52 protein-coding genes and 1 pseudogene (2 of these 53 cut by a window edge) are annotated in these 57,671 nt (G+C 69.7%); 24 read left to right on the forward strand and 29 right to left on the reverse strand.

The genetic code is table 11. The features are described from left to right. On the forward strand, positions 1-1,211 hold the 3' portion of the coding sequence (locus NC7_RS09520; protein WP_067981134.1) for a BCCT family transporter. The gene continues 517 nt to the left of window position 1, outside the view; 1,211 of the gene's 1,728 nt are visible here — the last part of the coding sequence; its start codon lies off the left edge, out of view; its stop codon occupies positions 1,209-1,211. Between the two features lie 35 nt (positions 1,212-1,246). On the opposite strand, the gene NC7_RS09525 is transcribed toward NC7_RS09520, so the two are convergent. Beyond that, complete coding sequence (locus tag NC7_RS09525) at positions 1,247-2,119, reverse strand: 3-methyladenine DNA glycosylase (protein WP_067981320.1); 873 nt, start codon at positions 2,117-2,119, stop codon at positions 1,247-1,249. 338 nt (positions 2,120-2,457) lie between these two features. Beyond that, positions 2,458-2,863, reverse strand: a pseudogene (locus tag NC7_RS28430) (hypothetical protein); the annotation flags it as partial. A gap of 46 nt (positions 2,864-2,909) precedes the next feature. Between NC7_RS28430 and NC7_RS09535 the strand changes: the two are divergent. Further along, on the forward strand, positions 2,910-4,094 hold the full coding sequence (locus NC7_RS09535; protein ID WP_067981136.1) for an AI-2E family transporter: 1,185 nt from the start codon (positions 2,910-2,912) through the stop codon (positions 4,092-4,094). 82 nt (positions 4,095-4,176) lie between these two features. Here NC7_RS09535 and NC7_RS09540 read toward each other — a convergent pair whose 3' ends face one another. From NC7_RS09540 to NC7_RS09585, 10 genes are all read right to left on the reverse strand, one after another. Continuing rightward, positions 4,177-4,449 carry a hypothetical protein gene (locus tag NC7_RS09540; protein ID WP_067981137.1) on the reverse strand — a complete coding sequence of 91 codons (273 nt, stop codon included), beginning with the start codon at positions 4,447-4,449 and terminating at the stop codon, positions 4,177-4,179. 78 nt (positions 4,450-4,527) lie between these two features. Further along, a complete protein-coding gene (locus tag NC7_RS09545; RefSeq protein WP_067981138.1) occupies positions 4,528-5,592 on the reverse strand; it encodes a hemolysin family protein in 1,065 nt (354 codons plus the stop codon). After that, positions 5,585-6,940 carry a hemolysin family protein gene (locus tag NC7_RS09550; protein ID WP_067981321.1) on the reverse strand — a complete coding sequence of 452 codons (1,356 nt, stop codon included), beginning with the start codon at positions 6,938-6,940 and terminating at the stop codon, positions 5,585-5,587. Before NC7_RS09550 ends, NC7_RS09545 begins: the two co-directional genes overlap by 8 nt. A 262-nt stretch (positions 6,941-7,202) precedes the next feature. Continuing rightward, positions 7,203-8,639 (reverse strand): GuaB1 family IMP dehydrogenase-related protein, encoded by a 1,437-nt coding sequence (locus NC7_RS09555; protein ID WP_067981139.1) that lies wholly within the window; start codon positions 8,637-8,639, stop codon positions 7,203-7,205. Between the two features lie 126 nt (positions 8,640-8,765). Then, positions 8,766-10,238, reverse strand: coding sequence for a DEAD/DEAH box helicase (locus NC7_RS09560; RefSeq protein WP_067981140.1), 1,473 nt, complete (start codon positions 10,236-10,238; stop codon positions 8,766-8,768). A gap of 244 nt (positions 10,239-10,482) precedes the next feature. After that, positions 10,483-11,421, reverse strand: a complete 939-nt coding sequence (locus tag NC7_RS09565) for a M56 family metallopeptidase (RefSeq protein WP_067981141.1) — start codon at positions 11,419-11,421, stop codon at positions 10,483-10,485. A 64-nt stretch (positions 11,422-11,485) separates the two neighbouring features. Continuing rightward, positions 11,486-11,875: a BlaI/MecI/CopY family transcriptional regulator gene (locus tag NC7_RS09570; RefSeq protein ID WP_373861241.1), complete on the reverse strand. Its 390-nt coding sequence runs from the start codon at positions 11,873-11,875 to the stop codon at positions 11,486-11,488. 63 nt (positions 11,876-11,938) lie between these two features. After that, on the reverse strand, positions 11,939-12,763 hold the full coding sequence (locus tag NC7_RS09575) for an ABC transporter ATP-binding protein (protein WP_067981143.1): 825 nt from the start codon (positions 12,761-12,763) through the stop codon (positions 11,939-11,941). Continuing rightward, a complete protein-coding gene (locus NC7_RS09580) occupies positions 12,760-13,920 on the reverse strand; it encodes a FecCD family ABC transporter permease (RefSeq protein ID WP_373861233.1) in 1,161 nt (386 codons plus the stop codon). The genes NC7_RS09575 and NC7_RS09580 overlap by 4 nt, the downstream gene beginning before the upstream one ends. Continuing rightward, on the reverse strand, positions 13,917-14,963 hold the full coding sequence (locus tag NC7_RS09585; protein ID WP_067981144.1) for a FecCD family ABC transporter permease: 1,047 nt from the start codon (positions 14,961-14,963) through the stop codon (positions 13,917-13,919). Before NC7_RS09585 ends, NC7_RS09580 begins: the two co-directional genes overlap by 4 nt. Before the next feature lie 111 nt (positions 14,964-15,074). Between NC7_RS09585 and NC7_RS09590 the strand changes: the two genes are divergently transcribed. Genes NC7_RS09590 through NC7_RS29520 form a run of 3 tightly spaced genes read left to right on the forward strand, consistent with a single transcriptional unit; the run spans position 15,075 to position 17,312 of the window. Continuing rightward, positions 15,075-15,782: a hypothetical protein gene (locus NC7_RS09590; protein ID WP_067981145.1), complete on the forward strand. Its 708-nt coding sequence runs from the start codon at positions 15,075-15,077 to the stop codon at positions 15,780-15,782. 45 nt (positions 15,783-15,827) lie between these two features. Next, on the forward strand, positions 15,828-17,132 hold the full coding sequence (locus tag NC7_RS09595) for an APC family permease (RefSeq protein WP_067981146.1): 1,305 nt from the start codon (positions 15,828-15,830) through the stop codon (positions 17,130-17,132). A gap of 30 nt (positions 17,133-17,162) precedes the next feature. Further along, entirely contained in the window at positions 17,163-17,312 is a 150-nt protein-coding gene (locus NC7_RS29520; protein WP_167352415.1) for a hypothetical protein, read from the forward strand. Here the strand turns inward: NC7_RS29520 and NC7_RS09600 are convergent. Together NC7_RS09600 and NC7_RS09605 are read right to left on the reverse strand one after the other, a co-directional pair. After that, entirely contained in the window at positions 17,309-18,673 is a 1,365-nt protein-coding gene (locus NC7_RS09600; RefSeq protein ID WP_067981147.1) for a wax ester/triacylglycerol synthase family O-acyltransferase, read from the reverse strand. The two genes, NC7_RS29520 and NC7_RS09600, sit on opposite strands and share 4 nt — an antisense overlap. Then, positions 18,670-19,707 carry an alpha/beta hydrolase gene (locus tag NC7_RS09605; RefSeq protein WP_067981148.1) on the reverse strand — a complete coding sequence of 346 codons (1,038 nt, stop codon included), beginning with the start codon at positions 19,705-19,707 and terminating at the stop codon, positions 18,670-18,672. The genes NC7_RS09600 and NC7_RS09605 overlap by 4 nt, the downstream gene beginning before the upstream one ends. Before the next feature lie 1,172 nt (positions 19,708-20,879). On the opposite strand from NC7_RS09605, the gene NC7_RS09615 reads away from it, so the two are divergent. After that, on the forward strand, positions 20,880-21,098 hold the full coding sequence (locus NC7_RS09615) for a hypothetical protein (protein WP_067981150.1): 219 nt from the start codon (positions 20,880-20,882) through the stop codon (positions 21,096-21,098). A 195-nt stretch (positions 21,099-21,293) separates the two neighbouring features. After that, a complete protein-coding gene (locus tag NC7_RS09620; RefSeq protein WP_067981151.1) occupies positions 21,294-21,974 on the forward strand; it encodes a hypothetical protein in 681 nt (226 codons plus the stop codon). Positions 21,975-22,011: 37 nt separating this feature from the next. On the opposite strand, the gene NC7_RS09625 is transcribed toward NC7_RS09620, so the two are convergent. Continuing rightward, positions 22,012-22,521 (reverse strand): L,D-transpeptidase, encoded by a 510-nt coding sequence (locus NC7_RS09625; protein WP_236573333.1) that lies wholly within the window; start codon positions 22,519-22,521, stop codon positions 22,012-22,014. Positions 22,522-22,892: 371 nt separating this feature from the next. Here NC7_RS09625 and NC7_RS09630 point away from each other — a divergent pair, with 371 nt between their 5' ends. Then, the gene (locus NC7_RS09630) at positions 22,893-23,300 is read left to right on the forward strand and encodes a PaaI family thioesterase (RefSeq protein ID WP_067981324.1); all 408 of its coding nucleotides are present in this window, start codon (positions 22,893-22,895) and stop codon (positions 23,298-23,300) included. 25 nt (positions 23,301-23,325) lie between these two features. Here the strand turns inward: NC7_RS09630 and NC7_RS09635 are convergent, their stop codons facing one another. Beyond that, complete coding sequence (locus NC7_RS09635; RefSeq protein ID WP_067981152.1) at positions 23,326-23,799, reverse strand: nuclear transport factor 2 family protein; 474 nt, start codon at positions 23,797-23,799, stop codon at positions 23,326-23,328. Positions 23,800-23,818: 19 nt separating this feature from the next. Next, entirely contained in the window at positions 23,819-24,466 is a 648-nt protein-coding gene (locus tag NC7_RS09640; RefSeq protein ID WP_067981325.1) for a TetR/AcrR family transcriptional regulator, read from the reverse strand. A gap of 268 nt (positions 24,467-24,734) precedes the next feature. On the opposite strand from NC7_RS09640, the gene NC7_RS09645 reads away from it, so the two are divergent. The 7 genes from NC7_RS09645 (at position 24,735) to NC7_RS09675 (ending at position 29,925) form a co-directional block, all read left to right on the forward strand. Beyond that, the gene (locus NC7_RS09645; protein WP_067491980.1) at positions 24,735-25,037 is read left to right on the forward strand and encodes an urease subunit gamma; all 303 of its coding nucleotides are present in this window, start codon (positions 24,735-24,737) and stop codon (positions 25,035-25,037) included. A gap of 5 nt (positions 25,038-25,042) precedes the next feature. Further along, positions 25,043-25,354 carry an urease subunit beta gene (locus NC7_RS09650; RefSeq protein ID WP_067981153.1) on the forward strand — a complete coding sequence of 104 codons (312 nt, stop codon included), beginning with the start codon at positions 25,043-25,045 and terminating at the stop codon, positions 25,352-25,354. A 45-nt stretch (positions 25,355-25,399) separates the two neighbouring features. Continuing rightward, positions 25,400-27,121 carry an urease subunit alpha gene (locus NC7_RS09655; protein WP_067981154.1) on the forward strand — a complete coding sequence of 574 codons (1,722 nt, stop codon included), beginning with the start codon at positions 25,400-25,402 and terminating at the stop codon, positions 27,119-27,121. Between the two features lie 116 nt (positions 27,122-27,237). After that, on the forward strand, positions 27,238-27,774 hold the full coding sequence (locus NC7_RS09660) for a YbaB/EbfC family nucleoid-associated protein (protein ID WP_067981155.1): 537 nt from the start codon (positions 27,238-27,240) through the stop codon (positions 27,772-27,774). 114 nt (positions 27,775-27,888) lie between these two features. Further along, positions 27,889-28,218: a type VII secretion target gene (locus tag NC7_RS09665; RefSeq protein WP_067981156.1), complete on the forward strand. Its 330-nt coding sequence runs from the start codon at positions 27,889-27,891 to the stop codon at positions 28,216-28,218. Further along, positions 28,218-29,213, forward strand: coding sequence for a WXG100 family type VII secretion target (locus NC7_RS09670; RefSeq protein ID WP_067981157.1), 996 nt, complete (start codon positions 28,218-28,220; stop codon positions 29,211-29,213). The genes NC7_RS09665 and NC7_RS09670 overlap by 1 nt, the downstream gene beginning before the upstream one ends. A 40-nt stretch (positions 29,214-29,253) precedes the next feature. Beyond that, the gene (locus NC7_RS09675; RefSeq protein WP_067981158.1) at positions 29,254-29,925 is read left to right on the forward strand and encodes an O-methyltransferase; all 672 of its coding nucleotides are present in this window, start codon (positions 29,254-29,256) and stop codon (positions 29,923-29,925) included. A 39-nt stretch (positions 29,926-29,964) separates the two neighbouring features. Here NC7_RS09675 and NC7_RS09680 read toward each other — a convergent pair whose 3' ends face one another. Continuing rightward, positions 29,965-30,537 carry a winged helix-turn-helix transcriptional regulator gene (locus NC7_RS09680; protein ID WP_067981159.1) on the reverse strand — a complete coding sequence of 191 codons (573 nt, stop codon included), beginning with the start codon at positions 30,535-30,537 and terminating at the stop codon, positions 29,965-29,967. 93 nt (positions 30,538-30,630) lie between these two features. On the opposite strand from NC7_RS09680, the gene NC7_RS09685 reads away from it, so the two are divergent. Beyond that, a complete protein-coding gene (locus tag NC7_RS09685) occupies positions 30,631-31,842 on the forward strand; it encodes a pyridoxal phosphate-dependent aminotransferase (protein WP_067981160.1) in 1,212 nt (403 codons plus the stop codon). A gap of 1 nt (position 31,843) precedes the next feature. Here the strand turns inward: NC7_RS09685 and NC7_RS09690 are convergent, their stop codons facing one another. The 3 genes from NC7_RS09690 to NC7_RS09700 form a co-directional block, all read right to left on the reverse strand. Next, positions 31,844-32,062, reverse strand: a complete 219-nt coding sequence (locus NC7_RS09690; RefSeq protein ID WP_067981161.1) for a hypothetical protein — start codon at positions 32,060-32,062, stop codon at positions 31,844-31,846. A gap of 227 nt (positions 32,063-32,289) precedes the next feature. Next, on the reverse strand, positions 32,290-33,513 hold the full coding sequence (locus NC7_RS09695; protein ID WP_067981326.1) for a cytochrome P450 family protein: 1,224 nt from the start codon (positions 33,511-33,513) through the stop codon (positions 32,290-32,292). Positions 33,514-33,643: 130 nt separating this feature from the next. Continuing rightward, positions 33,644-34,630 (reverse strand): alcohol dehydrogenase catalytic domain-containing protein, encoded by a 987-nt coding sequence (locus tag NC7_RS09700; protein ID WP_067981162.1) that lies wholly within the window; start codon positions 34,628-34,630, stop codon positions 33,644-33,646. A 317-nt stretch (positions 34,631-34,947) separates the two neighbouring features. Between NC7_RS09700 and NC7_RS09705 the strand changes: the two genes are divergently transcribed. After that, complete coding sequence (locus NC7_RS09705) at positions 34,948-36,165, forward strand: DUF418 domain-containing protein (RefSeq protein ID WP_067981163.1); 1,218 nt, start codon at positions 34,948-34,950, stop codon at positions 36,163-36,165. A 1-nt stretch (position 36,166) separates the two neighbouring features. On the opposite strand, the gene NC7_RS09710 is transcribed toward NC7_RS09705, so the two are convergent. Continuing rightward, positions 36,167-36,838: a TetR/AcrR family transcriptional regulator gene (locus tag NC7_RS09710; protein ID WP_067981164.1), complete on the reverse strand. Its 672-nt coding sequence runs from the start codon at positions 36,836-36,838 to the stop codon at positions 36,167-36,169. Positions 36,839-36,929: 91 nt separating this feature from the next. Between NC7_RS09710 and NC7_RS09715 the strand changes: the two genes are divergently transcribed. The 4 genes from NC7_RS09715 to NC7_RS09730 all read left to right on the forward strand — a co-directional run bounded on the left by NC7_RS09715 (position 36,930) and on the right by NC7_RS09730 (position 40,718). Further along, on the forward strand, positions 36,930-38,399 hold the full coding sequence (locus NC7_RS09715) for an MFS transporter (protein WP_067981165.1): 1,470 nt from the start codon (positions 36,930-36,932) through the stop codon (positions 38,397-38,399). A gap of 160 nt (positions 38,400-38,559) precedes the next feature. Further along, positions 38,560-39,333, forward strand: a complete 774-nt coding sequence (locus NC7_RS09720) for an urease accessory protein UreF (protein ID WP_067981166.1) — start codon at positions 38,560-38,562, stop codon at positions 39,331-39,333. Positions 39,334-39,355: 22 nt separating this feature from the next. Further along, positions 39,356-40,063 (forward strand): urease accessory protein UreG, encoded by a 708-nt coding sequence (gene ureG / locus NC7_RS09725; RefSeq protein WP_067981167.1) that lies wholly within the window; start codon positions 39,356-39,358, stop codon positions 40,061-40,063. Further along, positions 40,053-40,718 carry an urease accessory protein UreD gene (locus NC7_RS09730; protein ID WP_067981168.1) on the forward strand — a complete coding sequence of 222 codons (666 nt, stop codon included), beginning with the start codon at positions 40,053-40,055 and terminating at the stop codon, positions 40,716-40,718. The genes ureG and NC7_RS09730 overlap by 11 nt, the downstream gene beginning before the upstream one ends. Before the next feature lie 49 nt (positions 40,719-40,767). Here NC7_RS09730 and NC7_RS09735 read toward each other — a convergent pair whose 3' ends face one another. The 4 genes from NC7_RS09735 to NC7_RS09750 form a co-directional block, all read right to left on the reverse strand. Further along, positions 40,768-41,580 carry a hypothetical protein gene (locus NC7_RS09735; RefSeq protein ID WP_067981169.1) on the reverse strand — a complete coding sequence of 271 codons (813 nt, stop codon included), beginning with the start codon at positions 41,578-41,580 and terminating at the stop codon, positions 40,768-40,770. Positions 41,581-41,757: 177 nt separating this feature from the next. Beyond that, the gene (locus NC7_RS09740) at positions 41,758-43,176 is read right to left on the reverse strand and encodes an NAD(P)/FAD-dependent oxidoreductase (RefSeq protein ID WP_067981170.1); all 1,419 of its coding nucleotides are present in this window, start codon (positions 43,174-43,176) and stop codon (positions 41,758-41,760) included. Positions 43,177-43,259: 83 nt separating this feature from the next. Continuing rightward, positions 43,260-44,153: a serine hydrolase gene (locus NC7_RS09745; protein ID WP_084458242.1), complete on the reverse strand. Its 894-nt coding sequence runs from the start codon at positions 44,151-44,153 to the stop codon at positions 43,260-43,262. Between the two features lie 76 nt (positions 44,154-44,229). Beyond that, the gene (locus tag NC7_RS09750) at positions 44,230-44,436 is read right to left on the reverse strand and encodes a hypothetical protein (protein ID WP_067981171.1); all 207 of its coding nucleotides are present in this window, start codon (positions 44,434-44,436) and stop codon (positions 44,230-44,232) included. A 190-nt stretch (positions 44,437-44,626) separates the two neighbouring features. On the opposite strand from NC7_RS09750, the gene recC reads away from it, so the two are divergent. The 3 genes from recC (at position 44,627) to recD (ending at position 53,835) form a co-directional block, all read left to right on the forward strand. After that, positions 44,627-48,016 (forward strand): exodeoxyribonuclease V subunit gamma, encoded by a 3,390-nt coding sequence (gene recC, locus NC7_RS09755; RefSeq protein ID WP_067981172.1) that lies wholly within the window; start codon positions 44,627-44,629, stop codon positions 48,014-48,016. Positions 48,017-48,203: 187 nt separating this feature from the next. Next, on the forward strand, positions 48,204-51,575 hold the full coding sequence (locus tag NC7_RS09760) for a UvrD-helicase domain-containing protein (protein WP_084458244.1): 3,372 nt from the start codon (positions 48,204-48,206) through the stop codon (positions 51,573-51,575). A gap of 256 nt (positions 51,576-51,831) precedes the next feature. Further along, positions 51,832-53,835 carry an exodeoxyribonuclease V subunit alpha gene (gene recD / locus NC7_RS09765; protein ID WP_067981173.1) on the forward strand — a complete coding sequence of 668 codons (2,004 nt, stop codon included), beginning with the start codon at positions 51,832-51,834 and terminating at the stop codon, positions 53,833-53,835. Positions 53,836-53,897: 62 nt separating this feature from the next. On the opposite strand, the gene NC7_RS30110 is transcribed toward recD, so the two are convergent. The 3 genes from NC7_RS30110 to NC7_RS09780 form a co-directional block, all read right to left on the reverse strand. Then, positions 53,898-56,003, reverse strand: a complete 2,106-nt coding sequence (locus NC7_RS30110; protein ID WP_236573329.1) for a DUF4153 domain-containing protein — start codon at positions 56,001-56,003, stop codon at positions 53,898-53,900. Between the two features lie 201 nt (positions 56,004-56,204). Further along, complete coding sequence (locus NC7_RS09775) at positions 56,205-57,212, reverse strand: HAMP domain-containing sensor histidine kinase (RefSeq protein ID WP_201449874.1); 1,008 nt, start codon at positions 57,210-57,212, stop codon at positions 56,205-56,207. A gap of 14 nt (positions 57,213-57,226) precedes the next feature. After that, positions 57,227-57,671 carry the 3' portion of a response regulator gene (locus NC7_RS09780; RefSeq protein ID WP_157101905.1) on the reverse strand. The gene runs 245 nt beyond the window's last position, so only the last 445 of its 690 coding nucleotides appear in the window; its start codon lies beyond the right edge, outside the window; it ends in the stop codon at positions 57,227-57,229.

Consider the following 57,671-nt stretch of genomic DNA (forward strand, 5'->3'; position numbering starts at 1 on the left):
CCGGTCTCGCCATCGCCTACGGCACGTTCCGCAAGGGCCGCTCGCAGTTGATCTCCTCGGTGTTCCGGCCGCTGCTCGGCCGTCACGCCGACGGTCTCGGTGGCCGTGCCATCGACATGATGGCGATCTTCGCGACGCTGTTCGGCTCGGCCGCTTCCCTCGGTCTCGGTGCCCTGCAGATCGGCGCGGGCATGGAGTTCAACGGCTGGATCGACGGCGTGGGCAAGATCGGTCTCGTCGCCGTCATCTCGGGTCTGACCGTGGCGTTCGTGTTCTCGGCGGTCTCGGGCATCGAACGCGGTATCCAGTGGCTGTCGAACGTGAACATGGTGCTGGCCCTGGCCATCGCGGCGTTCGTCTTCATCGCCGGGCCGACCCTGTTCGTGCTCAATCTGCTGCCGATCGCCATCGGCGACTATGTCGAGATGCTGCCGACCATGGCCTCGCGCACCGGCGCCGGTGACGAGGCGATGAAGGCGTGGCTGTCGAGTTGGACGATCTTCTACTGGGCGTGGTGGATCTCGTGGACCCCGTTCGTCGGCATGTTCATCGCCCGGATCAGTCGCGGCCGCACCATCCGCCAGTTCGTCACCGGTGTGTTGCTGGTGCCGAGCGTGGTGAGCCTGCTGTGGTTCGCGGTGTTCGGCGGCGCGGGCATCGCCGAACAGACCAAGGACGGCTCGCTCACCGAACCCGACGGGTCGGTCGACTCCGACTTCGCCCTGTTCCACCTGCTCGACCAGTACCCCCTCACCTCGATCACCACCGTGGTGGTGATGATCCTCGTCGCGATCTTCTTCGTCTCCGGTGCCGATGCCGCCTCCATCGTGATGGGCACCCTGTCCGAACGCGGCAGCATCGAACCCTCGCGCTGGATCGTCATCTTCTGGGGCGCGGCGACCGGCGCCGTCGCGGCGATCATGCTGGTCATCGCCGATTCCGACAACCTCGGTGGGGCGTTGACCGGTCTGCAGGCCCTCACCACCGTCGTCTCGTTGCCGTTCCTCGTGGTGATGATCGCGATGTGCTTCGCCCTCTACAAGGACCTGCGCGACGACCCACTGATCGTGCGCGCCGACCGAGGCGCGGAACTGATCGAGATCGCCGTCGACAAGGGCACCGAACTGCACGACGGCGACTTCGCCCTGGTCACCGAACCGGCCACCGACGAGATCGTCATCGACCTGACGAAAAAGGACACCGCCGACTGACCGCCCCCCGCGGGGCTCGTGGCCCCGCAGGGCGGTCAGCCGGGGAGCTGCTCGAGGGTGGTCGACAGGTCGGTGCAGGCCGTGCGTAAGCGGGTGCGGAGTGCGTCGGCGGTTTCGGCGATGGCGGCTTGGGCGCGGACATAGTCGGCTCGGCCGGTAGGGGTTTCGATACGGATCGGTTCGTAGCCGAGTGCGCGCAGGTCGTAGGGGCTGGCTCGCATGTCGAGTTCGCGTGCGGTGCAGGCGAGTTCGAAGCAATCGAGGAGTAGTGCGGAGGGGATCAATGGGGTCAGTTTGAAGCCCCATTTGTAGAGGTCCATGTTCGCGTGGAGGCAGCCCGGTTGTTCCCGGCGCACCTGGTCGGCGCGGGTGAGCGGCTCGGCATTGCGTCCGACCGCGTCGGGGGTGAAGAACCGGAACGCGTCGAAATGCGTGCACCGCAACGACATCGACTCGACCACCGCGTCGGTACCCGCGTGCCCCAGTCGTAACGGCACCTGCTGATGGCGCACCTCATCGGTCCGGTACACCATCGCCCACTCGTGCAGCCCGAAACACGACAGCTGTGCCGGGCGGGTGGCGGTGGCGGTGAGTAAGCGGTCCACGAACTGCACCGTGGCGCGCCGCTTGGCCAGGTAGGCCGGATCTGCCGTGAACACATCCTCGTCCACTCGGTGGTAACCACGAGCCCCGTCGTACTCGCGCGCTCCCCGCAGTCCGATCCCGAATCCGGGATGCCACCGTCGCAACTGCGCGGGCTTGTTGCCGTAGTAAGTGAACAGGAAATCGATGACCGGATGGGTGGTACCGGCCGCCCGCCGCTCCAGATACGGGCCGACCAGCCTGTCCAACCGCTCCCGGTGCGCGGACGCGGCGGCCCGCCACTCGACCTCGGGCAATACCCGCAGGTCGAGAGCGTGGTCCGGGTCGGCGTGCTCGCTCACCCGAACATTCTCTCGCACCGATTCGGCGCGGCGGATTCACCCCGAATCACGGGGTGGGCCGCTGGTCAGGGGCGGACTACGGTGGGCCCGCTAGTCGGCTTCCGGCACGCATTCGACACGAGTTCAGCGCGAGGACCTGCCGAGCAGGACGCGTCATGAACGGCCCGGCCTGCTCGGCGCGGTGGACGCGGCGCAGGAAACGCAGCCCGAAGTTGTAGAAGGCTGTGTTCCGCAGGTGCGCGCCCGCGTCCGAGAAGCCGAGCCGCACACCGGGATCGACGCCGAGCCGGTTCAGGATGCCGAATCGCGTTGAGCCGCCGCCTTTCCCGCCACCCGGCATAGGTCGACGGCAGTGTGCGCGAGCGTGCGACCTCGCCGTCGAGCTTGTCGAGTAGCAGTTGCTGCGCCGACATGCTGACGAACCCGGCGTCGAGCGGCTCGGCCAGCCAGGCCTCATTCGCGCCTGTTGACCTCCTCGACGCGGCCGATGACGTGCGGGCGCGGAATCGCCTCGACGCGGCCGAACAGGTCACCGGCGGCGGTGGGCTCCACGTGCACCGTCGACAGCAAGCAGGGCCCCAGCCGAGGCCGCGACGACACGATCTCCCCGCAGGCCGAGGTGGCGGACGGAGAACCGGCGCCGTCGAACCAGCGGCCGCCGCGGCCTCTGTCGGGCGGCCCGCGGGCGCGCCGACGAGGAATGCTCATTCTGCGGCAGTCGCGGGGCGCATGCCAGACTAGCGGCGTGGGCGCGATGGGGAACAAGGACGCTGCGGCGCGAACGGACGGACAGCAGGGACGTGATCGAGGCGAGGTGATCGGTGACGGCCTGCTGTGGCTGGCCAAATGGGCGCTGTGCATCGTCGCGATCGCGGCGGGTGCGTGGGTGCTCGGCACGATCGCGGGACGGCTGTGGGTGGTGCTGCTGCCGGTGGCGTTGGCGGTGGTGGTGACCACGATCCTGTGGCCCGCCACCCGATGGCTCACCGCGCACCGGATGCGGCCCGCGCTGGCCGCGACGATCACGCTGGTGAGTTTCCTCGCGCTGGTGGCGGGAGTCATCGCGCTGATCGTGCCGTCGGTCGCCGATCAGGCACCGGAACTGGCCGACAAGTCGACCGCCGGGGTGAACCAGGTGCGTGACTGGATCCAGGGGCCACCGCTCAACATCCGCGACGAGCAACTCGACTCCGCCGTCGACGCCATCGTGTCGCGACTGCAGTCCAGCGGCACCCAGATCGCCAACGGTGTCTTCACCGGAGTCTCCACCGCGACCTCGGTCCTGATCGCGGTGTTCCTGGTTCTGGTACTGGTGTTCTTCTTCCTCAAAGACGGTCCGCGCCTGCTGCCGTGGATGCACGTCGTGTGCGGCAACCGCAGCGGTCGCCACGTCGAGGCCGTGCTGGAACGGGTCTGGGCGACCCTCGGCGGGTTCATCCGCACCCAGGCGATCGTCAGCCTGGTCGACGCGGTCCTCATCGGTGCCGCCCTGTTCATCCTCGACGTGCCGTTGGCCCTGGTCCTGTCGGTGATCACGTTCGTCGGCGGATTCGTCCCGATGGTCGGCGCGTTCGTGGCGGGCGCCCTCGCCGTCCTGGTCGCCCTGGTCGGCAACGGCTTCACCACCGCGCTCATCGTCCTCGGCGTCGTGATCGCGGTACAGCAGCTGGAAGGCAATGTGCTGCAACCGGTTCTGCAGAGCCGCAGCATGGAACTGCACCCGGTGATCGTGCTCCTCGCGGTGACCGCGGGCGGCTCGCTCTACGGCATCACCGGCGCCTTCCTCGCCGTCCCGGTCGTCGCCATGATCGCCGTCGTCCTGCGTTATCTCGGCGAGCAGATCGACGCCGCGACCAGCCCACCGGATTCGGCGGACTGCGAAACAGCGGCGACGGCAGCGGACCCGCTTGCTGGAACGCCACCAGGCGACCCCGCCTGAGCAGGGCATATCAGTTCAGTCACGTCCCCTGAGAGCTCGGGGCGGTCGTTTCGCCGTACAGTCGACGACAGGGCGCGTCGGTTCAGTGATCTCTCGGACGCAGCAGCGTGACGAGTCCGAGCACGGCCATGACCACCAGCCACACGGCAGCTCCGAGTCCGGCCAGGATCAGCGTGCCCCACACCATGATGAACGGTCCGTACTCCGCGACTCGGCCCCAATAGCCGCAGGGGCCGACATCGCCCGGGATCGCCGCGCACTCCGGATGCGCGTCGGCGGCGAAGGCGAGGGCCGCCAGGGTCGAAACCAGCACGGCCCCAACGAAGATGAACGTCAGGTGCCGGAGAGGTCGCATGAGGCTCGACCCCAGCGACTCGGAGCGCGCTCGTGTTTCCAACAGCACGGCGAGGTCTTCCGCCCGCCGGGCGCGAAATCACTCGGGCTTGCGATGAGTCCCGTCACGCACGGTACCGACGAACTCCTCCACCAGATCCTCCAGCGCGACCACACCGACGGTGTTGCCCCGCGCGTCGACCACCCGCCCCAGATGGCTGCTGGTGCGGCGTAACCGGGCCAGCGCCTCGTACAACGTGGTGGTCGTGGTGACCGTCGGCAACGGGCGGATGTCGGTGCGCGGGATCTTGGTGTCGGGACCCGCGTCGTCGTCGGCGACCTCGTCGAGCACGTCCTTGATGTGCAGGTAGCCCACGAGCGAACCGTCGCCCGCGCGCACCGGGTACCGGGAGAACCCGGTCTCGGCCACGGCGGCCTCCACGTCGCCCAGGGTGGTTCCGTCGCCACGCAACGGCACCGAACGCGCCTGCGCCAGCGGGACCATCACATCGCCGACGATCCGCTCCGAGGTACCGAGAGCCTGGGTGAGCCTGCGGTGTTCCTCCTCGTCGAGCAGACCCTCCGACCGGGACTCGCCGATCATCTCGGCCAGTTCCACCGTCGAGACCGTGGCGTCGAGCTCGTCCTTGGGCTCGATGCGCAGCATCCGCAGGGTGAGATTCGCGGCGTGGTTGTAGACCGCGATGAGCGGACGCGCGATCCGCAACCACAGCAGATGGATCGGCACCAGCAGCAGGGCCGAGCGCTCCGGCCCGGCCAGCGCGATGTTCTTCGGGACCATCTCGCCGAGCAGGATGTGCAGGATCACCACCAGGGTCAACGCCAGCGCGAAACCCACCGGGTGCAGCAGCTGATCGGGCAGGCCGAGCAGTTCGAACGGCCGCTCGATCAGGTGCGCGATGGCCGGTTCGCCGACCCGGCCGAGCAGGATCGAGCAGATGGTGATGCCGAGCTGCGCGGCGGCCAACATCATCGACAGGTTCTCACCCGCCTCGATCACCGTCGCGGCCTTCTTCTTCCCCTGGGCGACAAGGGCTTCCAGACGGTCGCGACGGGCGGAGATGAGTGCGAACTCGGCCGCGACGAAGAAGGCGTTGCCCGCGAGCAACACCACGGTGAGGACGATTCCGAACAGGTCACCCATGGTTGTGCTCCCGTGCCGCGAGGTTCGCGTCGTCGACGGGCACCAGCCGCACCCGATCGATCCGCCGTCCGTCCATCCGTTCCACCCTGGCCACCCAGCCACCCGCACCGCCACGCGATTCGGGCAGGACGACCTCGTCGCCGCCCACCGGAATGCGGCCGAGCTGGGTGAGGACGAGTCCGCCGAGAGTTTCGTACTCGCCCTCGGGTGCGTCGTACCCGGTCGCGCGCGACACCTCGTCGATGCGCAGCAGGCCCGAGCAGTCCCAGCCGTCGCTCACCCGGCGCACGTCGCGTTCCTCCTCGTCGTGCTCGTCGCGCACGTCGCCGAGGATCTCCTCGATCAGGTCTTCCATGGTGACCATGCCCGCGGTGCCGCCGTACTCGTCGACGACGAGCGCCACCTGCATGCCGTCGGCGCGGACCCGTTCGAGCACTTCGTCGCCGTCGAGACTGGCGGGCACGATCGGCACCGCGACGGCGAGCTTGCCGAGCGGGATCTGCTTGCGCAGATGCGCCGGGTGGGTGAAGGCGTGCTTGACGTGAACGACGCCGAGGGTGTTGTCGAGATCGCCGTCGATCACCGGGAACCGTGAGTACCCGGTGCGGGCCGCCGCGGCGATGAGGTCGGCGATGGTGTCGTCACGGTCGAGCGACTCCACCTTCACCCGAGGGGTCATCAGGTCCTCGGCGCTGCGTTCACCGAACTCGAGGGAGCGGTCCATCAGCTGTGCGGTGCGCTGATCCATCGCGCCACGCTGGGCCGAGGTGCGCACCAGTGACCCGAGTTCCTGCGGTGACCTGGCCGAGCGCAGTTCCTCGGCCGGTTCGATGCCGAACCTGCGCACCAACCAGTTGGCGGCGTTGTTGAGGAAACGGATCAGCCATTTGAAGAACGCGGAGAACGCGATCATCGGCCCCGCGGTGATCCGCGCGGTGGTCATGGGGGTGGAGATGGCGATGTTCTTGGGCACCAGCTCGCCGTAGATCATCGACAGCGAGGTCGCCAGGATGAGGGCCAGTGCCAGGGCGACGCCCTGGGCCGCGGCCTCGCTCAACCCGAGGGCGTCGAGCGCGGGAGCCAGCAGCCGTGCCAGCACGGGTTCGGCGATGTAGCCGGTGATCAGGGTGGTGATGGTGATGCCGAGCTGGGCTCCCGAGAGCTGGAACGACAGCGTGTTGTGCGCCTGTTTGACCATCCGGGAGCGGGTGTCACCGGAGCGCGCGGCCGATTCGACGGTGCTGCGTTCCAGGGCGGTGAGGGAGAATTCGGCGGCCACGAAGAGGGCAGTGCCGAGGGTCAATGCGGCGAAACCGAGCAGGCTGAGCACTGTCAGCACGATGGACATCCTCAACACCACCCATGGGGTGCCGGGGTGAGACCAGAGGATCGGGTGGACGCTGCGAAAAGGAGGACGCCGGGTTTGTCACCCGGCTCCGTAGAGGAGCCCTCCTGTGTGGCGCCCTTGGACGCGGGTGACAACTGGATCCTTTCGAGGTGGGAAAAGAAGCTGTGCCGAGATCGGCAACTCCATAGTAATCCGTCGCCTCGGTTGATGCGTCAGCGGCGCGGCCGACCGGCGCCCGGCGGGCGTCCGGTCGGCCCGGCGATCACCAGCCGCTCGGCAGCGGCCTGCCCTCGGCGAAACCGGCGGCGGACTGCACACCGAGCACCGCGCGCTCGTGGAACTCGGGCAGGGTGCGGGCGCCCGCGTAGGTGCAGGAGCTGCGCACACCCGAGCAGATGTGGTCGATGAGGTCCTCCACACCCGGCCGTTCGGGGTCCAGACGCATCCGCGAACTGGAGATGCCCTCCTCGAACAGTGCCTTGCGCGCCCGGTCGAATCCGCTGTCGGCGGCGGTGCGGGCGGCGACGGCCCGCTTGGAGGCCATGCCGAAGCTCTCCTTGTAGGCGTTGCCGTCACGGTCCACGCGCAGGTCGCCGGGGGATTCGTAGGTGCCCGCGAACCAGGAACCGATCATCACGTTGGACGCGCCCGCGGCCAGCGCCAGCGCCACGTCGCGGGGGTGGCGGACGCCGCCGTCGGCCCACACGTGCACGCCGAGTTCCTGTGCGGCGGCGGCACATTCGGCCACCGCGGAGAACTGTGGACGGCCGACACCGGTCATCATGCGGGTGGTGCACATCGCGCCGGGCCCGACACCGACCTTGATGATGGTCGCGCCCGCGTCGGCCAGGTCGCGGGTGCCTTCGGCGGAGACCACGTTGCCCGCCACCAGCGGCAGCCCGAGTCCGAGATCGGCGACGGTGCGCAGGGATTCGAGCATCTTGGTCTGGTGGCCGTGGGCGGTGTCGAGGACGAGGACGTCGGCGCCCGCGTCGGCGAGTGCCTTCGCCTTGGCGGCCACGTCACCGTTGATGCCGACGGCGGCGGCGACGCGGAGCTTGCCCTCGGCGTCGACGGCGGGGGTGTAGATGCCCGCGCGGATGGCGCCGGTGCGGGTCATCACGCCCGCCAGGGTGCCGTCGGGATGGGTGAGCACGGCGAGTTGGGTGTGCGATCCGGCGAGCCGGTCGAAGATGTCGCGCGGTGAGGCGTCGACCGGGGCCTGCACGAAATCGGTCTGGGCCACCTCGCGCAGCCGCGCGAACCGGTCGACGTCGGCGCACGCGGCCTCGGTGACCACGCCGACCGGCGTGCCGTCCTCGACGACGACCACCGCGCCGTGCGCGCGCTTGTGCATCAGCGCCAGCGCGTCGGAGACCGCCGCGTCGGGGTCGAGGGTGACCGGGGTGTCGGCGGTGAGCGAACGGCTCTTGACGAACGCGATGGTGTCGGCGGCGGCCGGGATCGGCAGGTCCTGGGGCAGGACGACCAGTCCGCCGCGCCGGGCGACGGTCTCGGCCATCCGCTTACCGGCCACCGCGGTCATGTTCGCGACGACGAGGGGGATGGTGGTGCCCGAGCCGTCGACGCTGGCCAGGTCCACGTCGAACCGGGACGCCACATCCGTCCGGTTCGGGACGAGGAACAGATCGTCGTAGGTCAGGTCGTACGGCGGCGGTGGGCCAGGAAGAAATCGCACTGTGCCGATGATAGCCGGGTGAGCTGTCCGGCGGGCCGATGCGCGCGCGGCGCCCGGAAGACCTGACCCGAAACGTCGCGTGGCCGAACCGTAATCGGTTCGGCCACGCGGTGATTCGTGCTGCGATCAGTTTGCGGAACGGTTGCGGTTGCCCGCCGGAGCCGCCGGTCGACCGGCGCGCCGCCGTGAATTCGTCGGCGTGTCGCCGCCCCGGGCGTGTCCGCCTGCGCCCGCGGGCTTGCGTGAACGCGACTCGCCCGTCGGGCGGTCCCGGCGCGGCGCGCCCGAACCCCGGCTGTGCCCACCCTCGGCGGCCGAGGCGCCACCGGGCCTGCCCCGGCGCGGACGACCCGAACCGTTCGAGGACCTGGCCGGTTGGGCCGGGGCGGCCGGAGCCGCGATCGCGATCCCGCTCGGCTTGCGGGCGCCGGTGATCTCCACGAGGTTCCGGTCGCCGGGGCGCACCTCGATGCCGTCGGTCCGCACGCCCGCCTTGCGGGTCATCGCGGCCACGTCCTTGCGCTCCTCGTCGGTGACCAGGGTGACGACCACGCCGTCCTCCCCGGCCCGCGCCGTGCGACCGGCGCGGTGCAGGTAGGCCTTGTGCTCGGCGGGCGGGTCGAAGTGCACGACCAGGGAGACGCCGTCGATGTGGATGCCGCGCGCGGCGACATCGGTGGTGACCAGCACCGGCACGGAACCGTCGGCGAAGGCCGCCAGGGTGCGCACCCGGTTGTTCTGCGCCTTGCCGCCGTGCAGCGAGCCCGCGTCCACCCCGGCGCCGCGCAGCTGCTTGGCCAGGCGGTCGGCACCGTGCTTGGTACGCACGAACATGATGGTCAGACCGTCGCGGGCGGCGATCTCGGTGGCGACGGCCCGCTTGACGTTCTTGTCGCGCACGAAGAACAGGTGGTGGGTCATGGTGCTCACCGCCGCTTCGGCGGGCGCGGTGGAGTGGGTGACCGGGTTGTCGAGGTAGCGCTTCACCAGCTTGTCGACGTCACCGTCGAGGGTGGCCGAGAACAGCAGGCGCTGCCCGTGCTTCGGGGTGCGGTCCAGCAGGCGGGTGACCTGGGGCAGGAAGCCCATGTCGGCCATGTGGTCGGCCTCGTCCAGGGCGGTGATCGCCACGTCGGACAGGTCGGCGGCGCGCTGTTTGATCAGGTCGTCGAGGCGGCCGGGGGTGGCGATGAGCAGGTCGACGCCACGCGCGAGCCGGTCGGCCTGCCGCTTGATCGGGGCGCCGCCGACGACGGAGGCGACGCGCAGGCCGAGCGAGCGCGCGGGCTCTTCGAGCGCCTTCTCGATCTGGGTGGCGAGCTCACGGGTCGGCACGAGCACCAGACCGCGCGGGCGGCCCGGCTTGGACTGCGGACCCTCGCCCAGGCGGGTGAGGATCGGCAGGCCGAAGGCGAGGGTCTTGCCCGAGCCGGTCGGGCCGCGACCGAGCACGTCGCGCCCGGCGAGCGCGTCGCCGATGGTGGCGGCCTGGATGGGGAACGGCTTGTCGATACCGGCGTTGCGCAGGGCTTGCACCAGGGCGACAGGCAGACCCAGTTCCGCGAAGGAGGGGTCGTTGGGCACAGCAGAGGTGGTCAAAATGGCCTTTCGTTGGGCTGCGAATCGCGCTGGAAGATCACCGGCGCCGATTACCCGAAACGCGCGAGACGGCGTACGGGGTGCGGCCCAGCAGGAAGGACCGATCTCCCAGGATAGGCGTGTTTGCGCGTGGGTGGGTAAACACGCTGGTCAGCGTGAGCGGCGAGCAGCGCGGCGGCGCGGGCGGATCAGGGGCTGTCGCGGTGCGCCGGGCGCGCGTGGCGCGAGACCGGTGATCGCCAGGTCAGCCGTGGAACAACCGGCTCAGTTCCTGCAGCCACGGCACCGCGACAGCGAGGGTCGGGACCACCAGGATGGCGGCCGAGCCGAGGTAGGCGGCGGTGGCGATTCTCACGTCGCCGTTGGTACCGGCGAGGCGCTGGATGCGGATGAGGGTGGTCGGCCCACCGGCGGCGAGGGCACCTTGCGGCGCGGTCGATTTCGCGCAGGCGACCAGGGCGCGCGCGAGGGGTTTGGGGCCGGTCACCTTGACCGCCGAATCGTCGGCGAGCAGTTCGATCAGCAGCTTCACCGAACCGAGCGCGGCCTTGCTGCGGACCACCCGGGGGAATGCCTCGTGCACGGCGGTGAACGCCTCGAGCACCAGATCGTGGCGGGCCCGCAGATGCGATCGTTCATGGCTCACGATCGCGGTGACCTCGGCATCGTCGAGGCTGGTCAGGGTGCCTTCGCTCAGGACGACGCGTTGGCGCAGGCCGGGCAGACAGTAGGCGATGGGCTCGGTGGCGGCGAGTACCCGGATGTCGGCGGCCCGACGCACGGGACCGCTCTGGTCAAGCAGGTCGACCAGCATGCGATGCCGGGAGCGGCGTCGGCGGGTGTGCACGCCGACCCGCACGATGGAGAACATCAGGCGCGCGCCGATCATCAGCGTCAGCGCGAACACGGTGACGTAGACGAGCCACAGCGGCAGCCCGAGCGCGTCGATCTCCTTGGTGGGGGAGGTGGTCGGCCTACCGTCGGGGCCGGGGACGAGCAGCAGGCTGGCGATGGCCAGCCCGGAGCCGAAGGCGCTGAGCACGGCGGCCAGCGCGATGGCCTGCCACAACACGACCGCCGCCCGTGGGCTGCGGTGCGGCCAGGTCGCACGGCTGAGCAGCGCGGGAACCGGCCCTGCGAGTAGCAAGGCGAGACCTGCGAAGACTGCCGCGGTTGCGTTCATCGACTCTGCTCACTGCGTTGTGGGGCCAGGGGCGCTCACGTCGTTGTGAGAGCCGCCAGGGAGTCTAGCCGCTGTTTTCGTCGGATTCGAGCTTTGCCAGTGCCTCGCGCAGGGCGTCGGCCTCGTCCTTGCCGACCTGTTCCACGAAGTGCACGAGGGCCGCCGCGCGGCTGCCCGCCGCGTCGGCCTGCTGCAACGCGTCGACCATCAGGCTCGCGACCAGTTCGTCGCGGCTGTGGACCGGGGCGTACCGATGCGCGCGATCGTCGCGACGCTGCACAACCAGATTCTTCTTCGCCAGCCGCTGCAGCACGGTCATCACCGTGGTGTAAGCGAGCTCGCGTCGAGCCGCCAGTGCTTCGTGTACCTGTCGCACCGTGAGCGGTTCGTCGGCGGACCACAACTGGTCCATCACCGCTTTTTCGAGTTCGCCGAGACCTGCCATCCCGCCGATTTTACGGACTCAACGACAAAGATGCGTACTACAGATTGTCGTAACGGGGTGTTTGCTGGTGTGTCATTCGTCATACCCGGCCGCGCCGTGCACGTGGCGCGTGCCGACCGGCACGATCATCGGCCGCCCCGAGACCGGATCGGTGAGCACCCGCGCCTCGAGTCCGAACACGTCCGCGAGCAGTGCCGCGGTGATGATGTCGGCGGGCCTGCCCTGCGCGACGATGCGGCCCGCCGCCATCACCACCAGTTCGTCGCTGTAGCGGAAGGCGAGGTTGAGATCGTGCAGCACCATCACCACCGTGCGTCCGAATTCGGCGTGCAACCGGTCGACCAGGTCGAGCACTTCCAGCGAGTGCGCGAGGTCGAGATAGGTGGTCGGCTCGTCGAGGAGCAGGATGTCGGTGCCCTGGGCCAGAGCCATCGAGATCCAGGCGCGCTGACGCTGGCCGCCCGACAGTTCGTCGAGGGTGCGCTCGGCGAGATCGGCGATGCCGGTCTGGGCCAGGGCGGCGGCGACCTCGGTCTCGTCGTCGGCAGACCACTGTCGCAACCAGGACTGATGCGGGTGCCGTCCGCGCGCGACGAGATCGGCGACGGTGAGACCCTCGGGCGCCACGGGCGTCTGCGGCAGCATGCCGATCACCCGGGCGACGTCCTTGGTCTTCATCGAGGAGATGGCTTTGCCGTCGAGCACGACCTGTCCGCCGCGGGGCCGCAGCAGCCTGCCAAGCGACTTGAGCAGTGTCGACTTCCCGCAGCCGTTCGGGCCGATGACGGTGGTCACCACACCGGGGGTGATGTCGAGACTCAGTCCGTCGACGATCACCCGTTCGCCGTAGCCGAGGGACACGGTGTCGGCGGCGAGACGATGGACGGGGCTGGTCATGAGAGGGTGGCCTTCCGGTTCATGCGGACGAGCAGGTAGAGCAGGAACGGCCCACCGAGCGCGGCGGTGACGATACCCACCGGCAGCTCGACGGGCAGCAATGCGCGCGAGACGATGTCGGCGCCGGTCACCAGCGCGGCGCCGGTCAGCGCCGAGGCGATGAGCGGTTCGCCGGGTGTGCGCAGCGCCATGCGGGCGATCTGCGGGGCGGCGAGTGCGACGAAACCGACGGGCCCGACCGCCGCGGTGGCCACCGAGGCCGCCACCACGGACGCGCCGATCAGCAAGGCCTGCTGCGACTGGATGCGCACACCGAGCACCCGCGTGGATTCCTCGCCCAGCCGCAGCGCGGCCAGTGTGCGCACCGAGACCAGCGCGACGAGGGTGACCACGGTGAGCGCGACGGCGGCGGGCACGACGCTGGACATGTCGGCCGCGTCGAGCGAGCCGTTGAGCCAGACCTGGGCGCGGGCGGCGTCGGTGAGGCTGGCTCGGGTGAGCAACCAGCTGATCGCGGACATGAGCACGGCGTTCACGCCGATGCCGATGAGTACCAGACGGAAACCGGTGACACCACGTTCTCCGCCGCCCCCGCGTCCCCATGCGAGCAGGTAGATCACGACGGCGGTGAGCAGCCCACCGGCGAGCGCGGCCAGGGGAGCGCCGAGGGTCGCGATGAGACCCGTTGCCGCCCCGCCACTTCCGACGAGAACCGCGACGGCACCGACCGCGGCTCCGGTGGTGATGCCGAGAACATCCGGCCCCGCCAGGGGATTGTGCAGGATGGACTGCATCAGCGCTCCGGACAGCCCGAGCGCGGCACCGACGACCACGGCGGTGAGCGCGCGGGGCAGTCGCGATTCGAGGACTATGAACCGCTGCGATCGGGAGCCGCCCCCGCCGAGCACATCGAGTACCCGGCCCAGCGGGACAGAGGTATCGCCGACGGAGATATCCAGGCAGAACAGCACGAACACGGCCACGGCCAACACGACGACGAAACCGAACATCACCGGCCGCAGCACCAGCGACAGCGGGCCCACTCGCAAGGCGGGACGCACCTGGCGCAGGTCGGCGGTCGCGACGATGGCAGGCCGTGCCGCCTCGTTCGCGAGTTCGTCTGCGGCGGTGGGATCGGGTGTGTTCTGCTCGTTCACAGTGTCACCAGCTTCTTGCGGCGCACGAGGGTGATGAAGAACGGCGCGCCGAGGGCCGCCAGCATGACGCCGACCTGTAGTTCACCTGGTCGGGCGACGACGCGCCCGGTGATGTCGGCCACCAGCAGCAACAACCCGCCCAGCAGAGCCGAGTAGGGGATCAGCCACCGGTTGTCGGGGCCGGTGATGATGCGCGCGATGTGCGGCACCACCAGGCCCAGGAACGCGATCGGGCCGATCGCCGCGGTGGCCGCGCCGCTGAGCAGCACCACCGCGACGAGCCCGAAGGCGCGCGCCCGCCCGATGTCGACACCGAGCCCGCGCGCCACGTCGTCGCCGAGGCCGAGCAGGTTCAGGGCGGGCGCGGCGGCCACAGCCATCCCGAGCCCGAGCACGAGGAACGGCAGCACCTGCCAGAACACGTCGGCCTCCCGGCCGTTGACCGTGCCGACCACCCAGAACCGGTAGGTGTCGAGGGCGGCGTTGTCGAGGACGACGACGGCGTTGGTCATCGCCTGGAGGAACGCGGTCACCGCCGCCCCGGCCAGGACCAGGCTCAACGGACTGGCCTTGCCGCCGCCGATCGAGGAGACCCCGAACACGATCACTCCCGCGATCGCGGACCCGGCGAAGGCGAACCAGATGTACTGACCGGGCGCGGTGAAGCCGAACAGGTAGATGCTCAGCGCCGCCAGGAACCCGGCGCCCGCATTCAGTCCCAACAATCCGGCATCAGCGAGCGGATTCCGGGTATACCCCTGGATGAGCGCGCCCGCGACCCCCAGCGCCATCCCGGCGATGAGGGCCAACGCGGTGCGTGGAAGACGCAGCTCACGCACGATTTCCTCGGCGGTGGAGCGGGCCGGGCATCGGAACGGGCCGCCGTCGCAGCCGAGAGCGTGTGCGACGGCGTCGAACACCGTGGACGGTGCGAGCGAGCGGGTGCCGATGACGATGCTGGCGACGACCGCCACGGTGAGCAGTACAGCGAGCAGGGCAAGCCCGGTCAGACGACGGCGTCTGACGGTGCCAGGGTGGATCACGGCGACGAACTTCTCCTGCCTCGAAACCGGACACGACTTGTGAAGTCTGGTAAGCCTAACCTATGTTCCGAGACATCATCGTCACGGGAACCAACCGTTCGAGGAGGTTCGATGCCCGAGCCCGTCACCACCACCACGACCCGCAGCACCACCGCGTTCGATCGCGCCTGTGCACGGTTGCAAGCACTGCAACCCGAGCATCCGCGGGTCTATGCCGTGGCGGCGATGGCCGGACAGGGCAAACGCCGGTGGTGGCACGTGCCCAACGGGCTGAGCGAGGGCCGCGTCGAACTGATGTACCGCAGGCACGCGGCGGAGATGATCAACGACGACATCGCCGCCGAGGTGGTGGCGACCGCGCTCATCCACGCCGTGGTCGGCCGGGTCACCGCGCTGTTCGTGATGTCGGCCCAAGCCTGGGATCCGGGCCGGGACAACCTGTGGATCCACCACGACAACGACGGCGGCATCGACTGGGCGGGCTTGTCCGACACCACGATTCGCGTCGTCGACGGTGACTCCCGCTCCGCTGGGCCCGGCACCGTCGCGCTGCCGTGCGAGGCGGCGATGGCGGTGTGGCTGGTGCAGCGCAGCGCCTCGTCGCTGATCCCGTTGCAGTCGGTGCTCACCCGCTGCTCCGGTCTGTCCGCGCGTCGGTTCTGGTCGCTGGTCGGTGAATCCGTCGTCGGCGCCGCGACCTATGTACCCGATCTGGCGCGCGTCGATGCCGCCGCCGGGGCGCGGCGCGGGCAGTTGCTGCTCACCGCGTTCGAGGAACGCGGGTTGCCCGTGCGACGTAGCAGCGTGCTGCAGCGCTGAGCGCGTCGCGCGCTTCGACCCGACGGTCGCGGGTATAGGTTCCGCATGACCGATGTCCTGAAGCGGGCCGTCACGACGCCGCTGCTGTACTTCTTCATCCTCGGCGACATTCTCGGCGCCGGGGTGTATGTGCTGGTGGGTTCGGTGGCTCGGGAATCCGGCGGTGCGGTGTGGTTGCCGCTGGTCATCGCGCTGCTGCTGGCCACGCTCACCGCGGGGTCGTATGCCGAACTCGCGACGAAGTTCCCCAGGGCGGGTGGGTCGGCGCATTACGTCACCCAGGCGTTCGGGCCCGCGGCGGGATCGTTCGTCGGGTTCTGCATGCTGGCCGCCGGGGTGGTTTCGGTAGGAGCGCTGGCCAGGGCGTTCGCCGGGGACTACCTGCGCGCGCTGGTCTCGGCGCCGGTCGTGGTGGTGGTCGTGGTGTTCCTCGTGCTGCTCGCGGCACTCAACATTCGGGGCATCCGGGAGTCGTTGGGCGCCAACGTCGCCGCCACCCTGGTCGAGGTCGGTGGGCTGCTGCTCATCATCGGGCTCGGCGTCTGGGTGATGCTGCGCGGTGACGCCGACCTGAGCAGGCTCACCCAGATCGGCACCGCCGAACAGGGCGCGGTCGGTGCGGTGCTGGCTGGCTCGGTGCTGGCGTTCTATTCCTTCGTCGGGTTCGAGACCTCGGTGAATCTGGCCGAGGAGGTGAAGGATCCGCGCCGCTCCTATCCCACCGCGCTGTTCGGCGCGTTGCTCACCGCCGGGGTGGTGTACGCGCTGGTCGGCGTGGTCGCCAGCGCCACGGTGCCCACCGACACGTTGGCGGAGTCGAGTGGACCGCTGCTGGAGGTGGTGCGGGTCGCCGGTGAGGTGCCCGACTGGTTGTTCAGTGTGATCGCCCTGGTCGCGGTCGCCAACGGGGCGCTGCTCACCGGCATCATGTCCTCGCGGCTGGCCTACGGCATGGCCCGTGACGGCCTGCTGCCCCCCGCGCTGGCCCGGATCCTGCCCGGCAGGCGCACCCCCTGGGTGGCGATCCTGGCGACCTCGGCGGTGTCGTTGTTGCTGGCGCTGACCGGTGAGGTCGATTCGCTGGCGGCCACCCTGGTGCTGTTGCTGCTGTTCGTGTTCGGGTCGGTCGACGCGGCGGTGCTCGTCTTGCGCCGCGAACCGGGCGAGCCGGGGCACTTCCGCATCCCGACGATCGTGCCGTGGCTCGGTCTGGCGTCGTGCCTGTTCCTGTTCACCCGCATCGACGGCGAGGTCTGGGCTCGCGGGCTGATCCTCGTCGGTCTCGGCGTACTGCTGGCCGTGGTGAACGCCGTCCGTGCCCGCCGCGATGAAACCGGGGCGAACGGGTAGAGCGAAGCGAGGACACGAAGGAGGACAACCATGACCGGCACCGACAAGGACGACGACACCACCGAACCCAAGGGCGGTCGGCCTGGTCCGAGCGACGAAGGCAAGGACGGCGGGATGGCCACCCGCGAGCTGGCCCCCGAGATCGCCGAGACCGAACACGCGCAGGAACCGCCGGACTAACCGATCACGGCGTCACCGAGCAGTCGGAACGAGCGCAGCAGCAGCTCACCGTAGTGCTCGGGGTCCGGCATCATCGTCGCGTTGGTGGTGACGGTGACGGCCAGTTCCGCGCCCTGCGAGGTGATGAGATGACGCAGGCCGTCCCCGTCGTGGATCGGCAGCGCCCCGAGCACCCGCACCAGCGCCCGCCCAACGAAGCGCAGGTCGTCGCGCACCGGTGGCACGTTGCTGATCGTGGTGTTGCTCAACGGGATCGCGGTGGCCTGGTCGAACCGGCGCAGAGTGCGCGCCCAACCCGCCGCGCGCAGCAGCAGCGCGGGCGCGGTCTCGACGCGCGACTCCATGCGCAGAGTGGCCGGGTCGGCGGCGGTGGCCTTGGCCCGGGTCGCCGATTCCTTGATCGCGAGCAGTCGTCGCACCGGGTCGTCGATGTCGGTGTGCAGATCGACGAACATCTGGGTGAGCTGATTCACCGAGTCCCATTGCGCCACACCCCGCATCGACATCGGCACCATGGCGGCCAGTGAGGCCTCCGGTGTCTCGTCGTGTTCGGCGAGGTAGGCCGCGAGGGCACCCGCCACGGTGGTCAGCATCAGGTCGTTGACGGTGACCCGTACCGGGCAGGCGGCCTGCACGGCGCGGACCTCGCTCATCGGCAGGGTGACGACATGCAGGATCGGTGGTGCGTGGATGTCGCGGTTGAAGCGGGTCACCGGCTGCCGGGTCACCGCGCCCGCGCCGTCGTGTCCCCGAGTCCTGGCCATACCGAGGGCGAAGCGCGCGGGAGCGGTGAGCACCGAGGCGGCGGTCCGCACCGCCGTGCCGATCAGATCGTCGCCCGCCAGCTCGACGTCGGGGGCGGGGGAGTCACCGAACAGCGCGGCCTCGAGTTCGCGGGTCGCCACGCCGTCGCACACGCTGTGGTGGAGTTTGAGCACCACCACCGTCGCCGTCCCGATGCCCGGCACCTCGCGTACTCGGTCCAGGACATGGATCTCCCACGGCGGCTTCGCGAGATCCATTCTGGCCGAGACGAGTTCGGCGATCCGTGACCGCGCCGCGGTCCAGGTGCCCGGCGCGTCGAGGAGGACGTGATCCGCCATGTTCGCGACCGGGGCCGGTACCCAGTGGGGCAGGTCGAGATCGAAGGGAATGCGGCGCAGACGGCGGTGGAACAGGGGAGCGTGGCCGAGGCGGGCGCGGGCCCACTCGCGCACCCGGTGTGCGTCGAGCGGCGCGTCACCGTCGTCGGCGAAGAAATACACCGCGACGATGTGGGACAGGTGCCGATCGGTCTCGTCGTAGACGAAGACCGCGTCGCGCGGCGCCAATCGCGTGGTGCCTACCCGCAGCGTGCTCACAGGCCGAGCGCTGTCGCCATCATCGGCCAGGAAGCATGCAGATCGTCTTCCCAATAGCCCCAGGAATGGGTTCCGGTGGCACGCATGTTGTAGGTGATGTTCGTGCGGCCGAGTTCCCGTGTGCGCTGAGCCATTTGCGCGGTGCAATACATTGTCGCGGCTTCGATTCCGCCGCCCACGAGCATTTGATTCTGCAGAATGGACGCGGGGTTCTTGCCCTCGATGTGCACTCGCGGATTCGCGAGGGTGTCGTGCACACCCGGCAAGCCACTTCCGGCGGCGATATAGATCGGGATATCGGGCAGTCGGTGCGCTTGCACATACGGGTCGTGTTCGCGCCAGGCCGGGTCGCCTGCCGGTCCCCACATGTTCTCCACCTTGCCACCGCCGAGGCGGACAACCAGGGAGACGAACTCGCGACCCACCGGATCGCTGGTCATCGCGCAGCCGCTGTAGGAGGCGACGCTTCGATAGAGCCTCGGGGCCTGAATGGCCAGGTCGAGAACCGAACTACCGGCCATCGAGATACCGGCGAGCGAGTTCACCCCGGTGGTGCCGAAGGCCGCGTCGATCACCGGCGGCAACTCCTGGGTGAGAAAGGTCGTCCACTTGTTCACACCGTTGTTCTCCAGGTTCTTCGCCAGTCCTGGATCGGGCTGCTGCCAGTCGGTGTAGTAGCTGAACGCGCCTTCCATCGGCATCACGACATTGACGTGCTTTCCGGCGAAGAACTCGGTCGCATTCGTCTGACCTGCCCAGTTGGCGGAGTCTTCGCCGCCGCCCGCGCCGTTGAGCAGATACAGCGTCGGTGCGGGAGTCGCGGTGTCGGCGGGGCGGAGCACCCGCAGCGCGATGGTGCGATCCATCGACGGCGAATAGACGCTGATCTCGGCGGTCTGGCCGATCTGGCCGCGGCTCACCAGCTCGGCGCCGGGTACGGCGTTCGCCCGCGAGGCGTCGGTGAGCGCGGGGGCTGTGGCCAGGGCGGCGGCACAGGCCGCGGCGAGGAGTGTACGGAATGCGAGGTGGTTCATGGGTGGTGCGTGCCTGCTGACTTCTCGAAGTGCGGCCGGGGGCCGACTGGTCGGCCGGCCCCCGAGACAGAACGGAGGGCTACTTGCCGGGCGACGGCGTGCCGCCGCTGGCCGAGATGAGCGCCTGCACGAAGGGCAACGCCGCGTTGCTGAGGCTGCCCGCGCCGGTCTCGAGCAGTTCGTAGAGGGATCCCATGTTTTTCTCCTGGTGGTGAAGGGTGGATCAAGCTCGCGTCAGGGGCGAGCCGGGTGACCGGATGGCGCGGTTTACGGGAAGAACGCTTCCACCGAACCGAGGAAGACGGCCAGCAGGCCATCGCCTTCGGCCGCCGAACCGAGTCCCGCGATGGCCGCGGTCAGAAGCTCACTCAACGAGCCCATGTATCTCTCCTTGCGTTGTGGCCACATCAGGCTTCGATGTGACGCCGGTAACGTAACCCTCCATCCGTGGTGTGGCAACCAGATGTTTCACTCTGTCCGAACTGTTCATATTTTTCTTCCGCTCGGAATCAACTTGCGGATTGCCGGTGAAAGTCGGGCGGACTAGGTGTGACCTGTGGTTACTGCCACTGTCTGGCACAGCTATTGGCCGTGTTGTGGTGAACATCGGCGTACGCGGAGGGTCTGTCAAGGGGGCTGTTCTCCACTATGAGCTGCGGCAGTGTCCGCGGCTCGCGCTGCGTCTGCGAGCGTGCTCGGCGCTCGTGTGAGTTGTGAGCGACACGTTCACTCCGCTCGAACGCGGGGAATCGAGGTGCGAAAAGGGCGTTGCCGGAAGGATGCGCAAGCCCCTTCTTTCGGGGGTTGTGCGTCGATGCGATTCCCGGGTCCGACGGTCCACGGCCGTTGGGTAGTTATGCCGCAGAGCTATTGAAGCGTAACTATTGCTCCCGCGCGAACGGGTCGGGGCGGGTTGATCGACGCGCTCCGACCCGTCCGCCTACTCGCCCGCACGCGGCGTGTCGCCGCTGGGCGTGGAACAGGGCACCCGTGGTCCACACCCGCTGCAGTGACCACTGCGAGGCTCCGTCGGCATCACGTGTTCGATACCGGCAACCACGTCGCGAACTCGCCACCGCACGCACAGCGACGCTGTGTCCCAACCGGATTCGTCGAGTCCGGTCAGCAGGTCGAACAGGCCCGCGCGTTCGTCGGCCACGCGCCGCCAGACCATGTCCGCCGTCGGGTTCGAACGTGAGACCCTCATGGGCGAACTGGCCGCGCTGCGGCGCCGCGAGGCCCTGCTGTGGGCGGTGACACAGAGTTCCGGCGCGGCCGACGAGGTGGTGGATCTGGTTGCGGCCGTGGTCGAACCGGTCACCTCCGGCGCTACCCACCGGTGGCTCGTCGACGCCCTGACCGCTTCGGTCGCGCGAGAACGGGAGAGTTGACCCCGACCGTCGCGCGGCGCATCACGGCGCCGGATCGCCGTCGCGGGCCGGTGGCGATGTGAGCCCATCGCGGGCTCGTCCACGACCGAGCCGGGGACGCTTCGCCGCGTTGAACCGTCGCGCGGTGCAAGCGCATCTTTGGAGTGACGAGGCAGGCGTACTGCCCACGCACACAACGAGATCGGAGTTGATCACATGGTTTTCGATCCGGCTTCCGACGTCGACCGTCTCCTCGCGCAGCAGGTGGGGTGGGGGCCGTTCGACGACAACCTGCTCTACACCTGCTGGGTGTTGCGGGCGGTCATGGACGACAATCTGGCGGCGCTGCACCCCAGGCCGACCCGGATGCGTATCGATCCGGGGGAGCGCAGTCTGGCCGAAGACCGGGCATCGTGGTCGTTGTGGAGCGCCGTGGGTGACGGCTCGTGGGAACACAACAACGTCGCGGCGTTCGGGTCGGCCGGGTTCGTGGTGGCGGCGCATCTGGGCAACGCGATGCTGAATCGGTCGCGTCGGGCACGTGCCCAGCGCGACGCGAGGCCGCGATGGGTGCCGAGATCAGCGGGCGTCGGGATGGTTTCGCAGTGGCGGGTGTGTTTCCAGAGTCCCGACATCTCGTTCAGCCTGTACTGGCGTGAGATGGACGCCGTCGACCTGATCACGCCGGATTGCATGGAGTTCCGGTTCCCCGACAGCGAGGGCGACAATTCCGCCGTCCGGGTGCACAGCCCCTGGGCCGTGCTGATGTTCGTACTCGCCGCGGCGAGCTGTTTTCCCGGCCATCCGCTCCTGCTGTCGGGGAACTGGCTGCCGCGCGGTTTCGAGGAACGCTGTCATATCGCGGGCAAGACCTGTCCGCAGGTGCGGGCCCGCTAGAGGGGAGGTCACCAGGTGACCTCCCCTCAGGAGTCGATCAGGGGACGACTTCGACGATGTCGCCCGGTTCGAGCCATTCGTAGTGCGCCTTGGCACCGTCGGGGGTCAGCCGGATGCAGCCGTGGGACTGCTCCTCGGTGGGCCCGATGTGGTAGGCGATGTCGCCGTTGAAGAAGATCGCGTACTCCATCGGGGCGTTGTGCAGGGTGCTCCAGTGGAACGGCTTCTTGAACGCCACCTTGAACGTGCCGGGCGGGGTTTCGTAGCCGGGGCGACCGTGCGACATCGGGGTGGGACCGTAGGTCACCGTGCCGTTGTCCATCAGCCAGGCGTTGTTGGTGGACAGCTGCAGGCACGCGCGGGCCTTCTCGCTGCACGGCGCCACCACCGGTTCCGGTTCGGGCGCGGGAACGATGGCGGGCACGCCGGGGATATCCGGCCCGCCCGGCCACAGCGGTTCGGCCTGCACGGGTGCGGCGAGGGTACCGGCCACCGCCGCACACATCGCCGCCACGGCGGCCCACCGGGGAATACGACTACTACTCACGAAATCTTGCCTCTCTCGCCGCGCCCACCCCTGGTCGTCGTACGCCCAGAACATGAGCTTTCACCATCGACACAAGCCTCGGAACATAGAGGTGTGAACGATCATGGAGTATTGCGATTGTGTTGAGCAAGCCCGGGATATCGCCCCCGGCGCGTCGGCGTCGAGCGACCACTTGACCACTTAGGTAAGCCTGACCTATGCTCAATGCGGCGTATGGATGAGTCGGTGGTCCCGAGGGCTGCGGTCGACCCCCTCGTTCCTGCCGCGGCGGGCTCCGTTCTCGTGACGGGGTCCGCCGCTTCGTTTTCCCGGGTGACGGCTCCCGATTCTGATGGTGTAAACCGGACGGTATGAGCGACAACCCGCTGACGATGGCCGACCTGACGCCCGAGCTGATGACCAAGCTGAGCGAGGGCACCTTCACCGACCTCATCGGTCTGCGCTACACCGAGGTGTCCGCCGACCGGGTGCGCGGCGAATGGGAGGTCCGCCCCCAGTTGCACCAACCCGCGGGCATCCAGAACGGCGGCGTGTACTGCACCGTCATCGAGACTCTCGCCAGCGTCGGCGCGGGCGTCTGGTTCGGGGAACGCGGTCAGGTCGTCGGAGTCAACAACAACACCGACTTCCTGCGTGCCGTGCGCGAGGGCGTGCTCACCGGCGAGGCCACCCCGATCCACCGTGGTCGCAGCCAACAGCTGTGGGTCGTGGTGATCACCGACGCCGAGGGGCGCATGGTCGCGCGCGGTCAGGTCCGCCTGCAGAACCTCGCGGCCTGACCCGCGCGGCTCCGGCGGTTTCGGCTCAGCCGGGGCTCCTGCCCGCGGCGACCCGGCCTGCCACGTGGCGCACATCGCGGTGGGCGATCAGCCATTCGCCGTCGTGCTGCTCGAACTCGTCTCGGACGAGGCCGATCACGGTCCAGTCCGCGGGCCTGCCCGCGTCCGGACGGGAGAACCAGTGCCAGACGGTGGCATACGCGGTCAGCAGGGGGCGATCGTCGGTCCATTCGATGGTGGCCTGTCCGACCACGTGCGCGACCGGTGCGCGCTGGGACTTGGGTACCCGGCTCATGTAGTCGGTGAACGAGTCGCGGCCGTGGAACAGCACGGGTGGGCCGGGCATGATCCGGTACTCGATCAGGGCGTCGGGGGTGAAGCACTCGGAGAAGCGTTCGCTGTCCTGGGTGTCGGCGATCCGGAAGAACTTGTAGAAGGTCTTGAAGATCGCTCGCTCGGCTTCGATCATGGCGAGCAGCGGGTCGCGGGTGGCGGTCACATCGGGTCCTTCGTGCGGGTCAGGGGATGGCGTAGGCGCGCAGGAACGTGTCGACAGCGGTGGCGGCGACGGTGCGCATCTCGGTGGTGGAAACCTTGCTGGTGCCGAGCCGGGTCCTGCCCTCCATGGGGCCGGTGACCAGCACCAGGAACTGTTCGGCCGTGGTCGCCGGGTCGCAGGTGCGCAGGCGGCCCGCCAGCGACAGGCGCGCGAATCGGTCGGCTAGCGCGTCGGCCAGCCGATCCGACGTCCGGCTCATGACGATGTCGATCAGGTCGGGGAACCGGGCGACCTGGGCGTAGGTCAGCCAGCGCAGGGCGCGTGACGGCTCCGAACAACAGTGTCGGATCAGTCGATAGGCCACGTCCTCCAGCGCTGCTCGCAGATCCGTACCCGGGTCGCGCAACCGCGCCACGACGGTGAGGTTCTCGGCCAGAACACGCTCGCTCGCGACTGTCATGGCGTGCCGGAAGACGGTTTCCTTGTCGGCGAAGTGGTTGTACACGGTCGGCTTGGCGACCCCGGCCTCGTGCGCGATCTCCTGCAAGCTCGCCGAGGCGTAACCGCTGCGTGCGAACACGGTGAACGCCGCGGCCACAATGGCTTCCCGCTTGTCGATCCGCCCCCGTGGAGCGTCCTGGCGGGCTGGTGTCGTCGCTGAGCTCACCACTGGAGCCTAACCCGATTCCGTCCAAAATTGAACTGGTGGGTTCAATTGAACAGCCTCGCACGTAAAGAAACTGACCATTCCGGCCCGGGCTGCCGGAACAGTCGCCGTCGGGCGCATCGCACGCCGTGACGTCGCCCGAAGGGGACTTCGTTAACTTCTCGTTAATCGAGCCGAGCCCTGCCCAGGTCACGGGATCGACGAGCGCCCGGACGGGGTCGGCGCGTGCCAGAATGTCGCTCACCGACCACGACCGAGGAGAACTCCGATGCGACTGTCGCCGCACGAGCAGGAACGGCTGCTGCTGAGTTACGCGGCCGAGCTGGCGCGGCGCAGGCAGGCCAGGGGGCTCAAACTCAACCACCCCGAAGCGGTCGCGCTCATCACCGACCACGTGCTCGAGGGCGCTCGCGACGGACGGACCGTCGCGGAACTGATGTCCTCGGGGCGGCAGGTGCTCACCCGCGACGACGTGATGGTCGGCGTGCCCGAGATGATCCACGACGTTCAGGTCGAGGCGACCTTCCCGGACGGGACCAAACTCGTCACCGTGCACCACCCGATCGGATGAGACCGATGATTCCCGGTGAATACCTGTGTGCCGAAGGCACGATCGAACTGAACCCCGGCGCGGTCCGCGTGGAACTGGATGTCGTCAACACCGGCGACCGCCCGGTCCAGATCGGCAGCCATGTCCACTTCCCGCAGGCCAACGCCGCGCTCGACTTCGACCGAACCGCCGCGCACGGTCACCGCCTCGACATTCCGGCGGGCACGGCGGTCCGCTTCGAACCGGGTCTGCCGCAACGGGTCTCGCTGGTTCCGATCGGCGGTACCCGCGAGGTCTACGGCATCAACGCCGACGCGCCGGGTCGGCTCGATGGCTGACCGCGCACCGCACCTCGATTCGCCGCAGATCCCGGGAGAGAGCCGATGACCGAACTCAGCCGCGCCCGCTATGCCGAACTGTTCGGCCCGACCACCGGCGACCGGATCCGCCTCGCCGACACCGACCTTTTGATCGAGATCACCGAAGACCGTTGCGGCGGACCGGGACTCGCGGGCGAGGAAGCGGTGTTCGGCGGCGGCAAGGTGCTGCGTGAATCGATGGGGCAGTCGCGCGCCACCCGCGCCGATGGCGCGCCCGACACCGTGATCACCGGCGTGGTGATCGTCGACCACTGGGGCATCATCAAAGCCGATGTCGGCATCCGCGACGGTCGGATCTGCGGGATCGGCAAGGCGGGCAACCCCGACACCATGTCGGGCGTGCACCCCGACCTCGTCGTCGGCCCGGCGACGGAGATCATCGCGGGCAACGGCCGCATTCTCACCGCGGGCGCCATCGACTGCCACGTGCACTTCATCTGCCCACAGCTGATGGAGGAGGCCCTCGGCGGCGGCATCACCACCCTCATCGGCGGCGGCACCGGCCCCGCCGAGGGTTCCAAGGCCACCACCGTGACCCCCGGTTCGTGGCACCTGGCCCGGATGCTGGAATCGCTCGACCACTGGCCGATGAACATCGTGCTGCTCGGCAAGGGCAACACGGTGAGCCAGGAATCCATGTGGGAGCAGTTGCGCGGCGGCGCGTCGGGTTTCAAGCTGCACGAGGACTGGGGTTCCACCCCGGCCGCCATCGACGCCTGCCTCACCGTCGCCGACGCGGCCGGTGTGCAGGTGGCTCTGCACTCCGACACCCTCAACGAGGCGGGCTTCGTCGAGGACACCCTCGCCGCCATCGCGGGCCGTGGCATTCACGCCTACCACACCGAGGGCGCGGGCGGCGGTCACGCACCCGACATCATCACGGTCGCCTCGCACCTCAACGTGCTGCCGAGTTCGACAAACCCCACCCGCCCGCACACCGTCAACACCCTCGACGAGCACCTCGACATGCTGATGGTGTGCCACCACCTGAGCCCGTCGATCCCCGAGGACCTGGCCTTCGCCGAATCCCGCATCCGCCCCTCGACCATCGCCGCCGAGGACCTGCTGCACGACCTGGGCGCCATCTCCATGATCGGCTCGGACTCGCAGGCCATGGGCCGCATCGGCGAGGTGGTGCTGCGCACCTGGCAGACCGCGCACGTGATGAAACGCCGTCGCGGCGCGTTGCCGGGCGACGGTGCCGCCGACAACGCCCGGGTGCGGCGCTACATCGCGAAATACACCATCTGCCCGGCTGTTTCGCACGGCCTCGACGACGAGATCGGGTCGGTCGAGGTCGGCAAGCTGGCCGACCTCGTGCTGTGGGACCCCGCCTTCTTCGGTGTGCGCCCGCACGCCGTGCTCAAGGGCGGCATGATCGCCTGGGCCGCGATGGGTGACGCCAACGCCTCGATCCCCACTCCGCAACCCGTGCTGCCGCGCCCGATGTTCGGTGCCGCCGCCCCCGCCGCGGCCGCCACCTCGCTGCACTTCGTGTCCGAACAGGCCGTCGACGACCGGCTCGCCGACCGCCTCGACGTGCGCCGAAAACTGGTGCCGGTCAAGAACGTTCGCCGCGTCACCAAGGCCGACATGCCACACAACGACGCCATGCCACGCATCGAGGTCGACCCCGACACGTTCACCGTGCGCGTCGACGGCGAGGTGTGGACCGAGGCGCCCGCCACCGAACTGCCCATGGCCCAGCGGTACTTCCTGTTCTGAGGGCCCGCCGCCGCGTGTCGGTGGCCTGGGGTAGTCTCGGCGCGATCCGAGCGGGGCGGGTATCGCATCGCCTCGCGTCACGTGCCGGAACGAACCGGCGGGAGGGGGCCGTTGTCGTGGACGATCTGACGAATGCCGCCGACGATCTGGCGCGCAGGGCGCAGGATCTCGAGCGCAAGTCGCAGCGGTATCAGGAACTGCATACCAAGATGGCCCAGGTGAGCGTCACCGACACCTCGGCCGACGGACGCGTAGCGGTCACCGTCGATGCCAACGGCTGCACCACCGCCGTCACCCTGGCGCCCGGTGTGCGCGGGATGGACCCGTCAGCCGTCGCCGCCGAACTGATGGCGTGCACGCGCCGCGCCCAGGCCCGACTGCGTGAGCGTGTTTCCGGACTGGTGCACGACGTGGTCGGCACCGATGAGGCCGGGGCCGCCATCGTGGGCCAGTACACCGAACGGTTTCCCGATCCGCTCGATTCGGCGCCGACGCCCGTCGCTCCCACGCCGCCTCCGCCGCCGGTCCCCGCGTGGCCACCCGTGGAACCCGAGGCGCCCGCCGCCCGCAAACCCGATCGCGACCGCGTCGTCGCGCCGGTGGAACCCGATGAGGAAGACCTCTTCTACCAGCGCAAGTCCTGGTTGCAGTAGCGCTGTTCGCCCTGCGGCGGACATTCGGGGGAACCGAACGAGGTCGGGCCGCGTCCAATCAGTTCGAGACAGGTACGCGGACTCGCCCGGGTTCGCCGTGAGGAGGGAGTCAGCGTGACCGATGTGGTGAATGTCGACCCGAATGCGATCAGAACGCACGCCACCGCGGTGGACGGGGTCGCGAGCGGGGTGGCCTCCGCCCTGGAGGCGGCGAGCTACCTGGCCCACGCCGACGACGGCTACGGCCTGCTGGTGAAGCCGTACGCGGTGATCACCCTCAACACCCTGCACGACGAGATCGTCGACGGACTCACCGAACTCGACGGCCTCGTCGCCGCCATGCCGGGCAAGCTGCGCACCGCCGCCGACACGTTCGACACGTGTGACACCACTCGGGCCGGACAGCTGAAGGCCACCACCGCCGAGATCGAGGGGACCGTCTGATGGCCGACCAACCGACCGCTGTCGGCACGTTCCTCAACGAGCACTCGGTGCTGCCCGGCACCGTCGACACCTTCGACGACGCACCCGCGCCCGACAACGACCTGCTGGCCGACGGAACCAACTACCGCGACACCTACTATCAGGAAACCAATTTCCTGTTCAGCAATGTGGGCGTGCCCCGGATCGAGGACAAGGACGGGGGGACGGAAGCCAACGCGGGCATCCTCAAGGGCACCCTGCAGGGCGACACCTTCGAGAACGGTTACGGCCTCTACAACGCCTTCGCCAACGGCGGCTCGACCACCGAGAAGATCGACGCCATCACCAAGGCCGGGTCGACGGCGGCCGACTGGTCCTCCGCGGTGCAGACATTCGGCAAAGCCATCAAAGGCACCTCCGCGCTGGCGAAGTTCGACCCGTTCAACTTCATCGGCTCGCAGTTGATGAGCTGGATGCTCGAGCACGTGGAACCGATGCGCAAATCGCTCGATTCCATCACCGGCAACCCCGATATGGTCCAGGCCTATTCGGATTCGTGGAAGAAGATCGCCGACCATCTCACCACCACCGCCGGGGAGTTGGCCGCCGCGGTCGATACCGGCATCGGCCAGTGGACGGGGTGTGCGGCCGAGGCCTACCGCGCCAGGGCGACCGAACTCGCGAGCACGATCGCCGAGAAGGCCGCCGTGGCGCAGATCCTGGCCGATTGCAACAAGTCGATGAAGTCGATCGTGGAAACGGTGCGCGGCATCGTCGTCGAGATCCTCAGCAGCCTGGCGGGCATGCTGCTCGAGATGACCGCGATCCTCATCGCCTCGGCCGGAACGGCGTCACCCGCGCTCATCGCCCGCGCGCTGGCCGACATCTCGTTGGCCACCATGAGCGTGGGAAGAATGCTGATCAAACTCGCCGAGGCGCTGGTCTCGACGAAGACGCTGGCGCAGAGCGCGGTGCAACTGGTGCGCGGGGTCGCCGGGGTGGAATCCGCGAAATAGATTCCGGTGCGCGGGGAGGTGTTGGTGGCAGACTGCGGGTATGACCAGCACTGAGTGGGCCGATGTCGACAGCTATCTCGTCAGTACCCTCGTCGGGGAGGAAGGGGTGCCCGCGCTCGAGGCGAACGCGAGCGCCGGTCTGCCCGCGATCGATGTGTCGCCGCCGCAGGGGAAGCTGCTGAACCTGCTCGCCCGCACCGCCCGCGCGCGCCGGGTGCTCGAGATCGGCACCCTCGGGGGCTACAGCACCGAATGGCTCGCGCGGGCGGTCGGGGAGGGCGGCACGGTGGTGACCCTGGAATTCGAGCCGCGCCACGCCAAGGTCGCGCGCGAGAACCTCGACCGCGCCGGGGTCGGCGACCGCGTCGACATCCGGGTCGGCGCCGCCCTCGACACCCTGCCCGAGGTCGCCGAGGACGGCGGCGAACCGTTCGATCTGGTCTTCATCGACGCCGACAAGGTGAACAACTCGAACTATGTGCAGTGGGCGCTGCGGCTGACACGTCCCGGCTCGGTGATCATCGTCGACAACGTCGTGCGTGGTGGAGCCGTCGCCGATGAGCACTCCGACGATCCGAACGTGCGGGCCAGCCGCGACCTGATCGACCTGCTCGCCGCCGAACCGAGCCTCGACGCCACGGTGGTCCAGACCGTCGGGTCCAAAGGGTGGGACGGTTTCGCGTACGCGGTGGTCAACGGTCCGCAAGCCTAGCGACACCGCTGCAGGCGGCACCCCGACGAGCCGCCCGGGTCAGTGCACCGGCGACAGCGTGCGGGGCGACAGCGGCTGTGCGCCGGTCGCGATGTCGATCGCTTCGGCCAGGCCCAGGCGCAGTTCGTGGTCCGGTGCGGGCGCCGGTCCGTCGTGGTGGGTGATGCCGTCGGCGGTCCGTACGTAGTGCAGCACGGTGTCGCCGATGTGCGCGGTGACAGTGCCCTCGACCACGACCTCGGCGAGGGCCCGGCCCAGTGGCAGCGCCAGCCAGTGCGCGCGCACCGCGTCGGTGGGGTTGCGCGGCCCGAGCAGCGGCGCACCCCACCCGGCCAGCGCGTCGAGCACCGGCCGCAGCCCGCGGCCGAGGTCGGTGAGCTCGTAGCTCGAGCGCATCCCGTTGCGATGGTGGGTGAGCACACCGTCGCGCTCGAGCCCCTTGAGCCGGGTCGCGAGCATATCGGTGCTTATCCCGGGCAGATCGGCGAACAGGTCGCTGTAACGGCGTGGACCGGAACACAATTCGCGGACGACGAGCAGGCTCCACCGGTCCCCGACGAGGTCGAGCGCGCGGCTCACGGCGCAGTAATGGTCGTAGCTTCGGCGTGACACGGCTATCACTCTAACCTGACACTTGGAAAAACCAAGTGAGATCTTGGAAAAACCAAGTAGTGTGTGCGGCAACCACATCGCGGAGGGAAGTCCATGCAGTTCAAGCAGTCGAGCAAGCTGTCGGGAGTGTCGTACGAGATTCGTGGTCCGGTGGCCGAGGAAGCCGCCCGGCTCGAGGCCGAGGGACATCACGTGGTGAAGCTCAACACCGGCAATCCGCTGATCTTCGGGTTCGACGCGCCACCGGACCTTCTGCAGGACATGGTGCGAACCCTGCCCGCCTCCACCGGCTACTCCTCGTCGAAGGGCTTGCTCTCGGCCCGCCGTGCGGTGGTGCAGTACTACCAGACGCTCGGGGTCCCCGAGGTCGACGTGGAGCAGGTGTTCCTCGGCAACGGTGTCTCCGAGCTGATCATGATGGCGATGACCGCGCTGCTGGAGAACGGCGACGAGGTTCTCGTGCCCGCCCCCGACTTCCCGCTGTGGACCGCCGCGACCGCGCTCAACGGCGGCACCCCGGTGCATTATCTGTGCGACGAGGGCGCCGACTGGTACCCCGACCTGGCCGACATCACCGCCAAGATCACCGACCGCACCCGCGCCATCGTTCTCATCAACCCCAACAACCCGACCGGTGCGGTGTACCCGCCCGAGGTGTTGCGCGAGATCCTCGAGATCGCTCGCAGGCACAACCTCGTCGTATTCGCCGACGAGATCTACGACAAGATCTACTACGACGACCTCGAGCACACAGCGGTCGCCTCGCTTGCCCCCGATCTGCTCTGCCTGACCTTCTCGGGCCTGTCGAAGAACTACCGCGCCGCGGGCCTGCGCTCCGGGTGGCTGGTCGTATCGGGACCCGTGCAGCACGCGGCGAGCTACCTCGAAGGGCTGACCATGTTGGCCGGTCTACGCCTGTGCGCGAATGTGCCCGCACAGCAGGCGATCCAGGCCGCGCTCGGCGGCTATCAGAGCATCTCCGACCTGGTCCTGCCCGGTGGCCGACTGCGTGAACAGCGGGACCGGGCGTGGGAAGCGCTCAACTCGATCCCCGGCGTCTCGTGTGTGAAACCGAAGGGCGCGCTCTACGCCTTCCCGCGCATCGACCTGGAGATGTATCCGATCCACGACGACGAGAAGTTCGTGCTCGATCTGCTGCTGCAGGAGAAGCTGCACATCGTGCAGGGCACCGGCTTCAACTGGCCGCGCCCCGATCACTTCCGCATCGTCACCCTTCCGCACGCGGACGAACTCGAGGCCATCATCGAGCGGATCGGCCGCTTCCTGGCGACCTACCGGCAGTAGATCAGGTCGGGCAGCCCTGGCTGGAGTCGCCGGACGCCGAGGGCGGCAGCTGGATGAGGCAGAGGATGAGCCCGGCCGTCTCGTCGGCGAGCTGGCCGGATCCGGTATGGACCGTCAGCCGGTTCGGCCCGGTGAGCTCGGCCGAGGCGACCGGCGCGGCGAACAACGGCACCGCCGCGGCACACAGAGTCAGCGCCGCGGCGGCGAACTTCTTCAGCATGATCGGCCCCTGTCTCCCGGACGACGTCGCGGCCCCGATCTTACGCCCGGAGTGAGACCGGAGACTTCGGCACGGTGACGAGGGCGCAGCGCAGCGACACGGTGCTCGGCGCACGACGCGGTTCTCGGCCGCACGGCCATGGGTTCTGCGCAGGGCCACCGTGCTCATTGCAGCGACATGGGGCTCGGCCGCAACGACACGGGGCTCAGCGAGTGCGGCGGGCAGGGCTAGTGCAGTCGGACCGGGAGGTCGAGCAGGCCGCGGATGAGCGTGCTCGTCTGCCAGTTCATGGTGGCGGCGGGCTCAGCCAAGCGCAGGTCGGGGAAACGCCGGAGCAATGCGGTGAAGGCGATCTCGGCTTCGAGGCGGGCGAGCGGTGCGCCGACGCAGAAGTGGATACCGTGACCGAAGGCGAGGTGGCCCGCGGTCGGTCTGTCGAGGGTGAGTGTGTCGGGGTCCTCGAAGCGGGCCGGGTCGCGGTTTGCGGCGGCCAGGGCGACGTTCACGATCTCGCCCGCCGGAATCTCGATGCCGCCGAGGGTGACCGGCTCCGCGGTGAATCGCAGCGTCGCCATGTCGACCGGCCCGTCGTAGCGCAGGAACTCCTCGATGGCCTCGGGTACTCCCGCCGGGTCGGCACACAGCGCACCCCACTCGGCGGGTTCGCGCAGCAGGGCGTGCACCCCGTTGCCGATCAGGTTCACGGTGGTCTCGTGCCCGGCGACGAGCAGCAGGAAGGCCATCGACACCAGCTCGCGGTCGCTGAGCCGGTCACCGTCCTCGTCGGCGAGGACCAGTTGCGACAGCAAGTCGTCGCTGGGCGCGGTCTGCTTGGCGCGCACCAGATTCGCCAGATAGGTCGCCATGGCGGCCGCGGCGGCGGGCCTGCCTTCCTCCTCACCGACCACGCCGACCAGCGACCGCGTCCAGGCCTGGAAGTCGTTGCGGTCGTCGAAGGGCACACCGAGCAGTTCGCAGATCACTGTCACCGGAAGGGGATTGGCGAACGCCTGCATGAGGTCGACCTCGTCGTGGCCGTCCATCGCTGCCAGCAGGTTCTCGGTGATCTCCTCGATGCGGGGACGCAGGGCCGCCACCTGCCGGGTGGTGAACGCCTTGTTCACCAGTTTGCGCAATCGGGTGTGCTCGGGCGGGTCGGTGCTCAGCATGTGTTGCAGCAGCACCATGGTGTTGGCGTCGGTGGGGGTGCCGTCGCGTTTGGCGCGCAGGATCTCGTCGGCACGCACCGTGTCCTTGCGCAGCCGGGGGTCGGCCAGTGCGGCTCTCGCCTCGGCATGCCCGATGACGATCCAGCGGACCACATTGTCGGGGAACAACACCCGGTGCACGGGGCCGGTGGCGCGCCAGCGGCGGTAGTGGGCGTGCGGGTCGTCGAAGAAGTCGGCGCCGATGGTCTCGACAGGGGCGGTGGCGGTGGTGGTGTCGGCCATTTCGTCACGGTACCGGTCCGGCCGCGACGACGCGCCGGAAGCGACCATCCGAATTGCCGAATTCACTTGTGGCAGGCGATGTTCGGATGGGTGCGCACCGCGCGTGGCGGCGGGTGCGCACCGGTCCGTGTCAGCGAGCCGAGCCGTGGAGGGCGATCTTGCCGTTGCGTCCCGGCGTTTCCGAGGCCACGGCCGCGTCACCGGCCTTGTCCAGGGGATACTCACCGTCGAGTTCCAGCCGCAGCGTGCCCTCGGCGGCCAGCCCGACCAGTTCGGTGATGAGCCGCACGTAGTCCGCGCGGTCGATCTCGGCGCCGCGCTGCTGGCCCCAGAACCCCTTAACCACAGCCTGTTTGAAGATCACCGCGCCGGTGTCGACGACCAGCGGCTGGCCCGACAGCGCGCCGAAGGAGATGAGCTCACCGCGCGGGGCGAGCAGCGACATCAGCGTGTTCGCGGCCGGACCGCTGACCTGGTCGACGGCCCGCACGATCGGTTCGTCGCCGGTCACCTCGGCCACCCGGTCGGTCCAGCCCTCGGTCTCGGTGTCGAGCACCGGGCCGTACCCGAGGTCGGTCAGGGCCCGCACCGAACTCGGTCCCCGCACCAGACTCAGCACCCGCACGCCGCGCTGCTTGGCGAACAGGTTGACCAGCCGACCCACCGCGCCGTTGGCGGCATTGACCACGATCCACCGACCGGGCTCGACGCCAAGATCGTCGAGCAGCATCAGCGCGCTCAACGGCATGGCCAGCAGTTGGCAGGCGGTCTCGTCGGGCACCGACGGCGGCATTGGCACCACCTGGTCGGCGCGCGCGAGGAAGAACTCCGCCCACGCGGCCCTGGCCCCGGCCACCGCGACCCGCTGTCCGACCTGCACGCGATCGACGCCCGGACCCACCGCGTCGACCACGCCGACGGCCTCGGTTCCCGGAATCGCGGGCAGTGGCGGTTTGTACCCGTACACCCCGCGCACGATGGCGAGGTCGTGGTTGTGGATGGGGGAGAGCGTCATCGTCAGCCGCACCTCACCCGGCCCCGGTTCGGGCGCGGGCACGGTCTGCGCCCCGAGTACGTCCTTCGGCTCCCCGAACTGTTCGATCACCACTGCCTGCATGTCCGCCTCCGAAGCTGGTCGCGAGTCGTGCACGATGCGCCCATTCTTCCACCGCCCCGTACTTCCCCCGAGTCCGCACGTTCCGGTCGCGCGATGCGCGCTCGGCGCAGCGGCCGACGACAGCCCATCTCGGACCGCCTCAGCTCAGGATGCGAGGCTGCGCCGATCGGCCCGTATGCGACATTTTCGCCATTGTGTCCGCGCACAATCCGCCCGTGTCAATACGCCGCGAGGGTGACCGATGCCCCCTGCCGTAGCTCCACCGAATCGGTCTTCCGGGGGACGACCGGCGAGGCACTGCGGCCTACTCTCGGTCCATGACAGCCGGAACCCCTTCACCCGCGGCATCTTCCGGCCGCCGCATCGGCGAGGTCGACATCCTGCGCGGATTCGCCCTGTTCGGCATTCTGCTCACCAATGTGATCATCGCGACCACCCTGTGGTCGGCGGTCGGCACCCGCGAGGATCCGCGTTCGCTGTTCGACGGCACCGCCGATCAGCTGGTCCGCGCGGGCGTCGACGCGCTGTTCACCGGGCGTTTCTACCTGCTGTTCGCGTTCCTGTTCGGATACTCGTTCACCCTGCAGATCGCGGCGGCCCAGCGGGCCGGGGCGCCACCGGTGCGGCGGCTGCTGCGGCGGTGTGCGGCGCTGATGGGAATCGGCCTGCTGCACGTGTCCTTCCTGTGGGTCGGCGACATCCTCACCCTGTACGCGGCGCTGTGCCTGCTGCTGGTCGCCCTGCGCAATCTCTCGGCCCGGACCGCTGTCATCACCGCGATCGTGCTGTATGCGCTGTGGTCGGCCTTCGCGTTCCTGCCCGGAAGCGACACGGGCACGCTCGGCCTCGGGCTGTTCCTCGATCTGCCGAAGATGTCGGCGGACTACACCGGCAGCTTCGCCGACACCTTCGCCGCCCAGACCTCCGTCGCCCCGGTGTTCGCGATCCTCATCTGGATCGGCCAGGGCGTGCCGAGCCTGGCGATGTTCCTGCTCGGCATGGTCGCGGGTCAACGCAATCTGTTCGAGGACGCCGCGACCATCGCGCGCTGGTCGCCCCGGGTGCTGTGGATCGGGTTCGGGCTCGGGCTCCCGATCTCGGCCATGACCTTCGCCCAGCTGATGGACTGGTGGCATCCGCCGGTCCTGGTCCACGGACTCCAATACCTCATCGCGCCCGCCATGACCTTCGCCTATGTCGCGCTGGTCCTGCGGCTGGCGCGCTCGCCGCGCACCGGCCGGTATCTCGCCGTGCTCGCGCCCGCCGGGCGGATGGCGGCCACCAACTACATCGGCCAGTCGGTGGTGCTGATGGTGGTCTACACCGGATACGGTTTCGCCCTCGCCGACACCGTCGCGCCGCCGGTGGTCGTGCTCGTCGCGCTGGTCACCCTCGCCGCCCAGCTCGCGCTCAGTGCCTGGTGGTTGCGTCACCATCCCTACGGTCCGGTGGAATGGGTGTTGCGCGCCGCCACCTATCTGACGATTCCTACCTGGCGGAACCCGAAAGTGGTTGCGGTGCAGGCTGTTCGATGAGCTAGCCGGACCGGTCGGCGCGTGCGGCGAAACCGTCACAGAGCGCGTCGAGGCCCAGGTAGAGCAGATCCTGTGAGGTCAGCTCGCTCACGCCCGCACCCTCCAGGTCCGCTAAGGCGGGCGGCACCGGGAACTGTGGCGTGCCTTCCAGGAGATCACGCAGACCGTTGGGGTCGTCGGTCGCGGTGCGCTTGTCGGCGAGCAGGGCGCCACCGACCACCGGCAGGCTCGCACCGGAGATGTAGTTCCACACCGTGAAGGCCATGGTCGTGGCCTCGCGCGCCGTCACCTCGAGCTCGCGCAGGCCCGCCACCAGCCACGCCAGGCTCGCCAAGCCCTGGGGGCCGAAGCTGTAGCGGGGGACCGCGAAGGTCAGCAGCACCCACGGATGCTGCTGATACAGCTGCCAATCGACCTCGGCGGCGATGCGCACCCGGTCGCGCCAGGACCAGTCCTGCCCGGTGGGATCGGGGTAGGGATGGCGCGCGGCGATCTCGTCGGTCATGGCCGCGATCAGTTCGTCCTTGCTGTCCACGTGCCGGTACAGCGACATGGTTCCCACCGCGAGCCGATCGGCGATGCGCCGCATCGATACCGCGTCGAGGCCGTCGGCATCGGCGAGGGCGATCGCGGCGTCGACGATCGCCGCCCTGGTGAGCTTGGCCTCAGTCATCCCATGACTCACTTTCGTCATCCGGTCTTAATGCGTACACTGTACCGGTGCCCCGCGTACGCCGTACGCATACCCTGGGAAGGATCTCGGAATGACGAAGCTGGAACCGGCGGTGCCCACCGCGGTCGCCGGTGGACGCCGCGCATGGCTCGGACTGGGCGTGCTGCTGCTGCCGGTGCTGCTGGTGTCGATGGACATCTCGGTGCTGTTCCTCGCCATGCCGACCCTCACGAGCGACCTCGACCCCACCGCCTCCCAGCAGCTGTGGATCCTCGATATCTACGGGTTCATGCTCGCGGGCCTGCTCATCACCATGGGCAATCTCGGTGACCGGATCGGCAGACGCAACATCCTGCTCGCCGGTGCGGCCGTGTTCGGGGTGGCCTCGGTGCTCGCCGCCTTCGCGCCGAGCGCCCCGATCCTGATCGCCGCGCGCGTGCTGATGGGTATCGGCGGTGCGACCCTGTTGCCGTCGAGCCTGGCATTGATCTCCACGCTCTTCCCCGACGCGCGCAGGCGCGCGACCGCCATCGGCATCTGGACCGCGTTCTTCGCGGGTGGTTCGGCCGTCGGCCCGATCATCGGCGGACTGCTGCTGCACCACTTCTGGTGGGGTTCGGTGTTCCTCATCAACATCCCCGTGCTCGCGGTGCTGCTGCTGTTCGGGCCGTTCCTACTGCCCGAACACCGCTCCGCGACCCTCGGCCCGATCGACCTGCCGAGTGTCGCGCTGTCGATCGGCGGCATCCTGCCGGTGATCTACGGCATCAAGCACATCGCCGCCGACGGCTTCGATCCTGTCTCGCTGGTGATCGCCGGTGTCGGCACGGTGATGCTCGTGCTGTTCGTGCGCAGGCAGCGTCATCTCAGCGAACCGCTGCTCGACCTGTCGCTGTTCACCCGGCCGCTGTTCCGGGTCGCGATCGGCGCCAGCATGGCAGGCATGATGTCGCTGGCCGCCATGAGTTATCTGACCAGCGTGTACCTGCAGTCGGTCACCGGACGCGACCCGTTGCAGGCCGCGCTGCTAGGTATCCCGATGGCGATCGCGGTGTTCGTCTGCTCGATGAGCGGTGCGAATCTGGGCTTGCGGATCGGGGTGCGGGCCGCGTTCACCCTGGCGCTGGGCGCGTCGGCGGTCGGCAACCTGATGCTGCTCGGTGTCGGCGTCGACGGCGGGTTGGCCTGGTACGTGGCCGGTTCGGTGATCGCCGGTATCGGGTACGGCATCTCCTTCACCCTGGTGTCGGACGTCGCGGTCTCGGCGGTGCCCGCCGAGCGTGCCGGGTCGGCGGTCGGCATCTCCGAGACCAGCTTCGAACTCGGCAACGCGCTCGGGCTCGCGTTGCTCGGCTCGTTGGCGGCACTGGTGTTCCGTTCCGGCGGCGATTTCGACGAGACGCTGGGCGAGACCCTCGTGCATTCCGGTGGCGACGCGGGCCTGGCCCATGCCGCGCGTGAATCGTTCGTCAGCGGCATGCATGTCGCGACCACATGCGGTGCGTTGCTGCTGCTTGCGATGGCCGCACTCGCCTGGCGATCGGCGCGGTCGGCACGTTGAGGTGACGTGGGCGCGGCCACCAGCACGTCGTGCCCACCGCGGACCACACGTGCGGCGGCCGCGTGCGCGATGATGCGCGCGCTGTGAGGAGGACCACCCGGCGTGCGCCCGGGATCGGCTCGCCGAGCGTCGCGGTGATGGCGTTGCATAGGATCGTCGGATGCGAAACGAGGGTGCGGCGGGCCTGGCGACATTGCTCGCCCTGGCCGATTCACGCCTGCCCATCGGCGGGCACGTGCATTCCGGCGGTGTCGAGGAGGCGGTGTCCTCGGGTCTGCTGCGCGACAACGCGAGCGTCGAGCTGTACCTGCGCCGCCGCATCACCACGACCGGCCTGGTGACAGCCTCACTCGCCGCCGCCGTCTGCGCGGGCACGCTCACTCCCGAACGCGCCGACCTCGAAACCGATGCTCGCACACCATCTCCCGCCGCCCGCGCCGCCTCCCGCGCCCAGGGCCGCGGCCTTCTTCGTCTGGCCAAACAACTCTGGCCGAGTCCGGCCCACATGCGCGCCCCCGACAGCACGACAATCGGAACTGTCAACTCGCGGCCGAAGCACGTCGGCGGCGCGGACAGCGGCGAGGGAACCGAGAACCCGGCCTCCGCCGAGACCGACTACCCGAACTGGTCCTCGGTCGGAACGCGCCCGCACCTGTCGACGGTGTTCGGGCTGGTCGGCACAGCCTGCGGTGCGAGCCCGCGTGACCTGGCGGGCGTCGTCGTCTACACCACGCTCACCGGTGCCGCGACCGCCGCGCAACGCCTCCTCGCCCTCGACCCCGCCGCCATCGCCGCGAGCACGCTGCGCCTGGCACCCCTGTGCGACCGGGTCGCCGCCGAGGCCGCCACGGGGTTGGCGGCGCTGTCGGACCCGTTGCAGGACGCGCTCGCCGAACGCCACCTCCACCGCGACATGCCCCTGTTCGCATCCTGAATCCCGAGAAGAAGGAGACTCCATGCCGCCGCACCTGATCGATGGTGAACCGCACGATCACAGCCACGACCGGCCCAAGCGCGATCGGGTGCCCGGTGAGGCGCTGCGGGTCGGCATCGGCGGCCCGGTCGGTTCCGGCAAGACCGCGCTGGTCGCGGCGCTGTGCAGGCAGCTGCGCGACGAACTCTCCCTCGCGGTGCTGACCAACGATATCTACACCACCGAGGACGCCGACTTCCTGCGTCGCCACGCCGTGCTGCCCGACGAGCGGATCACCGCCGTGCAGACCGGCGGCTGCCCGCACACCGCCATCCGCGACGACATCACCGCCAACCTCGACGCCATCGACGACCTGGTCGCGGCCAACCCCCCGCTGGACCTGATCCTCGTCGAATCCGGCGGCGACAACCTCACCGCCACCTTCTCCTCCGGCCTGATCGACGTGCAGATCTTCGTCGTCGACGTGGCGGGCGGCGACAAGGTGCCGCGCAAGGGCGGCCCCGGCGTCACCTTCTCCGACCTGCTCGTGGTCAACAAGACCGATCTCGCCCCGCTGGTCGGCGCCGACCTCGGGGTGATGGAACGCGACGCCGCCAAGGTGCGCGAGGGCAGGCCGACCGCGCTGATCTCGCTCACCGAGGACCCGACCGCGGGCCCCGTGCTGGCCTGGGTGCGCGAGCAGTTGCGCGTCGCCACCGAACAGGACGCGGCCGCGGGCGTTGCGCACTGAACTGAGCATCGTCGCCGCCCCTGGCCTGCTCCCGCGCATCGACGCGGTCGGCGGCTTGGCCGGACGTCACACCGGGGCCGACACCGTGCATCTGATCGGCACCGCCGCCACCCCGCTCGGCGGGGACGAACTCGACATCCGCATCGTGGTACGTCCGGGGGCGCGGCTGGTGGTGCGCTCGGTGGCGGCGACGATCGCGTTGCCGAGTGCGGTGACACCGCGGTCGTCGGCGCGGTGGTACTTCGAGGTCGGTACCGGCGGCGAGCTGGATTTCGATCCTGAGCCGACCATCGTCGCGGGCGGCGCCGACCACCACATGGTGACGACCGTGGTGCTGGCCGTCGACGCGCGGCTACGGTTGCGTGAACGGGTGCAGCTCGGTCGCAGCGGTGAGGACGGCGGCGGCTGGCGCGGCGATCTCGTGGCCGACGTGGCGGAGGTGCCGCTGCTGCGGCATCGTCTCGAGCTCGGGGCGGGAGCCGCGGCCGACGATCGCCTCGACGCGCCCCGTGCGATCGACAGCGAACTGGTCTACCCCGACGACCGCCCCGCCTGGGTCGGTGGTCTGGACGCGGTCCGCCTGCCGCTGGCCGCGGGTGGCTCGCTGGCGACGCGCACGAGCGCCCGCCTGCTCACTCCGGTAGCTGTGGGATAACCGAAAGTGGTGGGAGCCGGACGTATCCGACTCCCACCACGTCTGCGGGTCAGGCTTGGACGAGCTCGGGTTCCTCGGCGTCGACCGCGTCGGGGGTGACCCCGCGCGGCGGTGCGAGGAAACCGCTCGCGGCCCCGACCGCCGCGCCGACTCCGGCACCGACGACCGTCGCGGGCACCGACACCGCCATGTACCCGGCCATCCCGCCGAGGATCGGACCCGCCACCAGACCGACCGGCAGGAACACCACCCCGGCGACGAGCCCGGCCACGGCGCCCATGGTGCTGGCCATCATCGCGACCGGAATCGCCACGGTGGAACCGACCGCCGCGCCACGCGCCGCCGACCCGAGGGTCGATTCGGCGATGCGGTCGGACCGGCTGCGTTCGAGGCCGACCGAGTCCAGGAACGTCGCGAGGTTGGCCTCGGTGTTGGCCGCCGCGTCGTTGATCTGGATGGAGGTGTCGACCGGAACGAAGTCCGGCACCGGAACCTGCTGGTCACCGAAGCGGAACTGCCCCGGCGGCGGCAGGATCGGCGGTACCGGGGCCACCGCTTGGGGCGCGTGCAGCGGACCGACCGGAGACAGGTAGTCGGTCTCCGGCCCCGATCGCGACCACGCCAGGGAGCTGCGGGTGTTCGCGGGCATCGGCGGCACCACGTAGGGGGTGGCATTGGGTGCCGCCGCGTCGAACTCCGGCGCCACCGGGTGCTCGGGCTGGGTCACCGCCGCCTGGGCGGGATCGGCATTCGCGGTGCCCGTGCCGATCAGGGCCATGACCAGGGGTACCGCTCCCGCCGCGACGACCGAACCGACCTTCTGCCGCTGCGGGCTCGGCGCCCTGTGTTTCCCCGTCGCCATAGATCACCTTTCATCCGGGGGATTTGGTCACACATATGACCTCCGACATTCGGACCGGTGCCGTGGGCGGATGGGTCCGAAACGTCGGCAACCCGCAATATCGGTGTGCCGGAAGGTAACCGGAAACGACGAAGCCGGGCGGTCCGAGAGGACCACCCGGCTTCGCGAGCAGACGTGCTACCCGGACTTGCGCTCGTCGATCTGTTTGCGCCCCGACGGCGGGGCGCCGAGGTGGGCGGCGAGTTCGTCGGCCTCGGAGACGTCGGAGTTGACCTCCTCGATCGCCAGCCGGGCGAACACCCACTGCTCGGTCGCCGCCATCTGACCGCGATTGCGGCCGAGGAACGAGACGAACCAGCCGATCACGGTGACGATCCGGCTGCGGTAACCCACCAGGTAGTACAGGTGCAGCGCCAACCACGCCAGCCAGGCGAGGAACCCACTGAACTCGAGCTTGCCGATCTGGCAGACCGCGTCGAACCGCGAGATCGTCGCCATCGAGCCCTTGTTGAAGTACTTGAACGGCTTGCGCTCGGCCGGGGTCTGACCCTTCAGCCCGGCCTTGATGGCTTTGGCCGCGTAGGTGGAACCCTGGATCGCGCCCTGCGCCTGCCCGGGTACACCCGGCACCGACATCAGGTCGCCGACCACGAACACATTCGGATGACCCTTGACCGTGAGGTCCGGTTCGACGATCACGCGCCCGGCCCGGTCCACCTCGGTACCGTCGGAGCGTTCGGCGATCATCTTGCCCAGCGGGCTGGCCTGCACACCCGCCGACCACACCTTGCACATCGCCTCGATGCGGCGGGTGCTGCCGTCCTTGTCCTTGACGACCACGCCGTGCGCGTCGACATCGGTCACCATGGCGTTGAGCTGGATCTCCACGCCCATCTTCGCGAGCCGCTTGGCGGCCTTGGCGCCGAGTTTGGGGCCCATCGGGCCGAGGACCGCACCGGCGCCCTCGAGCAGGATGACGCGCGCGTCGCGCGGGTCGATGGTGCGGAAGGTGCCGTCGAGGGTGCGGTCGGCGAGTTCGGCGATCTGCCCGGCCAGCTCCACACCGGTCGGACCGGCGCCGACGACGATGAAGGTGAGCAGCCGATCGCGCTCCTCCTGTGTCTCGGCCAGCTCGGCCTGTTCGAAGGCGCCGAGGATGCGCGCGCGCAGCTCGAGGGCGTCGTCGATGGTCTTCATACCGGGCGCGTAGGTGGCGAAGTGGTCGTTACCGAAGTACGACTGCTGCGCGCCGGTGGCGACGATCAGGCTGTCGTAGGGCGTCACCGTGTCGCGGTTGAGCAGGCGCGAGGTGACCTGCTGGTTCTTCAGGTCGACGTCGACCACGTCGCCCATCAGCACCTGCGCGTTCTTCTGCTTGCGCAGCACGAGGCGGGTGGCGGGGGCGATCTCGCCGGTCGACAGGATGCCGGTGGCCACCTGGTACAGCAGCGGCTGGAACAGGTGGGTCGACGTCTTGGAGATCAGCGTGACGTCGACATCGGCCCTGCGCAGGTGCCTGGTGCCGAACAACCCGCCGAAGCCGGAACCGATCACCACCACGCGGTGTCGCTGGTTCCCGACAGACTGAGTGCTCATCGTCCTGACTCCTCGGCTGACTGGGGCTCGACCCCGCAATGATGGTGACAGGTTACAAGATCGACCTTACGGGACGTGACGCCTCAGCGACCCGCAAGAAGCAGTTGGGCGACCTTGGTGTCGGTCTCGGCGCCCTCGGTGTAGCCGCCGTCGGCGCCGAGCGCGTTCATGATGGCCAGGGTGTAGCGCTCGCCGTCACCGGCGACGCCGACCGAGTTCACCACCCAGCCGTCGGCCTCGGCAGACCAGCCGTTCTTCAGGCCGGGACGCATCGCCGCGCCCGCGCCCCACACACCCCAGTGCTGGTTGGAGTCGACCGAGCGCATCCGGTCGAGCAGGTAGGCCAGGTCGTCGGGGTGCATGGTGTCGAGGATGGTGTTCATCAGCCGGTCCAGGTCGGCGGCGGTGCATTTCTGGAACGACCAGTCCGGGAACAGCGCGGTGTTGGTCGGCTGCGGGATCAGGCTGACCATGCCGTAGGTGCGGAAGGCGTTGTTGTAGGCCATCCGGTCGAAGCCGATGTACTTGTGCCACAGCACATCCGTGGCCTGGTCGTTGGAGGTGGCCAGCATCGCCTCGATATTGCCCCGGTCCTCCGGTGACAGCGCGATGGCGCCGACCCGGGCCCGGTTGAGCAGGTCGGCGGCGATGGCCAGCTTGATCGTCGAGGCGGTCCACACCTGGTTCTCGGCGTGCTCGTTGGCGTAGAGGCCGCCGGTGACGCGGTCGCGCAGCACGTAGCCGACGACGCCGGGGCGACCGGCCAGGTAGCTGTTCACCTTCGCGATCCGCGAACTCATGTCGCAGTCGAACCCGGGCAGGCACGCCTGGGTCAGGACCGGCGCGGCCTGCGCGGTGGTGGTGAGCACCGGGACGCCCGGGGTGAGGGCGGTCGCGGCGGCGAGGAGACAGGCTGTTGCTGCGACCCGGGAAACGACGCGGGTGGCGGGGGAACGGTCACGCACGAGGGTCCACACTGGCACATCGGCGGCCCCGACGCACCCTTCGCTGCCGAATCGTCACAAAGCGGCCTTGTGGCACACCGGGATTGGATCAGTGATGTGCGGCGTGCGGGGTGGCGATGGGGCAGCCGTTGAGCCGGTGGCAGTGTTCGAACGCCTCGCCGTGGCGGTTCAGCGGCCAGGAGTGCAGCACCTGGTCGGGGCCGTATCGCCGGGAGTTGATGAGTTCCCAGCGGGCGCCTGCTCGGCGGACGACGAACCCGCCGTCGGGAACCAGGGCAATCACCTGCGCGATCATGAACCGAACCCGCCTTTCGCACTGCGGTCGAACCGTCCCACCCGAGCCAGCAGAGTCCCACGCCCCGGCTCCGGCCTGGCGCAGGCGGGGCCGGTAACGCGTTGCAGTGTGGTCTATTTCACTAGCCCTTGCCGCCGGTAGGGGCGGGGTCGCATGATTGCGGGTCGGTCGCTGGGCGTATAAACGACGGATGCCGTTGCACCTCCATCGCGCCGAACGCGCCGACGCGCTGGCCGACGGGCTCGGACAGGTGCTCGCGGTCGCGCCCGCCGATCCGTTCGCCCCCGAGGTGGTCGCGGTTCCGGCGAAGGGTGTCGAGCGCTGGCTGGCGCAGCGGTTGTCCGGCGTGCTCGGCGTGGGTGCCACCGGTGACGGTGTGGCCGCCAACATCTCGTTCCCCTCGCCCGCGGCGCTGGTCGCCGACGTGCTCGCGGTCGCGAACGGCATCGCCCCCGAGGACGACCCGTGGTCCGGGCAGCGGCTGGTGTGGGCGGTGCTGCGGGTGATCGACGAGGTGGCCGCCGAACCGTGGGCGGCGGTGCTGGCCCGTCACCTCGGTCTGCCCGGCGGCGACCACCGTCTCGGCAGGCGCTACTCCACCGCCGCCCACCTGGGCGCCCTGTTCGACTCCTATGCCGCCCAGCGTCCGCGTGTGTTGCTCGACTGGGTGGCGGGCATCGACGGTGACGGCGCGGGTGGCCGGGTGCCCGACGACCTGGCCTGGCAGCCGAAGCTGTGGCGCGCACTGCGCACGGCCATCGGCTCCCCGAGCCCGGCCGAGCGCCTCGCCGACGCCTGTGGTCGGCTGCGCGTCGACCCCGCGGCCGTCGACCTGCCCGAGCGCCTGTCGCTGTTCGGTCTCACCCGCCTGCCCGTCGACCAGCTCGCGGTCTTCACGGCCCTCGCCGCCCATCGCGAGGTGCACCTGTGGCTGGCACATCCGAGCCCGGTGCTGTGGACGGCACTCGCCGATGTCGCCGGACACGGTGCGACCGGCAACGCATCGTCGCCGCGGTCCGGTCTGGCGTCGCCGAGCACGGCCGCGGCTACGGCGTGGCCCCGGTCGGCCGATCGGACCGCGGATCGCGTTTCGCACCCCTTGCTCGCCGGACTCGGCCGCGACGTCCGGGAGCTGGAGCAGCGGCTGAAACCGTTGCTGGACAGCGATAGTCATCTCCCGGCGCGACTCGATCCGACGACCCTGCTCGGGCGGGTGCAGTGCGCGATCCGCGACGACCGTGCCCCGGCGGCGGGGGCGGCGCCGGACGGCAGCATCGAGGTACACGCCTGTCACGGTGCGGCCAGGCAGGTGGAGGTACTGCGGGATCTGTTGCTGCGCACGTTCACCGCCGACCCGACACTGGAACCGCGCGACGTGCTCATCATGTGCCCGGACGTGGAGGCCTACGCCCCGCTGGTGCGGGCGGCGTTCGGGCAGCGCGGATCGGGCACGGGAGACCAACCCGTAGCCGGGGAACATCCGGCCCATCAGCTGCGGGTGCGGTTGGCCGACCGGGGCCGTGCGGTGACCAACCCGATGCTCGCGGTGGTGATCGACCTGCTCGAACTGGCCGACGGGCGCGTCACCGTGACGCAGGTCCTCGACCTGGCCGCCGCCGAAAGCGTGCGCCGCCGTTGCGGTTTCGACGACGACGACATCGAACGGCTGCGCGGCTGGGCCGCCGAGTCCGGTGCGCGCTGGGGTATCGGGCAGCGCCAGCGCGAAGCGTTCGGCCTGGCCGACTTCGCCCAGAACACCCTCAACGCCGCCGTGGATCGCATCCTGCTCGGCGTCACTGCCGACGAGTCCGGTGACGACTGGCTCGACCTGGCGCTGCCCCTCGACGACGTCGACTCCAACGACGTCGACCTGGCGGGGCGCTTCGCCGAGTTCGTCGACCGGGTGGCGGTCTGCCTTCGGGACCTGCGCGGGCCCCGGCCCGCCGCGCAGTGGACGTCGGTGCTGCTGCGCGCGCTCGAGCTGCTCACCGATGTGCCGGACTCCTACGCCTGGGTCCGGGCCGAGGCGCGCCGCGAGATCGTCGCCGCCACCGAACACGCGGGTGACGCACCCCTGCGGCTTGCCGATGTCGCGGTGCTGTTGACCGCCCGGCTCGCGGGCGCGCCCGGCCGCGCCAACTTCCGCACCGGTGAGCTCACGGTGTGCTCGCTGGTCCCCATGCGATCGGTGCCGCACCGGGTGGTGGTACTGCTCGGCCTCGACGACGACATCTTCCCGCGTACCGGCAGCGTCGACGGCGACGACCTGCTGGCCCGCGACCCGCTGATCGGTGAACGCGACGCCCGCAGCGAGGACCGGCAGCTGCTGCTCGACGCGATCATGGCTGCCACCGAACAGCTGCTGGTGCTGCACACCGGCGCCGACCCGGTCACCGGTGCGGCCCGCCCGCCCGCTGTCCCGGTGGCCGAACTACTCGACGTGCTCGCCACCCACGTGGGCTCGGCCGCGATGCCCGACGTGCACATCCGGCATCCGCTCCAGGCCTTCGACCGACGCAATTTCGCACCCGAGCGCCCACGCAGCTTCGACACCGTCGCCCTCGCGGGCGCCCGGGCTGCCGCGCGTCCGTCCCGTCCACGCCCACCGCTGCTCGCCGAGCCTCTCCCGCCCGCCCCGCTCGCGGACGTGGCACTGGCCGAACTGATCGCGTTCGCCGAACACCCGGTGCGCGCGTTCCTGTGGCAGCGCCTCGGCCTGCGGGTCCCCGAGGAATCCGAGGACATCGCCGACCAGTTGCCCATCGAACTCGACGGCCTGGCCAAATGGGACCTGGGGGAGCGGATGCTCACCGCCCGGCTCACCGGCGCCGACCCCGCGGGCCTGCGCGCGGCCGAGTGGCGACGGGGCACGTTGCCGCCCTTCGGTTTCGGCACCCGTGTGCTCGACGAGGTGGAGGGCACGGTCGACACCATCGTGCGCACCGCGCTGCCCGACTACGAGGCGGGCCCGCGAGCGGTGGACATCGCCGTCGACCTGGGCAACGGTCGCACCCTCGCCGGTACCGTCCCCGAAGTACGTGGCGAAACACTCGTGCGCACCACCTACTCGCGGCTGGCGCCCAAACACCGTCTGGCAGCGTGGGTTTCGCTGCTGGCTTTGGCCGCCACCGAGGACAGGTCGTGGCGGGCGATCAGTACCGGTCGCGGCCAGTTCCGTAGCCGCCCCGTCGCCCGGTCGATCATCACCGCGCCCGAACCACCCGCGGCACTGTCGATCCTGCGCGATCTGGTCCGTCTGCGTGACGAGGGCCTGTGCGAACCCCTGCCCGTCGCCCCCACCGCCGCCGCTGCCTACGCCGAACGCCGCTTCCGTGGCGACAGCGTCGCCGATGCCCTCCTCGCCGCCGAACACGCCTTCGACGGCGGCCCCAACGGCCCCGACAAATTCGGCGACCACACCGACCGCTACCTGCGCTACGTCTGGGGCCGCGCCCCACGTTTCGAGCAGCTGATCGCCGAACCCGCTCGCTCCGGCGAACCGGAGACCACCCGCTTCGGCGCCGTCGCCCGCCGCTGGTGGGGCCCGTTGCTCGCCGCCGAGAGTCAGGGGCAACCATGAAGACATCGCTGCCCGTGGGGGCGCTGTGGGCGACCGAGGCGGGTTGGGCGCGATCGGTTGGTCCGACCGTCCGACTTGGTGGGCAGCTGCCGGTCACCGCGATCCGGGCCGGTCGCCTCCGTCGAGCTGCGGTGGCCTCTCGGGCATCGGTGGCGCTGTCATCCGCAGGGTCGAAGCGGTGACCGGGATGATGTCGGCGCCGCCGACCGAGGCATTCGATGCGGCGGGACCACTGCCGCAGGGCACCACTGTGCTCGAAGCGAGCGCGGGCACCGGCAAAACCCATGCGATCGTCGGGCTGGCGGTGCGGTACGTGGCCGAGCAGGGGATCGCGATCACCGAACTGCTGCTGGTGACGTTCAGTCGCGCCGCCACCCAGGAACTGCGCGAACGCACCAGGGACCGGTTCGTCACCGTCGCTACCGCACTGGCCGAACCCGCTGCCGCCCACGCGCATCCGGACGAGTTGGTGCGCGTACTCGCCGACGCGGACCCGTCGACGGTGCGGCTGCGTCGCCGCAGGCTGCTCACCGCCCTTGCCGATTTCGACGCGGGCACCATCGCCACCACCCACTCGTTCTGCCAGCGCATGCTCGACGAACTCGGCCTGGCGGGAGAACACGACCCCGGCGCCCGGCTGGTCGAATCGGTCGACGACCTCGTCGCCACCGTCACCGACGACCTGTACCTGGCCCGCTACGCCCGCGACCGCGCCCCCTTCACCCTGCGCGACGCGCACATCCTCGCCCTCGCCGCCGTCCACGACCGGCACGCCGAACTCGCGCCACGCACCGAGGGGGCCGCGGGGGAGCGGGTGGCGTTCGCGACCGCCGTGCGCGCCGAAACCGACCGCCGCAAACGCCGTGCGGGACTGCGCGACTTCGACGATCTGCTCGTGCTGCTGCACGACGTGCTCGCCGACCCGGTGCACGGCCCCGCCGCCTGCGCCCGGATCCGCGAGCGCTACCGGGTGGCGCTCGTCGACGAATTCCAGGACACCGACCCGCTGCAATGGGACATCCTGCGCCGCGCCTTCCACGAACACGCCACCATGGTGCTGGTCGGCGACCCGAAACAAGCCATCTACGCCTTCCGCGGCGCGGAGGTGCTCAGCTACCTCGACGCGGTGGCGCACGCGGGGCAGCGTCGCGAACTCACCCGCAACTGGCGCAGCGACGCCGGACTGCTGCGCGCGATCGATCACCTCTGTGGCGGCGCGGAACTCGGTCATCCGGAGATCAGCGTGTACCCGGTCGCCGCGACCCGCGCCGACACCCGGCTGCACGGCGACCCGGAGATCGTCACCCCGCTGCGGCTGCGAGTGTTGCCGCGCACCGGCGCCGGGCCGCGCAACAAATCGGGATTCCCGTCGGTCGGCAGGCAGCGTGCGAAGGTGGCCGCCGATCTCGCCGCCGACATCGTCACCCTGCTCGAGTCCGGCACGAGCATCGAGGCCAAACCCGAACGCGGCGCGGACTATTCGCTCACCGAGGTCGGCGACGGCCGGGTGCGCAGACCGATCGGTCCCGGCGACATCGCGGTACTGGTGCGCACCCGCACGCAGATCGACGTGGTGCGCGCCGCCCTGGACCGGGTCGGTGTGGCCTCCGTACTCGCCGGTGGCACCAGTGTTTTCGCGACCCCGGCCGCCACCGACTGGTTGTGGGTGCTGCGCGCACTCGAGCAACCTCATCGCGGTGACCGGGTGCGGTTGGCGGCCTGCACCCCGGTCCTCGGTGTCACGCTCGCCGAGATCGATGCCGGTGGTGCCGATCTCGTCGGGCGGATCTCCACACAGCTGCGTGAGGCGGCCCGCCTGTTCGCCCGCGCCGGATTCGCCGCCGTCTTCGACAAACTCGCGACCGAAACCGAACTCGCACCCCGACTGCTCGCCGTCGACAACGGCGAGCGTGAACTCACCGACCTGCGCCATCTGGCCGGTCTCCTCGACGAAGTGGCCCACACCGAAGGGTTCGGTCTGACCGCGCTCACCCGCTGGCTGGCCGACCGGGTCCGCGACCCGGAAGCCGGTTCGGTGAGCGGGCGCAGCCGTCGTCTCGACCGCGACGCCGCCGCCGTGCAGATCGCCACGGTGCACGCCAGCAAGGGGCTCGAATTCCCCATCGTGTACCTGCCTTTCGCGTGGGACAGTGCCAAGAACCCCTATCCGGCGACCTTGCTGTTCCACGACGACAACGGCGCCCGGGTGCTCGACATCGGCGGCAAGGACGCCCCCGGTTACGGCGAACGCCAATTGCGGTGCGAGGCCGAGGAATCCGGCGAAGAGCTGCGGCTGCTGTACGTGGCGGCGACCAGGGCGATGTGCCAGGTGGTCACCTGGTGGGCGCCCGCCGTCACCACGGGTGCCGCCCCACTGCACCGGATGATCCTCGGCCGCCGTCCCGGCGCGTCGCAGGTACCCCGGCGTGCCGAGACCCCCGCCGACGCGGCTGCCCTGCAACGCCTTTCGGAATGGGCCGCCCCGGCCGCCGACGTGATCTCGGTGACGGCGGTCGACCGCCCCGAGAACGTGGCGCCGCGACGGGTGCGCACCGAACTACCGACCGGTGAGTTGGCAGCCGCCGTATTCGACCGGCCCCTCGACCAGCTGTGGCGACGCACCTCCTACTCGGCACTCACCGCGGGCGCGCACGACCTCGCCTCGGTCGACGACAGCGAACCCGAGGACGGGCCCGGTCCCGACGACGAACCGGACACCCCACCCCTCGACGCGCCCACGGTGAGCGCGGCGACGCCGTCGCTGATGAATGCCCTGCCCTACGGCGCGGAATTCGGCACGCTCGTACACGGCGTACTCGAAACGGTCGACACCTCCGTCGCCGATCTCGCGGCCGAGGTCCGAACACGGTGTGCCGACGCGGTCGAGCAGACCATGGCCGAACTGGATGTCGACCTGCTGGCCACGGCCCTGCTCGCAGTGCTGCGCACACCGACCGATTTCGGTTCGCTGAGCCGGATTCCGACCGGGGACCGCCTCAACGAACTGGAATTCGAACTCCCGCTCGGTGGCGGGGACACCCCCGGTGCCCGGGCCGCGACGGTCCGCGACATCGCCGAGCTGGTGCGCACCCACCTCCCGGCCGACGACGACCTGTCGACCTACGCCGACCACCTCGCCGCTCTACCCAATACCGTGCTGCGCGGCTACCTCACCGGCAGTATCGACGCCGTGCTCCGTGTGCCCGACGGTGATGCGAGTGGCGGATTCCGCTATGTGATCGTCGACTACAAAACCAATCGCCTCGGCACCGGTGACCTCACCGTCGAGCACTACCGTCGCGAACACATGCTCGCGGAGATGATCCGCTCCCACTACCCGTTGCAGGCACTGCTGTATGCCGTAGCGCTGCACCGCTATCTGCGCTGGCGCCTGCCGAACTACGACCCGACCCGCCACCTCGGCGGCGCCCGTTACCTGTTCGTCCGAGGCATGATCGGCGCCGACACCCCACCCGGCCACGGCGTCTTCGACTGGTACCCGCCCGCCGAATTGGTTGTGGCGCTGTCGGATCTGCTCGCCGTGGGGGGCCGTCGATGAACAGCACAGCCGGTTCCGCCGTGTTCGCCCGGACCAGACGCGTCCGGTCGACCGGAACCTGTCGATGCACACCGACGGTCGCGGGTAGGCGACGGGGAGTGCGTGCGCGGCTTCGACCCGACACGCTCACGCGGTCGGCACACGGCATGCGCGACCGTTCCGGCACGGCTGTGTCGGCGGGCGACCGCCCACCCGGCGCAGACGTGCGTCTCACCGGTGCACGGCGGATGGGTGGTCGCGGGCGGAGGGCGAGAAGGTGACATCGATTCAGGTGGCGCAGCGGGGGACCGGTCTGCTGCGGGTGTTCAACGAGGCGGGCGTGCTGTCGGCCGCCGACGTGCACGTGGCCGTGCGGTTGGGGCGGCTCGGGCGTGAGGACAGCGAGGACGTGTTGTTCGCGGCGGCGCTGGCCGTGCGCGCGGTGCGGTCGGGATCGGTGTGTCTCGAGCTGGCGCGGATGCGTGAGATCGGTGTCGATGCCGACGAAAGTCGTGATGGCGCGCCCGGAGTCGATCCCGCGACGCTGCCGTGGCCAGAGACGGACCGGGTGCTCACGGCGTTGCGGGCCAGTCCGCTCGTGCAGGGTGGTCAGGCGGGTCCGTTGCGTCCGCTGCGAGTGGTCGAGGCCGATGCCGACGGTGGGGCGCTGCTCTACCTCGACCGCTACTACCAGCAGGAACAGACGCTGCGCCGGGCGCTCGTCGAGCGCGGCGCCGATCACCCCGTCATCGACACCGCCCTCGTGCGCGCCGAACTCGACCGCTTGTTCGCCGACTCACTCGGGGAGGGTCCCGACCGGCAACGCCTCGCCGCCGCATTGGCGGCCACCCACTGGACCACTGTCGTCGCAGGCGGTCCCGGTACCGGCAAAACACACACGATCGCCCGAATCCTCGCCCTGCTGACGGCCCATCGCAGGGCCACCCCCAAACTGGCCGCGCTGCGCATCGCCCTGGCCGCCCCCACCGGCAAAGCGGCTGCCCGCCTGCAGGAAGCGGTCCGTGACCAGGCCGCCGAACTCGGCCTCCCCGAACTCACCGCCTCCACCCTGCATCGCCTGCTCGGCTGGCAACGCGGCCGCACCACCCGTTTCCGTCACCACGCCCACAACCGTCTGCCCTACGACGTGGTGGTCGTCGACGAAACCTCCATGGTCTCGCTCACGATGATGAGCCACCTGTTCTCGGCCCTGCGCCCCGACACCCGCCTCATCCTCGTCGGCGACCCCGACCAGCTCGCCTCCGTCGACGCGGGCGCCGTCCTGGCCGACCTCGTCGCCGGACCGGTCGTCGGCGTCCCGAACCCGGCCCTGCGCGAACTCCTGACGTCGGACACCGGGTCGGCATCCACTGGCACTCGCGCGGGGGAAGAGACCGGTTCCGGCAGCGACCCCGCCGTCGTGACCGAAGCGGCGGACGGAATCTCTACCGGTGACGGGTCCGGAATGTCTGCGAATTCGTCCGTGCGGGAAGGTGATTCGCTTAGTGCGCTGGAGATGCGTCGTCTGCGGGGCGGCATCGTGCGGCTGACCCGTGGGCGGCGCTTCGGTGGGCGGATCGCGGATCTGGCTGTCGCGGTGCGAGCGGGCGACGCGGATGCGGCGTTGGCGATTCTGCGCGCCGGGGGAGATGACGTATCACTGTGTGGGCCCGACGATATCCGTGCGGTGCGCGCCGATGTGACCACCGCCGCGCTCGCTGTCACCGAGGCGGCGCAAGCCGGTGACGCGGTCGGTGCGCTGGCCGCGCTGGAATCACATCGTCTGCTCTGCGCGCATCGACAGGGTCCGTTCGGTGTGGAGCGGTGGGACCGGATGGCGGCCGAATGGGCGGCCGCCGGTGGTGCGGGACCCGAAGGGCCGCAAGCGGTGTGGTACCCGGGTCAGCCGTTGCTCGTCACCGCGAACGACCACGAGGCGCGCATCTACAACGGCGACACCGGCGTCATCATCCGCCGTCCCGACGGTTCCCTGCGGGCCGCCCTGCAACGCGGCAGCGAGCCCTACCTCGTGCACCCCACCCAGTTCCCCTCGGTCGTCACGGTTTTCGCGATGACCATCCACCGCAGCCAGGGCAGCCAGTACGACACCGTCTCGGTGGTCCTGCCCGAACCCGAATCAACGCTGCTCACCAGGGAACTCCTTTATACCGCGATCACCCGTGCCCGCACCCACGTCCGTGTCATCGGCACCGAGGACGCCATCCGGGCCGCCATCGCCCGCCGCGTCCTGCGCGCCAGCGGCCTCACCCGCAACCCCTGATCGAGATCACCACGCTCCGGCGGCGAAATCCGCGACCAGAGCGTGGTGATCCGGCGTCCAGGTCAGCGCGCGGAGCTGCGGGAGAGGTTCCAGGCCCACCAGGGGTCGTCGTCGAGTCCGTAGTGGATATTCGACTCGATCGACTCGCGGAGTGGGTCGGGGAGCCGGTGCAGCGCCGGGAGGACGTCGGGGGACAGGGACATGAGGTAGTCGATGTCGAGTCGTCCGTTCTGTTCCCAGCGGGCGATGTTGCGTTCGGCGACGAAGTGTTCCGGATTGATCGCCGCGAGGGCGACCAGTGTGGCCAGCGCGGTGCCGACGGCCGCGCGCGACACCCAGTTCCACCGCAGCCGCGCGATGGCGACCAGCATCAGCACGTACAGCAACCCGACCCACAGCTCGCACGCCGACACCAGCAGGCGCAGCACTGTGAACCCGTAGGCCTGCTGGTAGGTCCACATGCGGCCGAGCGCGGAGACGACGATGACCAGCGTCAGCACGCTCACCGCGCCGAGCAGCACCCGCACCCACAGCCGATCGGCGGCGGTGTCCTTGGCCGAGAAGTGCAGGACCATCGCGATCACCGCCAGCGCCAGGATGCTCACCGCCGAGAGTTGCCAGAACCCGCTGCGCGCGTATTCGGCGTAGGTGAGTCCGGCGGTGCGCTGCACGTAGTCGTCGCCGCCGAACAGGGCGACGAACTGGCCGCCGAGGAACACCCCGAACAACACCGCGAGCACCGCGACCGGCAACGCCCACTCGCTGCGTGTCCACAACCGGCTCGGCCGTCCGGCATCACCGGCGGCGGGCAGCGGTCCGGCCAGCAGATACAGCGCACCCAGCGCGCCCGTCCCCAGCACGGCGAACAGCACAAGCCACTCCCACGCGGCGGCCGAGTCCACCTCGGGCACCAACCCGCTCAACAGCGTCGCGAACGTCGCGTCGGCCCCACCGAGCAGCGGCACGAACACCACGAGCAGCGCCGCCGTCGCGGCCACCGAAACCCCGTACCGCCGCACCCGCGACAACTCGCTCGTCCCGACCTGCCGCACCCCCGAAAACGCCCACGGCACGGCGACGAACGACTCGACCGGCACCGCGATCATGTCGAACCACACACCCCGCGTACTCCGCCGCCCCAACACCGCGAACGACCCAGCCACACAGGCCCCGATCACACACCACGCGAACAACCACCCCGCCGCCCGAACAGCCCCGACCCCCAACAGGACCAGCGCCAACCCGACCCACCAACCACGCCCCCACCGCGACGCCATCCGCCGCACCACCCCCACGACCGATCCCTCGGACCCTCCGCCCTGCCCCGCACCAACGAAACCCGCACCGGCTCCCGCGGTGATCTCGGTGCTCGTGCGCGCGGCGGTGCCGGTGTCGGCCTCTGATGCCGTGGCTGCGCTCGTCGATGTATCCGAGCGTGCGCTGGGCGTCGCGGTGGCGGGCATCGAGGGCCCGATGGTCTTCGTCTGCTCGGTCCGCGAGCCGTGCACGATTCGGGTGCCGGTCGCATTCGGCGCCGTCGTCGAGTCCCGGGCCACCAGCTTCTCTCCGGGATTCGCTGAATCACCCTCGGCGGCACCAGGATTTCGCTCCGGCGTATGCATGGTACTTCTGCGCGCACGCTGGTCGACGGCGCAGAGGGCGGCGGTGATCGCGGTGCCGGTGAGGAGCCAGCCGATGCCGGGGCGGTCGGTGGGGATCACCGTCGCACCGACGACGCCGACGAACGCCGCGGCCGGAAGGATGCCGGAGGGGCGGGCGACGCGGCGCCAGCGCGGTGGGGCCGGGGGACGTGGTGGCGCTGCCGTGTGCCGAACGGGTGACATCGGTTCCACGGCGGCTGCCTGCCAGCCGGACGTCCAGGACGGGGGAGTGGAACTGCCCGATGCCGACCGGGCGGCCGGGGATGTCGTCGGCTCGATCACGGAGCCTGGTGATCCGTTGGGTGCGGCACTATCGGGCGCGGGGGTCGGATCGGACTGGACAGGTTCGCGCGCCCGGGCGGTGGTGTCAGCGCCGGAATCGGCGCCGTGGTGCGTCGCCGCTCCGAGCTTGCTCTGCTCCTTCGCGCCGGGTGGGGCGGCATCGGGTTTCGCCTCGGATCGGGCGGTGTCCGGCACGGCGGGGCCGGTCTCTCGGCTCGGCTCCACTCCTCCCTCGGGAGTGGCGGGTGCAGGAGAGTGCCCGCGATCCGCGTCTACCCGGGCAGAGCCCGCCGGATTCTTTGTGGCAGCGGGAAGTTCGTTGTCCTCGCCGGACCGTTCCGTGGTCGATTTCGTCATGTTTCCCCTCGAGATAGGTGTGCTCGTCCGCCCCCGGGACCAGTGGTCGGGGGTGGTGATGTGTGTGAGTCAGGAAGTGGGCAGGACTACCCGGATGCGTGAGCCGGGGTCGGCCACCGCGATCGTGCCGCCGTGCAGGTCGACGACCCAGCGGGCGATGGCGAGACCGAGCCCGGTACCGCCGCCGTCGGTGCGCCCGCCCCGGGTGAAACGGTCGAAGACGGTGGCGCGGTCGGCTTCCGGGATGCCGGGGCCGTCGTCCTGGATCTCGAGGACCACCGTGTCGGCATCTGCCCGGGCGGTCACGCGCACCTCACCACCGGCGGGCCCGTGCCGGGCGGCGTTGTCGAGGAGGTTGAACAGCACCTGGTGCAGCCGGGCGCGGTCGCCGAGGACCACCGCGTCGGCCGGTGCGACCGTCGTGGTGAACCGCACGCCGCGTCCGAGCGCGGCCGTCATCACCTCGGCCTCGGCGATGGCTTCCGTCAGAAGTGTTGCCAGTGGAAGGGTTTCGCGATCCAGTGGACTGGCCCCGGCCTCGATGCTCGACAGGTCGAGGAGTTCGGCGACGAGCAACCCGAGCCGTTCGGTCTGTGCCAGCGCGGTGCGCAGGGTGGCCGGGTCCGGGTCGCTCACCCCGTCGACGATGTTCTCCAGGACGGCGTGCAGCGCGGTGACCGGTGTGCGCAATTCGTGCGACACATTCGCGATGAGATCGCGGCGCTGTCGGTCGGCGGCGGCCAGATCGGCGGCCATCTGATTGAACGCCGTCGCCAGCTGACCCACCTCGTCGCGCGACGACGCGCGGACCCGGAAACTGTAGTCGCCCTGAGCCATGCGCCGGGCCGCCGCCGTCATCTCGCGCAGCGGCCGGGTGATCCCGTGCGCGAGGATCTGCGAGGTGACCAAGGCGATGAACATCGCGGTGAGGGTGGTGAACGTCGGCAACCAGCCGATCCGCAACCAGAAGTAGGCGAATGCCACCGCGCCCGAACACACCATCAGCACAGCGAGTTTCAGCTTGATCGAGCGCAGCGGGTCGAGCGGGCGCGGCAACCGGTCGGCGATCCGGTCCAGGACCGCGGGCACGCTCATCGTGCGTCCAGGGCGTAACCGACACCGTGCACGGTGCGGATCAGATCGGCACCGAGCTTGCGTCGCAACGCTTTCACGTGCGAATCCACCGCGCGGGTGCCCGCCGCGTCCGACCAGTCCCAGATGTCCTCCAGCAACCGTTCCCTGGCCAGCACCGCCCTCGGCCGCTGCGCCAGCCGGGTGAGCAGATCGAATTCCAGCGGGGTGAGCCGGGCTTCGGTCTCACCTCGCCACACGCGGCGCTCGGCGAGATCGATCCGCAGGTCACCGACGACGATGCTGCTGTCGCCCCGTTCGGCGGCGCGGTCCACCCGCCGCAGCAGCGCGTGCACCCGGGCGGCGAGCACCCGCATCGAGAACGGCTTGGTGAGGTAGTCGTCGGCGCCGACACCGAGTCCGATCAGCTGGTCGGTCTCGTCGGTCCGCGCGGTGAGCATGAGT

The sequence above is a fragment of the Nocardia caishijiensis NBRC 108228 genome (assembly GCF_001612825.1).
Lineage (GTDB): Bacteria > Actinomycetota > Actinomycetes > Mycobacteriales > Mycobacteriaceae > Nocardia > Nocardia caishijiensis.

Excerpts from the sequence above, each read along its gene's own strand:
- NC7_RS09630 (WP_067981324.1), top strand. The coding sequence starts at position 22,893 with ATGGCCGACCTGACGCCCGAGCTGATGACCAAGCTGAGCGAGGGCACC.
- NC7_RS09655 (WP_067981154.1), top strand. The coding sequence starts at position 25,400 with ATGACCGAACTCAGCCGCGCCCGCTATGCCGAACTGTTCGGCCCGACC.
- NC7_RS09675 (WP_067981158.1), top strand. The coding sequence starts at position 29,254 with ATGACCAGCACTGAGTGGGCCGATGTCGACAGCTATCTCGTCAGTACC.
- NC7_RS09545 (WP_067981138.1), bottom strand. The coding sequence starts at position 5,592 with ATGGGTGACCTGTTCGGAATCGTCCTCACCGTGGTGTTGCTCGCGGGC.
- NC7_RS09565 (WP_067981141.1), bottom strand. The coding sequence starts at position 11,421 with ATGAACGCAACCGCGGCAGTCTTCGCAGGTCTCGCCTTGCTACTCGCA.
- NC7_RS09590 (WP_067981145.1), top strand. The coding sequence starts at position 15,075 with ATGCCCGAGCCCGTCACCACCACCACGACCCGCAGCACCACCGCGTTC.
- NC7_RS09670 (WP_067981157.1), top strand. The coding sequence starts at position 28,218 with ATGGCCGACCAACCGACCGCTGTCGGCACGTTCCTCAACGAGCACTCG.
- NC7_RS09710 (WP_067981164.1), bottom strand. The coding sequence starts at position 36,838 with ATGACTGAGGCCAAGCTCACCAGGGCGGCGATCGTCGACGCCGCGATC.
- NC7_RS09720 (WP_067981166.1), top strand. The coding sequence starts at position 38,560 with ATGCGAAACGAGGGTGCGGCGGGCCTGGCGACATTGCTCGCCCTGGCC.
- NC7_RS09575 (WP_067981143.1), bottom strand. The coding sequence starts at position 12,763 with ATGACCAGCCCCGTCCATCGTCTCGCCGCCGACACCGTGTCCCTCGGC.
- NC7_RS09540 (WP_067981137.1), bottom strand. The coding sequence starts at position 4,449 with ATGCGACCTCTCCGGCACCTGACGTTCATCTTCGTTGGGGCCGTGCTG.
- NC7_RS09605 (WP_067981148.1), bottom strand. The coding sequence starts at position 19,707 with ATGAACCACCTCGCATTCCGTACACTCCTCGCCGCGGCCTGTGCCGCC.
- NC7_RS09750 (WP_067981171.1), bottom strand. The coding sequence starts at position 44,436 with ATGATCGCGCAGGTGATTGCCCTGGTTCCCGACGGCGGGTTCGTCGTC.
- NC7_RS09535 (WP_067981136.1), top strand. The coding sequence starts at position 2,910 with ATGGGGAACAAGGACGCTGCGGCGCGAACGGACGGACAGCAGGGACGT.
- NC7_RS09695 (WP_067981326.1), bottom strand. The coding sequence starts at position 33,513 with ATGGCCGACACCACCACCGCCACCGCCCCTGTCGAGACCATCGGCGCC.
- recC (WP_067981172.1), top strand. The coding sequence starts at position 44,627 with ATGCCGTTGCACCTCCATCGCGCCGAACGCGCCGACGCGCTGGCCGAC.
- NC7_RS09595 (WP_067981146.1), top strand. The coding sequence starts at position 15,828 with ATGACCGATGTCCTGAAGCGGGCCGTCACGACGCCGCTGCTGTACTTC.
- NC7_RS09645 (WP_067491980.1), top strand. The coding sequence starts at position 24,735 with ATGCGACTGTCGCCGCACGAGCAGGAACGGCTGCTGCTGAGTTACGCG.
- ureG (WP_067981167.1), top strand. The coding sequence starts at position 39,356 with ATGCCGCCGCACCTGATCGATGGTGAACCGCACGATCACAGCCACGAC.
- NC7_RS09760 (WP_084458244.1), top strand. The coding sequence starts at position 48,204 with ATGATGTCGGCGCCGCCGACCGAGGCATTCGATGCGGCGGGACCACTG.
- NC7_RS09740 (WP_067981170.1), bottom strand. The coding sequence starts at position 43,176 with ATGAGCACTCAGTCTGTCGGGAACCAGCGACACCGCGTGGTGGTGATC.
- NC7_RS09550 (WP_067981321.1), bottom strand. The coding sequence starts at position 6,940 with ATGTCCATCGTGCTGACAGTGCTCAGCCTGCTCGGTTTCGCCGCATTG.
- NC7_RS09705 (WP_067981163.1), top strand. The coding sequence starts at position 34,948 with ATGACAGCCGGAACCCCTTCACCCGCGGCATCTTCCGGCCGCCGCATC.
- NC7_RS09735 (WP_067981169.1), bottom strand. The coding sequence starts at position 41,580 with ATGGCGACGGGGAAACACAGGGCGCCGAGCCCGCAGCGGCAGAAGGTC.
- NC7_RS09620 (WP_067981151.1), top strand. The coding sequence starts at position 21,294 with ATGGTTTTCGATCCGGCTTCCGACGTCGACCGTCTCCTCGCGCAGCAG.
- NC7_RS09685 (WP_067981160.1), top strand. The coding sequence starts at position 30,631 with ATGCAGTTCAAGCAGTCGAGCAAGCTGTCGGGAGTGTCGTACGAGATT.
- NC7_RS09715 (WP_067981165.1), top strand. The coding sequence starts at position 36,930 with ATGACGAAGCTGGAACCGGCGGTGCCCACCGCGGTCGCCGGTGGACGC.
- NC7_RS09615 (WP_067981150.1), top strand. The coding sequence starts at position 20,880 with ATGTCCGCCGTCGGGTTCGAACGTGAGACCCTCATGGGCGAACTGGCC.
- NC7_RS29520 (WP_167352415.1), top strand. The coding sequence starts at position 17,163 with ATGACCGGCACCGACAAGGACGACGACACCACCGAACCCAAGGGCGGT.
- NC7_RS09690 (WP_067981161.1), bottom strand. The coding sequence starts at position 32,062 with ATGCTGAAGAAGTTCGCCGCCGCGGCGCTGACTCTGTGTGCCGCGGCG.
- NC7_RS09650 (WP_067981153.1), top strand. The coding sequence starts at position 25,043 with ATGATTCCCGGTGAATACCTGTGTGCCGAAGGCACGATCGAACTGAAC.
- NC7_RS09700 (WP_067981162.1), bottom strand. The coding sequence starts at position 34,630 with ATGCAGGCAGTGGTGATCGAACAGTTCGGGGAGCCGAAGGACGTACTC.